Below are 40422 nucleotides of genomic sequence, written 5' to 3' on the forward strand. Positions count from 1 at the left end.
TAGTGTTGCATTTAATAATTTAGCGTCAAAAAAAGGAAAAGAAGCGTGGTTCGAGAAAGTAAATAACACATGGGCTTTAAGTGAAGCGCCAACAAGCACTTTCGAAAAAAATCCTAACCGTTACGGTAATTTTAAAGAGGCTTTTAAAAACAATATGCTTTTTGTGTATGGAACCAAAGGTAATGACGCTGAAAATAATTGGGCATTTAACAAAGCACGTTTTGATGCGGAAACGTTTTATTATCGCGGTAACGGATCTATCGATATCATTTCTGATAAAGAATTTTCTCTTAAAAAATATCAAGATCGTTCGGTTATTCTTTACGGTAACGCATCTACAAACAGTGCTTGGAAATTGTTGTTAAAACAAAGTCCTGTTCAAGTAAAACGCAACGAAATAAAAGTTGGCACTAAAACATTTAAAGGCGACCATTATGGTGCCTACTTAACTTACCCAAGAATGGATAGTAACACGGCATCGGTTTCCGTAATTACAGGAACCGGATTAAATGGTTTTAAAGCTACATTACCAAACAAATATTTTGGGTCGGGAACAGATACACCTGATGTTATGATTTTTTCATCTCATGTATTTTCTAATGGTATTGATGGAATTGAAGGTGTTGGCTATTTAGGAAATGATTGGAGCCTAGAAAATGGAGACATTGAATGGAAAAAATAAATACTGGTTTTTTAAAAAAATGCATCATTAAAAGTGTATTACTTGTAACTTTAGTTTTCGCGTTGTTTTCTTGTAAAGAAAAAGCAAAGAAATTAAATGAAATTGCTAAAGCAGAAGTACTAGAAAAGCAACCAAACTTTATTTTTATTATGGTTGACGATTTAGGTAAAGAATGGTTTCCTAGCTATGGCGCGACAGAAATTATCACTCCAAAAATTGATGCACTAGTAAATACCAGTATTAAATTTAACAATGTGTACTCCATGCCACAATGTACACCAAGTCGTGTGGCATTAATAACAGGTCAATACCCTTACAGCAATGGTTGGGTAAACCATTACGATGTGCCACGTTGGGGACATGGTGCAAATTTTGATGCGGATAAAAATCCAAGTTTTGCAAAAGCTTTGCAAAATGCAGGTTACAAAACGTGTATAGCAGGGAAATGGCAAATAAACGATTTTCGTATAGAGCCAAACGCTATGCAAAAAGCAGGTTTTGATGCGTTTTGTATGTGGACAGGTTATGAATCTGGAAATGCACCTAGCGATAACCGATATTGGGATCCGTACATTATTACAAAAGAGGGTCGTAAAACTTATGAAGGTGAATTTGGTCCAGATATATTTTCAGATTTTGTAATCGATTTTATGAATCAGAATAACGAAAATCCGTTCTGCATTTATTATCCAATGGTGTTAACGCATTCACCTTTTGTACACACGCCAAATGAGCCCGAAGCAAAACCAAAGTACGAAAAGCACTTAGCAATGGTGCGTTATACCGATTTTATAATCGGAAAAATTCTTGATAATTTAGAACAAACAGGATTAGATGATAATACGTATTTGGTTTTTACGACAGACAATGGAACTTCGCCATCAATTATAGGAAAAAGAAACGGGAAGTATATTAGAGGAGGAAAAGCTTATTTAACCGAAAACGGTATTAACTCGCCATTTATAGTTAAAACACCAGATAACAAACATTTTACAACAAATGCATTAGTCGATTTTACGGATGTTTTACCAACACTGTTAGATTTGGCAGGTGTAGAACAACAACCAGAATATAAAATTGATGGGCATTCGTTTGCAAATGTATTAACTGATAAAGCAACCAAAAGCGAGCGCGATTATATGCTTTCTATGGGTGGGTTACCAGCACATATTAATAAGGAAGGATGGTTAGAAAACGCCATGCAATTTAGAGATCGTGTACTACGAAATGAAAAGTATAAAGTTTATGTTGATACCTTACAGAACATTCACCGTTTGTACAACTTAGAAAATGATCCGTATGAAACCGAAAACTTAATAGGTGATGCAGAAATGAAACCTGTTTTAAGTGAATTTAAAACACAAGTAGATGCGTTTCCAAAGTTAGATAACAATCCAACATATACTAACTTACCAGGATTGCCAACAGATGTAAAAACCGAATTTTTAGATAAAGCAGTAAACCGTTTAAAACATCGTAAAACTAATATGATGGGATTAGCGACAGAAGAGCAGTTTTTAAAGTTGTCTCAACATGCTGTTGAAACCAAAAAATAAGAAATAACGTGAATGTATTTAAAACCATATCCTGTTTATTATTGCTATGTTGTTTAAGTGTTAATGCACAACAGAAAATATACATTTCAACAACAGGTGATGATGCAAATAGAGGAACAGAAACCGAACCATTAGCCACATTAATAGGCGCAAGAAATGCGATAAGGCAAATCAAGAAAAACCCATCGTTTATAGCACAAAGCTTTCAAGTGGTTATAAAGGATGGTGTTTATTTCATGAAAGCACCTCTAGTTTTATTACCTGAAGATAGCGGGACAGCAGAATATCCAATAATTTATAAAGCCGAAGAAGGAGCGCATCCTGTTTTTAGTGGAGGTAAAATAATAACAGGTTTTACTAAAAATGAAGACGGATTATGGCAAACTACAATACCCGAAACGGCATATTATAAATGGAAATTCGATCAGCTTTATGTTAATAATAAACGTGCAACTTTAGCAAGAACGCCTAATACGGGTTTTATCAAAATAGATACGGTAATTCAACAAATTTGGAAACAAGGGGCTTCAAAAGTAGCGCAAAGAGCGGAACAAAACGTTTTTTTAAACCAAGAAGATTTTAATCTGCTATCTAAAACAAAAGAGGAGGAGCTTGAAAACCTACGTTTTAAGGCCTTTCATAAATGGGATTATACATTAAGACACATAGATGCTTTAAATTTTGATAGTCTTAGTATAGTAACTTCCGGAAAAGGTATGAAACCTTGGAATCCTTTAAAAAAAGGAACTCGTTTAGTTCTTGAAAATTACAAGGCCGCTCTTGATACGGTTGGGGAATGGTTTTTAAATAATAAAGGCACATTATTTTATAAACCTCAAATTGGCGAAACGCTAGAAAACACGGAGATAATTGCACCTGTTCTCGAGAATTTAGTAACGATTTCTGGTAATACCAATACAAATCAATGGGTTAAGCATGTTTATTTTCAAGGGTTAAGTTTTAAACATTGTCATTATAAAATTCCGCCAACAGGATCGGAACCAAATCAAGCAGCAGCAAAATTAAATGCAGCTATTCTACTTGAAGGGGCCCAAAATATAAGCATTACAAACTGCGAAGTTTCAAATGTTGGTCAGCATGCCATTTGGATTGGTAAAGGTTGTAGTTATTCATCTTTAGAAGAAACGTATATTCACAATATTGGCGGAGGAGGCGTTTATTTAGGCGATTTTAAACCTTTAGAAAATAATTTGCACACGCACCATATAACCGTAAATAATAATATTATAAAATCTGGAGGACAAGAATTTCCTGCGGCCGTTGCAGTTTGGGTTGGTCATAGTTCGGATAATAAAATTACACATAACGATATTGCTAACTTTTATTACACCGGAATATCGGTTGGATGGGTTTGGGGTTACAAGCCAAGTTTAGCTAAACGTAATATCATTTCATACAATCATATCCACCATATTGGTTGGGATTTACTGAGCGATATGGCCGGAATTTATACTTTGGGAGCTTCAGAAGGTACCGTGGTCGAAAATAATTTGATTCATCATATACATTCGTATTCTTACGGTGGCTGGGGCATGTATGCCGATGAAGGTTCCTCTGGAATTGTGTTTAGAAATAATTTAGTTTATAACACAAAAACAGGTGGATTTCAGCAGAATTACGGCAAAGGAAATATCGTAAAAAACAACATATTGGCTTACGCTAAAAAGTATCAATTACAATGTACAATAGCGGAAGATCATAAATCGTTTTCATTTACAAATAATATTATTTTGTTTAATGAAGGTATGGTTGCTAAAGGGGCTTGGGACGATGTAGTGGCAGATATCGATAACAATATATATTGGAATGAAAATGGAAATAAATACGATTTCAATAAGCACAGTTTTAAAGATTGGCAGAAAAAAGGTTTTGATGAACATAGCTTTTTAGTAAACCCAAGGTTTAAAAACCCGTTGCAATCCGATTTTAGGTTTCAGAATAAAAGAAGTTATAAAAAAATAGATTTTAAACCTTTTAATTATTCCGAAGCTGGTGTTTTAAGCGATAAGGCTTGGAAGGAAAAAGCAAAATTATCCAATGCAATAAAGGAGAGTTTTGATTTGACAGTTCAGAAAAACATGAAATTAAACCCAAGTAGAGGATAAAATTAATAACCTGATTTTATCTTCAGCTTTAAAAGAAATTAAAAAACTAACAGAAATATAATTCAAGAACGTATGAAAAAATATGTAGTGTTAATGGTGTTAACCATTGTTTTTGCATCATGTACGCAAAAACCAAACCCATCTTTTACACAAGAGCAGGTTTCTATTATTCCTAAACCATCAAGCTTGAATTTAAATAAAGGGTCTTTTAAAATTGAACCTAATACGGAACTTATTACTAATAATGAAAGTCAGCAAAAGGCAGCTAATTATTTAACAGGTTTATTCAGGAAAGCGGCTGGTTTTAATTTAAAATTGCAAAATTCTATTGCCGATGGCGCTATTCTTTTCGAAACTGTTGAGGGTTTAAAAGAAGGAGCTTATAAGTTAGTTGTAACGCCAACGTCAATCAATATAAAAGCAACCGATGAAAGTGGTTTTTTTAATGGAGTACAAACTATTCGTCAATTACTTCCTGTAGAAATAGAAAGTAAAGAAACGGTAGCGGTAGATTGGTTTGTACCAAGCGTTACTATTGAAGATGAACCTCGTTTTAAATGGCGTGGTATGCATAACGATTTAAGTCGTCATTTTATTGATGTAAACGAAGTAAAAGAATTTCTTGATTATTTGGCACTGTATAAAATGAATACGTACCATATGCACTTAACCGATGATCAAGGTTGGAGAATTGAAATAAAAAAATATCCTTTATTAACAGAGAAAGGCGCTTGGAGAACTCCAAACAATCAAGACACCATATGTATAGAACGTGCTCAAGAAAATAAGCTTTACACTATTGATGAAGCTAAGTTTAAAACCATTGATGGCGAACGTAAATATGGCGGTTTTTTTACCCAAGAGCAAATTAAAGACATTGTTGCTTATGCCGATGATAGATGTATTACTGTAGTTCCAGAAATTGATATGCCTGGGCATTTTAAAGCAGCTATAGATAACTACCCATTTTTATCATGTACAGGTCAGTCGGGTTGGGATACCGTTTTTACACATCCAGCATGTTTGGGTAAAGACAGTACTTACGAATTCATGAAAAATATTTTAGATGAAGTTGTTGGTTTATTCCCTTACGAATATATTCATATTGGTGGCGATGAGGTTAATATAGCCTCGTGGAAAGAATGTCCGCATTGTCAAAAAGTAATAAAAGAAAACAACTTAAAAGACGAGCATGAGTTGCAGTCTTTCTTCAACAGAGATATTGAGCAGTTTTTACATTCAAAAGGAAAAAAACTTATGGGATGGGATGAAATTGTTGAAGGTGGTTTAACAAAAGATGCAGCCGTAATGTGGTGGAGAGGTTGGAGACCAGAAGCCCCTAAAAAAGCGGCCGAAAACGGAAACGAATTAGTTATTACACCAACCGATGCCTATTATTTCGATTATTTGAATGAAGGAAATACCTTAGAGAAAATATACAATTACGAGCCCGTTCCTGAGAGTTTTACGGTAGAAGAAGAGGCAAACGTTTTAGGAATTCAGGCTAATTTATGGTCTGAGTGGATTCCAAGTTTTAAACGTTTACAATACCAAGCATTTCCAAGAATGCTAGCTGTTGCAGAAAATGCTTGGGCATCAAAAGAAAATAAAGATTTTGAAGCTTTTAATTCTAGAGTGGAGGCGCAATACCCTCGATTTGATGAATTAGGTGTTTACTATTACATACCTATTGTAAAAGGTTTAGATAAAACTTTAGCAATGGTTGAAAGTACCGAAGTAAAATTAGAATTGGCTTATCCGTTAGATGGTGTTGATATTTATTATACAACCGATGGTTCTATACCAACAAAAGAAACAAATAAATACACAAAACCATTTGTGGTAAACGATACAGTAGAAATTAAAGCTAGAGCGTATAAAGGGGATATTTTTAATGATATTAAGAAAACCAAAGTTGAGAAGAAGCAATTTATACCGGCAGTAAGTGTAGAACCAAAAACAAAAGGTTTAAAACGTTTTTTAATTACAGGAAAGCGTAAAAAAGTAAACGAGGTTTCAATTAATACATCAAAATTTGAAGCTGTAGATAGCGTTGATATTGCTGATTTTAAAGGAAAAAAGCCTGTTAATATGGTTTTTACAGGATATTTTAAAGCCGAAAAAGATGGGATTTACCAATTTGAAACACGTTCTGACGGCGGTGATTACTTATACATAGGCGATACGTTAGTAGTAGATAATAGCGGTTGGCACGGACCTAGAAAACGTTACGGTAACGTGGCTTTAAAGGCAGGATGGCATCCGATTAAAATAACGTATAGACCAAGTGATAACCCAAGAGTTATAAGTGCTTGGTATGGTTTACAAGGTGAAGATAAAACTGCAATTAATAGTTTGGTAACAGGGTTTTAGTTAAAAATAAAAAGATTAAAAAATATGAAGGCATTAAATTTAAGTAAACATATCATTTTAACATGTGTAGTATGTATAAGTATTTTTAGTGTTAATGTTGGAGCACAAAATAACAAAGCCAATCCCTTAATTTTAGATATGGTTCATCATAATCCTGGTGAAACACCATACGTTTCTAAATATAATGATCCTGCGGTTGTGAAAGAAATGGGGTATAATGGTAAAGTGTATTTTCTGTTTGAATCTCCTGCTTTAGCTATTAATTGGGAATCTGTAGATAAGGATATTTTACCAAAAGGTTCAGAAGACCGTAAATGGGTTGATGAAAAAGCAGCACAAATAAAGAAAATGCATGCGGCTTGCAAAGCTGAAGATATGGCAATTTATGCTATGTCGGATTTGGTATTGTTTCCTAAGCGATTAATTGCAAAATATGGTATTGAAAAAACCTTCGGAAACCCTAACGATCCTTTAACTGAAAAATTAATCCGTGCTCAAATTAATGAAATGTTTGATCAGTTTCCAGATCTTGATGGTTTAGTTGTTCGAATAGGAGAAACATACTTACATGATGCGCCATACCATTTAGGGGCTATAGAAGATAAAAAAAATCCTGAAAAAACAATTTCACCTTTAATCAATATATTAAGAGAAGAAATTTGTGTAAAAAGAAACAAACAGTTAATTTTTAGAACTTGGGGCGCTTTTGATACCAAGTTAGATGATTATATGGAAGTGAGTCATGCTGTAGAACCTCATGAAAATTTAATTATAAGTATAAAACATTGTGAAGGTGATTTTCATAGATCAAATGCTTTTAGTAAAGTTATAGGTCAAGGGCGTCATCGTCAAATTATTGAGGTGCAGTCTGCTCGAGAGTACGAAGGAAAAGGAGCGTACCCAAATTACATTGCTAATGGTGTAATTAATGGTTTTGAAGAGCATGCTAGAATGCCAGAAGAACGTATAAATAGTATTCAAGAGTTTGTAGATACTAAACCCGAATTATATGCAGGTGTTTGGACGTGGTCTCGTGGAGGCGGATGGGATGGTCCTTATATTAAAGATGAAATGTGGTGTGATTTAAACTCATGGGTTATGGCTCAATGGGGACAGAATACGGATAGGAGTGAAGAATTTATTTTTAATCGATATGCATCAGAACGTTTGCAGTTAGAAGGTGATGATGTTGCTAAATTTAGAAAGTTATGTTTACTATCTGCTGAAGCTGTTGTTAGAGGTAGAAATAGTACGTATAGAGATATGAATCCGTGGTGGACAAGAGATCAAGGTATTGCATGGCCAATGGTGGTAAAAGGTGAAACAGAGCAGAAGAGAAATTTAGCTCAAAAAGATGAGTCTATTGCTAAATGGAAACAAATCGTGAAATTAGCAAAATCTATTGATTGGCAAAATGATGAAACTACAAATCATGCTATTGGTTCTGCAGAGTACGGTTTTAAATTATACAAAATATACAGAACTTTAGTATATATGAAATATGCCCATGATAACGGAAATACTAAAGCTGTTAAAAAGTGGATTAATGCTTATGATAAAGCTTGGGCAGATTATAATAAATTAGCCGAAGAATACAGTACAATTGCAACATTGTACACCGAGGATTATAAAAGACATATTGCCAATAATGCAGGTGTCAAAGTCAATAAATTGAGAAAATAAATGAAATATTATAGCTTTTTATTACTCGTATTATGTTTTGGAATAACATCCTGTAAGGAAGATAATAAACAGGAAGAAAGTAAGGCTTCTAAAAAAAAACTCACCAGTTACGTTAATACTTTTACAGGTACGGATGGGCCAGGAAATACTTATCCAGGTGCGGTTGTGCCGTTTGGTATGGTACAATTAAGTCCAGATAACGGTTTGCCAGGGTGGGATAGAATTGCGGGTTATTTTTACCCAGATTCTACAATAGCAGGATTTAGCCATACCCATCTGTCTGGTACTGGAGCTGGCGATATGTACGATTTATTGGTCATGCCTTTAAATAGTAAATTTACAGAGAGTTTAACGCCTGAAGGTGCCTACAGACCCTATTCAAAATTTTCTCATGATAAAGAAGAAGCAAGTCCGGGCTATTATTCAGTTGATTTATTAAGCTCAGGAATAAAGGCTGAATTAACAACAACTAAACGGGTAGGTTTTCATCAATATACATTTCCAAAGGACGATAAAAGTCAGATTATTTTAGACTTAGGATATAGTTTAAATTGGGACAAGCCCATGGAAACAAAAATTACTATTGAAGATAATCAAACTATTGTTGGTTACAGAAAATCTAAAGGATGGGCAGCAGACCAACGTGTGTATTTTGTTATGCAATTTTCAAAGCCTTTTGATACGGCACAATTGTTTAATAATACTGAAGAAATTCAAGAGAAAACAGTTCAAGGTCAGTTTACGAAAATAATAGCGCATTATAAAACTTCAGACCATGAAAAAATAAAGGTTAAAGTGGCTCTTTCTTCAGCAAGTATTGACGGTGCAAGAAACAATTTAGCAGCCGAATTACCGCATTGGGATTTTGAAAAAATAGTTAATGAAGCCGATTCGGTTTGGGAAAAATATCTTTCTAAAATTGATGTTCAAGGCACCGATGCTCAAAAAGAATTATTCTATACCAATTTGTATCATGTGTTTTTAACACCTTCGTTACATAGTGATATAGATGGTGCTTATAAGGGAGCCGATGGTAAAAACCACATAGCGAAAGGGTACAACAAGTACGATACGTTTTCTTTGTGGGATACCTTTAGAGCAACACACCCGTTATACACTATTATTGCGCCTAAGGAAACAGAAGATATGATAAAATCATTTTTATCGCACTACGACGAAACAGGTTTATTACCCGTTTGGTCTTTAGCAGGAAACGAAACTAATATGATGATTGGTTACCACGCTGTTCCCGTAATTGTAGATGCTTATTTTAAAGGTATACCTATGAATGCAGAAAAAGCGTTAGAGGCTTGTGTGGCGTCAGCAAATGAAAATGGTAGACAAATTGATGTTTACAAAACATTAGGCTATGTGCCAACGGGAGAGCATCATGAAAATTGGTCTGTTTCAAAAACACTGGAATATGCGTATAACGATTGGTGCATTGCTGAATTTGCTAAAGCACTAGGAGCAGAAGCTATTGCAAAAACGTTCACTAAACGAGCTAATAACTGGAAAAATTTATACGATACTAAATCTACATTTTTTCGTCCAAAAGATGAAGAAGGTCAGTTTGTAAGCCCTTTTTCAGCTAAAGCTTATACCAAAGAGTTTTGTGAAAGTAACGGTTGGCAGTATTTCTGGTTTGTACCGCATGATATTGACGGGTTAGAGGAAGCTGTTGGAAAAGAACAATTTGCCGTTAAATTAGATTCTATGTTTACATATTATCCAGAAGCAAATGATAAATTACCAATTTTTAGTACCGGAATGATTGGCCAATACGCCCACGGAAATGAGCCTAGTCATCATGTAGCATACTTATATAACAATATTGGCGAACCCTCAAAAACCCAAAGTATGGTTCGTAAAATTATTGAAACACAGTACAGCACTAAACCAGATGGTTACTGTGGTAATGAAGATTGCGGACAAATGTCTGCATGGTTAGTTTTCTCTTCAATAGGTATGTATCCTATAAATCCAGCCGATGCGGTGTATAGTTTAACATCACCATACGTTGAAAACGCTTTAATTAACTTGGAAAACGGAAAGCAATTTGAAATAAGTACAGAAAATCAATCTAAAGAAAACAAATATATTCAAGCGATTACTTTAAATGGAAAGCCTTATCCTCAATTAACCATTACGCATAAACAAATATTACAAGGCGGTAAGCTTCATTTTGTATTAGGAAATACGCCCAATAATCAAATAGTAAAAAAATAAATAAGACAACCGATATAGAAGTGTCTAAGCAACCAAATATCACCCTTATCATGGCAGATGATTTGGGGTATGGCGAATTATCTTGTTTCGGAAGTACAAAAGTGAGCACACCAAATTTAGATTAATTAGCTAAAGAAGGTGTTAGATTTACGGATTTTCGTGCAAACGGACCTGTTTGTAGCCAACAAGAGCCGCATTAATGACAGGAAGGTATCAGCAACAATAAGATGTTGAGGGCGTTATTATAGCCAAAAATCATGGGGAGGTTGGTTTAAGTTTAGATGAACTTACTATGGCTGAGGTTTTAAAAAACGAAGGATATTCTTGTGGTATGTTTGGTAAATGACATTTAGGATACGGAGAAGCCTTTAATCCAATTCATCAAGGGTTTATACATTTATTGGGTTTGTAAGCGGAAACATAGATTATAATAGCCATGTAGACCAAGAAGGTCATCTAGATTGGTAGAAAGAGAATAAAATAGATAATGAAGAAGTCTATACGACCGATTTAACTTCAAACTATGTTATAGAATTTATTAAAAACTATATCTAAATAAAACAGGTAAACTTTTCTTTTTATACTTATCTAAAGAAGCGCCTCATTCTCCAATTCAAGGTAGAGGTGATGCCCCAGTAAGAAATGTGGGGAGTAGCAAAACGGTAAAAAAGGTTCCTCAGGATAGTGTTCAGGTTATTTATAAAGAAATGATCGAAATTATGGACCAATGTGTAGGTAAGGTTATGCAAACTATTAAAAGTGAAGGGCTATATGAAAACACTATTATTGTTTTTTGTTCAGATAATGGAGCAGCAGGAAGTAGAGGAGATATTGGCGGTTTATGAAGGCGGACATCGGGTTCCAGGAATAATTAGTTATCCGGGAAAAATTAAGGGAGCTATTACAAATAATACACCTGTTGTAACAATGGATTTATTACCAACTTTTGTCGATTTAGCCGATGGCAACTTAAAAAATAGGGCGTTGATGATGTTAATTTAAAGAATATGCTTTTGTATAACAAAGCATAACCAAACAGAGATTTGTATTGGAGTTATACTAACAGAAGAGCTGTTAGAAGCGGAAACTGGAAATTAGTATCTCATAAAAAGAAAAATGGTAAGATAAACTAACTTTATAAATTAGAAAGTGATCTTTCTGAAAAGGAAGATTTATCAAAAGATTACCTTGAATTAGTGCAAAAAAATGATGGAAAAACTTCAAAATAGGGAAATGGATGTTAGTCCTGGGGTAACTTCAGTTTCAGAATAAACAGTAAGTAAAACGTTTACTCAAAGCTTAAATACTTTTTAATTAAAAAAAATAGTATACTAAAACAAAAAAGCCTGAAACTTTAGTTTCAGGCTTTTTTTGTGACCGGGCTGGGGCTCGAACCCAGGACCCTCTCCTTAAAAGGGAGATGCTCTACCAACTGAGCTACCAGGTCATTATTTCATAACTAACATGACATGTGTTTTTGTTAGCGGGTGCAAATATAGTACCTATTTTTAATTATACAAGGATTTTTTACTTCAATATTTGGAAAAGGGTGTTAGGTCAATGAAAATTTTTGGTTTCAGAATAAATATTAAGAAAAAGTTGTCAAAAACAAATCTCATAAACCAGAATTCGATAGAATTTAAAAAAAAAAGCGTACTAAAATAAAAAAGCCCGAAACTAAAGTTTCAGGCTTTTCATTGTGACCGGGCTGGGGCTCGAACCCAGGACCCTCTCCTTAAAAGGGAGATGCTCTACCAACTGAGCTACCAGGTCATTGTTCCAAACTAACATAACATGTGTTCCTGTTAGCGGGTGCAAATATAGTATCTATTTTTAATTATACAAGGGTTTTTTTAAATAAATTTTTGTTTTTTTGCACTCGGAATACGTATGTTTTTAATAATCAATTTATAACGCAAAAATGATAATTATATTAATAGGGTATATGGCATCTGGAAAGACGTCAATTGGAAAGAAAATTGCAAAAAAAATGAATTATAGTTTTCTGGATTTAGATGATTTTATTGAAGAAAAGGAAAATATGTCGGTTAGTGAGATATTTAAAACCAAAGGTGAAATCTATTTTAGAAAACAGGAAGCACATTATTTAAAAGCATTATTACAATCTGAAAACAATACTATTTTATCTGTTGGAGGAGGAACCCCTTGTTATAGCGGAAATATGGATGTTATTTTAGCAGCTGAAAATGCTAAGTGCATCTATTTAAAAGCTGCCTTACCAACCTTGGCTAATAAACTGTTGCTTAAAAAGGCTAAACGTCCTTTAATTGCCCATATAGAAACTATAGAAGAGATGACCGAGTTTATAGGTAAACATTTGTTTGAGCGCGCTCAATATTATAATCAAGCTGAAATTAAAGTTGCAATTGATAATAAAACTAAAGATGAGGTTGTCGAAGATATTATTCTAGAACTATTCTAAAACCGCACTAAATACTTTACCTTCTAAAACCACGTCTATATGTTCATGTAGCGAGGTTGATAATGAAATACCCTTAAAATCAGCTTTTACAGGGTATTTTTTATGGTTTCTATTTACCAAAACAGCTGTTTTAAATTGTTTTAAAGGCACATTTAAAAAATGTTTTACGCCGTAAATTAAAGTTGTGCCAGAATTTAAAACATCGTCTACCAATACAATAGATTTGTTTTTGTAATCGTCTTCTTTTATAGATGTTTTTACCTCTTGCCAAGGATGTTTTTTATCAATACTAACTTTACAAAGTATAGGGTTAATGTCAGATATTTTTTGAAGTACAGTTTTTAATTTTTTAGCAAATACATAACCATTCTTGTCAATTCCAGCAAGAATAACCTCTTTTTCATTAACATTGCTTTCGTAAATCTGAAAAGCAATACGTCTTATTTTATGGTTAATTTCGTTATGATTAAGTATAACATTAGTCTTAACTGTCATAATTAGGTTTATATTAATTAAAGGATAAAATTACTCATTTTTATTTGTTTTTATATTTTATATAGTGGTCAAATTTAACATCTATATAAAATTATCATAAATGATTAAATATCAGTTAAGGATGTTTCATCCGTATAATCATCAATATCGCGCCTATCTTTTTTAGTAGGTCTGCCAGTTCCTTTTTTTCTATAATAGTCTTTAGAGTATTTTAAAAGTTCCTTCGCTTCAAATTGTTCTTTTGATGTAATATCTGTTCGGTAAATGTCTACCAGTTTTGCACCAACTCTGCTTTCTGGAATATCGTTAACCTTTATCTTATAATTTATTTGGTCTTTCCTCAATTGAATAATATCTAAAGGATAAACCTCACGGCTTGGTTTTACAACATCGTCATTAACCCTAACCTGTCCTTTTTTGCAGGCAGTAGTTGCAATTGTTCTTGTTTTATAATATCTAATACACCATAAATATTTATCTACACGCATATAATTAATGTGTTAAAGGGCGTTAATAATGTTGTGCAAGAATATATTAAAATTGTATCTTGCAGCCTCAAAAATACGGAATAATGAGTTTAAGAAAAATAGGTTTTTTTATATTAAGTTTTGTTTTAATATTTTCTTCTTGTAAGAAGGACGACGACAACGATACAGTTGTAACTATTGAAATTAATGATAGAACAGAACAACAAATTGTAGACGATTCTTTGTTAGTTGATTATTTAGGAAGACATTACTATAACTCTAGTGCGTTTGGAGACTCTAATACAAACCCAAGTATTGCAGATTTAAATATAACAGAACTTCTAGATGGAGAGTCGGTTCCAGACGGAAATACATTGTTAGGTAGTTTGTTAGATGTTCCAGAATCAGCATTAATAACAAAAACAATTAATTACTTAGAAACTGAATACAAAATTTATATTTTAAAATTAAATCAAGGTGGAGGAGACGATTCTCCAAACTTTTCTGATACCGTTCGTGTTAGTTATGAAGGATTTACTTTAGATGGCAATGTGTTTGACAGTGCAACTACGCCTGTAGATTTTGATTTAACGTCATTAATTCCAGCTTGGAGCAAGGTTATTGTAGATTTTAATGTGGCAGAAGGTTTTACAGATGGTGATGATGGTGTTGTTAATTTCTCAAATCGTGGAGTGGGTGTTATGTTTTTGCCTTCTGGATTAGGCTATTTTTCTGGTGCAACAACGGATATTTCATCATATTCCCCTTTAGTTTTTAAGTTTGATTTGTTACAATCTTTTGAAAACGATCATGATTTTGATGGTATCCCTTCTTACCTTGAAGATTTATTTAAAGAAGATGGCACAGCAGGAAGCGATGGAGAATACACTGTAAATTATGATGATTTAACAGATGAAACTGATGATGATACTGACGGTGATGGTTTTCCAAATTATAGCGATTCCGATGATGATGGCGATGGGGTATTAACAAGAGATGAGTTACAATCTAATACTTATGTAGTAGATACTAATAATGGTGGTGTAGAGCCTACTTTAGATAGTACATTAGAGTTTGAAGTAAGCAGAGCAGAAGTCGATGGAGTAATTACCATTAAAACTTTAAAAATTGTAGATTATAATGGTGATAGTATTGGAGATTATTTAGATGCAGATATTATAGAAGTAAATAATACAGACGATTACTAAAAAAAACAATAACACTTTATAAAATAAAAAAACCTCGCTTTAGCGAGGTTTTTTTATTTTATATTAGAATACCAATTTTTATAGTAATAGCGATAAACTTAATATTAATTGATCTGGTCTGGTATCTAAACGATCTACGTTAGCACCATTATTTCCTAAAAATGTGGCTTCGTTTTCGCTAAAACCACGCTCATATCTTAAATCGATGCCTAGTTTTTTAAAGTTTAGTCCTATACCAAAGTTTAAACCAACCGAAAAATCTTCTTCTACATTATCAATAGCAATACCATCAAATTCTGTATCCAAAATGTATTGTAATGATGGGCCACCAAATACACTAAGTGGACCTAAAACTTTTACACCAACCATAAGTGGAGCGTCTAGTTTTTGCATTTCAAAACTATCATCATCATAATCACTTTTGGTACTTGTAAAAACTACTTCTGGTCTAAAATAAATATCATCTCCAATTTTACCAAATAAGCCAATGTGATAACCTACGTTTCTATCAGGGTTGCGATAATTATCATTAATAGATTCAAAATAATCACCATTGGCATTGTAATTTAATCCACCTTTTATGCCAACTCCTTGTTGTGTTTGGGCCATTGATGTCATTGGTATTGCAAAGGCAATAATTAATAGTAAAAATAAATTTGTACTCACGCCACCATAACTTTTAAAGTGTTTGTGAAAATTTTGTAAACTTTTCATAATGTTCATTTTTTTAGATTTCATTAACAATAACAAAAACGTTGCCAAAAGTAATTTATTTTCTTTTCATGTCATCATTTTGGGTTTTTTAGTAATTTATATTCATGTTTTTATTAGCGGATAAAATATTATTAATACATGTCATTAAATAAAAACAAATTATTAGACTTATTTTATTTGGTAAAGGGTATTCTATATCTTTGCCGCCTTATACTGTTGAAATAATGAAATTTGAATTAATAGCAAAAGACGCTCAAAGTAAAGCTAGGGCAGGAAAATTAACTACAGATCATGGTGTTATTGAAACACCTATTTTTATGCCTGTAGGTACTGTAGCAACAGTAAAAGGGGTACATCAACGGGAGTTGAAGGAAGAAATTAATCCGGATATTATTTTAGGAAATACCTATCATTTGTATTTGCGACCTCAAACTCATATTATTGAAAAAGCCGGAGGGCTTCATAAATTTATGAATTGGGATAGAAATATTTTAACCGATTCTGGAGGCTACCAAGTCTATTCTTTATCAGCTAATAGAAAAATAAAGGAAGAAGGTGTTAAGTTTAAATCACATATAGATGGGAGCTACCATACCTTTACCCCAGAAAATGTTATGGAAATTCAACGGTCTATTGGAGCAGATATAATTATGGCATTTGATGAGTGTACGCCATATCCTTGCGATTATAACTATGCAAAGCGCTCCATGCACATGACGCATCGTTGGTTAGATAGATGTATTAATCATTTAGAAAAGACACCTTTAAAATACGATTATAATCAAGCTTTTTTTCCTATTGTTCAGGGAAGTACGTATACAGATTTACGAAAACAATCTGCAGAATACATTGCCAATTCGGGCGCTGTAGGTAATGCCATTGGAGGACTTTCAGTAGGCGAGCCAGCAGAAGAAATGTATGCCATGACCGATGTGGTGTGTTCTATTTTACCAGAAGAAAAACCAAGATATTTAATGGGCGTAGGAACACCAATCAATATTTTAGAAAATATTGCGTTAGGTGTAGATATGTTTGATTGTGTTATGCCAACACGTAATGCTAGAAACGGTATGCTGTTTACGGCACATGGAAGCATAAATATTAAAAATTTAAAATGGGCAGACGATTTTTCTCCTATTGATGAAATGGGAATTACATTTGTGGATACCGAATATAGTAAAGCCTATTTAAGACATTTGTTTACTGTAAACGAGTTGTTAGGTAAGCAAATAGCAACAATTCATAATCTAGGATTTTATTTATGGTTGGTTCGCGAAGCTAGAAAACATATATTAGCTGGAGATTTTAGAACCTGGAAAGATAAAATGGTTAAACAAATGGATAACCGTTTGTAAAACATAAACAGATATTAATTTTTTGAACGGTATTAATAACCTTTATTTTTGAAGGAAAGCGAAAAATGAAAATACTAGATTGGTACATATTAAAACGGTATTTGTTTACTTTTACCATGTTATTATTATTGTTTATACCTATAATGATAACGGTTCACCTTGCCGAAAAAATTGGTAAAATTCTTGAAAACGAAGTGCCTTTTGGCGAGGTAATGGCATATCTATTGGACTTTACTATTTACTTTAGTTATTTACTTTTCCCCCTTTTTCTATTTATTTCGGTAATTTGGTTTACATCAAAACTAGCTAATAATACCGAAGTTATTGCTTTTTTAAGTTCTGGTGTATCCTTTTCACGGTTTTTAAGACCGTATTTAATTGGTGCTGCTATAGTTGCCATTTTTTCAATAATTTTAGGCCTGTTTTTAGCTCCGAAAGCTAGTGAAGGGTTTAATGATTTTAGTTATAAATACTTCAAAAAAGGAAGGAGTGCTGTTGAAAACACCAATGTATTTAGACAAATTAATGACAACGAAATTATTTATGTTAGTAATTTTAATGTTAAAAATAAAGTAGGTAATAACTTTAGTTTAGAACATTTTAAAGACAATAAATTAAAATCTAAAATTACAGCTAGTAATATTAGATATATTCCTAAGGATACTATTTATAGATTAACAAATTATGTGAAAAGAGATATTGGTGAGCATGAAGATGAAATTGAAATATTAAGAAGAAAAGATACGCTATTCGCTTTTGATGTTGATGAGTTAATCCCAGAAATTTATGCTGCCGAAACTAAAATGTATGGCGAACTCAAAGAGTTTATTGATAAAGAGGAAGCAAGAGGGTCGTCAAACGTAGGGCGTTTTAAGTTGGTTTTATATAGAAAATGGAGTTTGCCAGTTTCTGTTTTCATTTTAACTATTATCGCTTTGGCGGTTTCTTCAAAAAAGCGACGAGGCGGAATGGGTGTTAATTTAGCCATAGGTATTTGTATAGCCATGGTTTTTGTTTTTTTCGATAAAATATTTGGTGTTATGGCAGAGCAGTCCGACTTCAATCCCATCATTGCGGTATGGTTTCCTAACATCTTATTTGGTATTTTAGCAGCATATATGTTGTATAATGCTAAGCGATAAATTAAAAAACTTCCTGCATCTTCACCTTCTAGTTTTTATAGCAGGTTTTACTGCTATTTTAGGTGAAATAATTACCATTACAGCTATCCCGTTGGTATGGTTTAGAATGGTAATGGCTACTGTTTTAATTTTTCTTTATGTTTTAATAGTTAAGGTTAAATTGATTATTACTTTAAAATCTATTTTAAAACTATCTATAGCTGGAGTTATTATTGCACTACATTGGATTACTTTTTTTGGAGCCATCGATGAGTCCAATATATCTATAACTTTAGCCATGTTTTCTACGGGGGCTTTTTTTGCATCACTTATTGAACCTATAATTTACAAGCGTTCCATTATTTGGTATGAAATTCTGTTTGGGATAATTGTTATTTTAGGCGTATTTATTATTACCCAAAGTGAAATAAAATATCTTACAGGAATTATCTTAGGCATATTATCGGCCTTTTTATCTTCATTATTTGCCGTTCTTAATGGTCATTTTTTAAAAAGACATTCAGCTACGGTTATTTCGTTTTACGAGTTTATTAGTGGGGTAGCATTTATTAGTATTTATATCTTGTTATTTGGTGGTGGCTTTTCTAAGGATTTCTTTAATTTAAGTGAATCGGATTTTTGGAGTTTATTTATATTAGCTTCCATATGTACGGCTTATGCCTTTATTGCTTCTGTGTATATTATGAAAAGCATAAGTCCTTATACAGTGGTGTTAACGTATAATTTAGAGCCTGTTTATGGTATAGCAATGGCCTTTATTTTATTTCCAGAAAAGGAAAAAATGAGTGCATCGTTTTACTATGGTGCGTTTGTAATTCTAAGTGTTGTGCTTTTAAATGGGATACTTAAAAACAGTAAAAAGTTAAAAAGAAAGACGTCTTAGCCCTTAAACAAAATTAAAGTTTTTATATTTGCCTCCTAACTAATGCTAATAGCCAAAAAAGAAATTCTTATGGAATATTTAGAATTTGAATTGCCAATTAAAGAACTAGAGGACCAGTTACAAAAGTGTAAGGTCATTGGAGATGAAAGTGAAGTTGATGTTACAGAAACTTGTAAACAGATAGAAAAGAAGTTAGCAGCTACTCAAAAAGAAATTTATAAAAACATAACACCTTGGCAACGTGTACAATTGTCCCGCCATCCAGAACGCCCATATACTTTAGATCATATTAAAGCCATTTGTGGAAGTTCTTTTTTAGAATTACACGGAGACCGAAGCTTTAAAGACGATAAAGCTATGATTGGTGGTTTAGGTAAAATTGGAGACCAAAGTTTTATGTTTATTGGTCAGCAAAAAGGGTTTAATACTAAAACCAGACAATATAGAAATTTTGGGATGGCAAATCCTGAAGGCTATAGAAAAGCACTACGCTTAATGAAGTCTGCCGAAAAATTTGGTATTCCTGTTGTTACGCTTTTAGATACTCCCGGTGCATATCCTGGTTTAGAAGCTGAAGAGCGCGGACAGGGAGAAGCCATTGCTAGAAATATTTTAGAAATGACACGCCTTAAGGTTCCTGTAATAACTATTGTTATAGGAGAAGGAGCATCAGGAGGTGCTTTAGGTATAGGTGTTGGAGATAGAGTTTTAATGTTGGAAAACACGTGGTACTCTGTAATTTCTCCTGAATCCTGTTCTTCTATTTTATGGAGAAGTTGGGAATATAAGGAACAAGCAGCTGAAGCCTTAAAATTAACTGCTACAGATATGAAAAGACTTAAGTTAGTTGATGGCATTATTAAAGAACCATTAGGAGGTGCCCATAGAGACAGAGCTAAAACATTTAAATCTGTTAGCGACGCCATTGTAAAAAATTATAATGAGCTAAAAGAGTTATCACCAGAAGATTTAGTTGCACAACGTATGGATAAATATGCTCAAATGGGAGTATATAAAGACTAATAATTTTAATTCAAAACTTTTAGAAAAAAACTGAGGTGCCTAACTTCAGTTTTTTTATGCTTATTCACAATATTTATTACTTATTAACAGTTCAATTGTTAACGAGTGGTGAACATTGAAATACGAATATTTACCAAAACCATTTTCTTTTTAACTACTTTCGCTGTTATGAAACAACCTAATAATATACAAGGCTATAAAGTTGATAAAAGTACCATTATCAACCTCGAAAAGGGTAAAATACCACCTCAAGCACTTGATTTAGAGGAGGTTGTGTTAGGTGCGATGATGATTGATAAAAAAGGTGTTGATGAAGTAATCGATATTTTAAGTGCAGAGGCATTTTATAAAGAAGCTCACCAGCATATTTTTGAAGCTATTTTTCAGTTATTCGAAAATAGCGAACCGGTCGACTTATTAACCGTTTCAACCCAGTTAAAGAAAAACGCAAAACTAGAATTGTCGGGTGGCGATTTTTATCTAATTTCTTTAACTCAAAAGGTCTCATCTTCTGCGCATATCGAGTTTCATGCACGTATTATTTTACAGAAGTATATTCAACGTAGTTTAATAAAAATTTCTAGTGAAATTATTGAAGAGGCTTACGATGAAACAAAGGATGTCTTCGATTTATTAGATCAGGCGGAGTCTAAGTTATATGAAGTTACACAAGGTAATATTAAAAAGTCTAGTGAAACTGCCCAAGATTTAGTAATTCAGGCTAAAAAGAAAATTGAAGAAATTTCAAATAAAGAAGGATTAAGTGGTATACCAACAGGGTTTAATAAATTAGATAAATTAACCTCTGGTTGGCAACCTTCAGATTTAATTATTATTGCTGCGCGTCCTGGTATGGGTAAAACAGCATTAACCTTATCTATGGCCAGAAATATTGCTGTAGATCAAAATATGCCAGTAGCTTTTTTCTCGTTAGAGATGGCTTCTGTACAGTTAATTACTCGTTTAATTTCAAGTGAAACAGGTCTCTCTTCCGAAAAATTAAGAACAGGTAAACTTGAAAAACACGAATGGGAACAACTTAACGTAAAGGTTAAGGGCTTGGAAAAAGCACCATTGTTTATTGATGATACACCATCACTTTCTATTTTCGATTTAAGAGCAAAAGCACGCCGATTATCCTCGCAACATGGTATTAAATTAATCATGATTGATTATTTGCAGTTAATGACTGGTGGTAGTAACCATGGAGGTAACCGTGAGCAAGAAATATCCATGATTTCTCGAAACCTTAAAGCCTTAGCTAAAGAACTTATGGTTCCAGTTATTGCGCTATCGCAGTTATCGCGTGCTGTTGAAACTCGTGGAGGAAGTAAACGCCCGTTACTTTCAGATTTACGTGAATCTGGGGCAATCGAGCAAGATGCCGATATTGTTAGTTTTATATTTAGACCGGAATATTATAAAATTGATGAATGGGATGATGAAGAGCGTTCGCCAACCGAGGGTCAAGCAGAATTTATTGTTGCTAAACACCGTAATGGTGGATTAGAAAATATTCGTTTAAAGTTTATTGGTCACTTAGGTAAATTTGATAATCTTGAAGATTTTGATTCGCCTTTTGAGTTTCATTCTAAAATGAATGCTGCTGCCAACGATGATACTTTTAAAACCGATAATTTTACGGCTAGTCCAGATCAAGCTTTTGGAAGCTCGTTTAATGATGACGATGATAATGAAGTGCCTTTTTAATTATCAATGACCTTAAATTGAAAATAAATTAAAATGCCTGCCCTTTTTTTATAAGGAGAACTTGTGTTCATTCTATAAACCTATGCTAATGGCCATAAGGGTGTTTTTTAATATCTAATATTTTTATAAAATTTTTAATCAGGCATATTTTTTGAGTATCTTTCAACCTATGAAGAAAGCCCTATTCATATTAATATTATTCTGTTCTACGCAAATGTTTGCGTCTTACATCCTTATTCCTATGGATGTAGAAAGTCAAAAAAATCACCTGAAAGCATACGGAATAACGTATTGGACACTCAATAAACAGCTAAAGGTAAAATGGCTACTTAACTTTAAAGGCGGTTCTTTTTTGTTACCAGATACTGAAGCTATTCAACGCGAATGTCAAATTAGAGGCGTGTCTTTCGAGGTGCTATCTAATGCAAAAGCAGAACAAATTTTAGAAGAAATAGCTAGTCCTAGTCAAAACATGGAAGCGGTGGTTTTAGAAAAAGCTCCAAAAATTGCTGTATACACACCAAATGGTAAGCAACCTTGGGATGATGCCGTAACCATGGTTTTAAAATATGCGGAAATTCCTTATGAAACGGTTTATGATGAAGAAGTTTTAAACGATGGTTTATTACTTTTCGATTGGTTGCACCTTCACCATGAAGATTTTACAGGGCAATACGGTAAATTCTATGCGCAATATAGAGCTTCTTCATGGTACATTGAAGAGAAGAAAGCTGCTGAAGCTTTGGCTGAAAAATTAGGATATAGTAAAGTTTCGGATGAAAAGTTAGCCGTAGCATTAAAAATTAGAGATTATGTTGTGGGTGGCGGCTTTATGTTTGCCATGTGTAGTGCCACTGATAGTTTTGATATTGCTTTATCAGCCGAAGGCATTGATATCTGTGAACCTATGTTTGATGGGGATGGCAGTGATGCTGGCTATCAAAACAAAATTGATTTTGGTAAAACCTTTGCATTTACAAATTATATTTTAGAACGAAACCCTAAAGTTTATGAGTTTTCATCTATTGATATGACGAGGAAACGTAAGATTCCTAAAACAACCGATTACTTTTCTTTAATGGAATTTTCGGCCAAATGGGACCCAATACCAACCATGTTATGTCAAAACCATACGGCATTAGTAAAAGGTTTTATGGGACAAACCACATCTTTTACTAGAGAGGAAATAAAATCCAACGTACTTGTACTTGGTGAAACTAAAATAAATGGTGAAGCCAAATACATTCATGGTATAAAAGGAAAAGGATTTTTCACTTTTTATGGAGGTCATGATCCAGAAGATTACCAACATAGGGTAGGCGATGCTAAAACGGAATTAGATTTACATCCAACTTCACCTGGTTACAGGCTTATACTAAACAATGTTTTATTTCCTGCAGCCAAAAAGAAGAAGCAAAAAACTTAATTTTTTCAACAAACAACTAATTTACTATGGCATCTAAAAAAGCAATCATAAAAAAAATACAAATCGTTTTAACTAAGCATTTCGATTCTCCACAAGCTGCTTTTAACTTCTTTGATAAAAATGGAGATGGTAAATTATCTAAAAGTGAAATCGTAAAGCTTTTAAAGGAAGCAGAAATTAGTGGTTTCATTCGTGGTTTGGTTGGATCAACACTTATTAATGGTTATGATAAAGATGGAGATGGTGAGATAGATTGGAAAGAATTTAAAAAAGCACTAGCAGAAATGGCAAAAGATATTGATTAATTTTTTGTTGCGAATATGAATTGGTTCCAAAAGGAGTTAAAACTAAAACCGTTTAGTAGAGGGTTTCATTTAATTACAGATGAAATTTTAAATGCTATTCCCGAAATTAAGCAAATTAAAATAGGGCAAATGCAGGTGTTTATAAAGCATACATCGGCTAGTTTAACCATTAACGAAAATGCAGATTACACTGTAAGGTTAGATTTTGAAAGTCATTTTAATAAAATGGTTCCTGAAAATGCACCATATTACAAACACACTTATGAAGGTCCGGATGATATGCCTGCGCATATTAAAGCATCATTACTAAATACGTCGGTACAAATACCTATTACCAACGGAAAACCCAATTTAGGTATTTGGCAAGGTATTTATTTATGTGAACATCGTGATTATGGTGGATCAAGAAATTTGGTAATTACAGCGTACGGAACTTAAAGTTTAGCTTTTATAAGCTTATCTAAAATGTATTCTACACCAAAATCATCGTTACTTTTAGTCTTGTGATTGGCTATAGCTAACACATTATCATGAGCATTTTCCATGGCAAAACTATAAGTAGCTAGTTTTAGCATTTCAATATCATTATTATAATCGCCAAATATTAATGTTTCATCTTCCGTGATATTATAATTTTCCTGTAACATGTTTATGGCATGTCCTTTATTTGCCAATTCATCCGATATGTCAACCCAGTTTTTACCAGATACTTTTATTTTATACTGAGACTCAAAAGGTTTAAATAAGGGATATATATGTTTTTCAGAATCTTCAGAATGGTATAAGGCAATTTTTATGATGTCCTCTTTAATGTCTTTTATGTCTTCAATTATCGAATACTTAGGATAATACTCTTGTAAGGTATGTAGTAATCCATTCGATATAGATTTTTTACTAAAATAAGCTTTTGATGCTGTACAATAAACAGGATGAACGTGGTTGTTATCATCTATCAATTTTACTATATCCATTAAATTAGTAGTGTCTATTGGAGTAGATAGTAAAAGCTTGTCCTTACTAATAACCATACCGCCATTTTCGGCAACAATAATAATATCATCTTTTATAGTATGTAGCTTTTCTGTAATGCTGTAAGATGGTCTTCCACTTGCTGCTACAAACAAAATGTTATGTTGTTTTAAAGATTCAAATAATTCAAAAAATAAAGGGCTAACTTCATGGTTAGAGTTAAGTAAAGTGCCATCTAAATCGGTAACAACAAGTTTAATGTTCGATAAATCCATAGGGTATTTTATTAAAAATTAGGATATTTTTTTAGTTCGATTGATTTTTTTTAGAATAGAAATATGGAGAACTAATATAACAACAAAAAAATCCGATTCTTACGAATCGGATTTCTTATTAAGCGAATAATATGTTTTACAATAGGCTAAGCGCCTTATTTTACTTTATCAACTACGGCTTTAAAGGCCTCAGGGTTATTCATAGCTAAATCTGCTAAAACCTTACGGTTTAATTCAATTTCATTAGCTTTTAATTTCCCCATAAATTGAGAATAAGATAAACCATGTAATCTGGCTCCAGCGTTAATACGCGTAATCCATAATGCACGGAATGTTCTCTTTTTTGCTCTACGGTCTCTATACGAGTATTGCATCGCTTTGTCAACCGCATTTTTTGCTACTGTCCAAACGTTTTTACGTCTTCCAAAGTAACCTTTTGCTTGTTTAAGCACCTTTTTTCTTCTGGCTCTTTTGGCTACAGAATTTACTGATCTTGGCATAATTTAAATGTGTTTTGTAGTAGGCGGTCAAATAAATGACACTTTTAATTGAGCCTAACTCCAGGGTTTATTAATTGTTTTAACCGATTAAAACGAATGTTACTTTAAACGCATCATTGTTTTAATGTTATCCTCATCTGCTTTATGTACTAAACCATCATGAGTTAACTTAAGCTTACGCTTTTTAGACTTCTTTGTTAAGATGTGACTCTTAAAAGCGTGCTTTCTTTTAATCTTACCAGTACCTGTAAGCTTGAAACGCTTTTTGGCACTAGATTTTGTTTTCATTTTAGGCATTTTCTTTTCCTAGTTTTTAATTATTTCGCTTAATTATTTTAGTGCTGTTGGTGTTTCAGCATCTTATTTTTTATTCTAAAATACGATTTCAACCTTAGTCTAAATGGTATTCAGAATTAAATTTTATTACTTTCTTGGAGCAATAAACATGGTCATACGTTTACCTTCTAATCGAGGCATTTGTTCAACCTTGCCAAATTCCTCAAGATCTTGAGCTAATTTCAATAATAAAATTTGCCCTTTTTCTTTAAATATGATGGAACGTCCTTTAAAGAATACAAACGCTTTTAGCTTTGCACCTTCTTTTAAGAACTTTTCAGCATGTTTCTTTTTAAATTCGTAATCATGGTCATCTGTATTAGGACCAAAACGAATTTCTTTAATAATAACTTTAGTCGCCTTAGACTTTAAAGCTTTATCACGTTTCTTCTGTTCGTAAAGAAACTTTTTATAGTCCATAACTTTACAAACAGGTGGGTCAGCATTTGGAGAAATCTCCACTAAATCTAACTCTTGTGCATTGGCTACTCGCATAGCGTCTCCTTTGGTATAAATTCCAATTTCTACGTTGTCTCCAACTAGACGTACTTTTTGAGCAGTAATCTTCGAGTTGATTTTATGCTTATCTTCTTGCGAAACCCTTCTAGGTTGCTGTCTTCTTCTAATTGCTATGGCTTTAAGGTTTTAAATTAAACTTATTATTTTTTTTATGTATTAAAACGTTTTCAACGTTTTTTTAATATCTGCTTTTATTATTTCAGAGAAGGCTTCTACACTAATCATGCCTAAATCTTCTCCACCGTGCTGTCTTACAGTTATTTTGCCTTCTTGCTCTTCTTGTTCCCCAATGATAATCATATACGGGTGTTTTTGCATTTCGGCTTCTCTAATCTTCTTACCTATAGTCTCATTTCTATGATCTACAAGGGCGCGAATTTCGTCATTTTCTAGCAAATTTAAAACTTTTTCAGAGTATTTTTCATATTTCTCGCTAATTGATAATATTATTGCTTGATTTGGCATTAGCCAAAGCGGGAAATTACCGCCCGTATGTTCTAACAATAATGCAACAAAACGTTCCAAACTTCCAAATGGTGCACGGTGTATCATAATAGGTCTGTGCGACTCGTTATCACTACCTTTATAGCTTAAGTTAAAACGTTCAGGTAAGTTGTAATCTACTTGAATAGTACCAAGTTGCCAACGTCTGCCTAAAGCATCTTTAACCATAAAATCTAATTTCGGACCGTAAAAGGCAGCTTCGCCTTCTTCAATAACAAAATCTAAACCTTTATCTCTAGCGGCATTAATAATTCCCTGTTCAGCCTTTTCCCAATTTGCAACATCACCTATATATTTGTCAGGATTCTTAATATCCCTTACAGATACTTGCGCCGTAAAATTTTCAAATCCTAAAGATCCAAATACATAAAGTACTAAATCTATGACACTTTTAAACTCTTCATCTAATTGTTCTGGTGTACAAAAAATATGAGCATCATCTTGAGTAAACCCTCTAACACGTGTTAGACCATGAAGTTCGCCACTTTGCTCATATCTATAAACCGTTCCAAACTCAGCATAACGTACAGGTAAATCTTTATAACTCCACTGGAAATTATTGTAAACCTCACAATGGTGTGGGCAGTTCATAGGTTTTAATAGAAACTCCTCACCATCCTTAGGTGTTGTAATCGGTTGGAAACTATCCTCACCATATTTTGCATAGTGTCCAGAAGTTTCATAAAGTTCCTTTTGGCCAATATGTGGTGTAACCACCATTTCATATCCTGCTTTTTTCTGTGCAGCCTTCAAGAAATTCTCTAAGCGCTCACGTAAAGCGGCACCTTTAGGTAACCATAAAGGTAAACCTTGGCCTACTTTTTTCGAGAAGGTAAAAAGCTCCAATTCTTTACCTAGTTTTCTATGGTCGCGCTTTTTTGCCTCTTCTAACATGGCTAGATACTCAGTTAACTCCTTTTGTTTAGGAAAAGAAATTCCATAAACACGAGTTAATTGAGGTTTGTTCTCATCACCACGCCAATAGGCACCAGCAACACTTAATATCTTAACCGCTTTTATAATACCTGTATTAGGGATGTGGCCACCACGACATAAATCAGTAAATGTAGAGTGATCACAAAATGTAATCGTGCCATCCTCTAAATTCTCAATCAATTCAGTTTTAAAAGTATTGTCTTTATATAAAGATAAAGCATCAGCCTTAGAAACTGCTCTTAAACTAAAATCATGTTTCCCACGAGCAATCTCCAACATTTTAGTTTCAATAGCCTTAAAATCTTTTTCAGATACTGTGTGTTCTCCAAAATCTACATCATAATAAAATCCATTTTCAATAGCGGGGCCAATGGTTAGTTTAGCACCATCATACAATTCTTCAATAGCTTGAGCCAAAACATGGGCACTACTATGCCAAAAAGCAGTTTTTCCAGCATCATCTCTCCAGGTATATAAAACCAAAGATCCATCCGTTGTTAATGGCGTAACTGTTTCTACTGTTGTACCATTAAAACTTGCCGAAATTACATTTCTAGCAAATCCCTCACTAATGCTTTTTGCAACATCCATTGGTGTAACGCCCTCGTCAAACGTTTTCACACTACCATCAGGTAAAGTAATATGTATCATAAATTAAATTGAAATTCGGGTGCAAAGATAATGAGTTCAAAAGTATAAACAAACCAACACTATATATATATAGGTATAAATTTTTTTAGGGCGTTCCCCAAGGGGCGGGCTATCCATTTCAAGTCCTCGCACCTCCTAAGTCGGGCTGTGGGCTATCCATTACTATCCCTAACGCGGGTCTAACTGCCAAGGTTCGTGTTGGTATTTCAAATACTTCTTAATTATTTTGTGCCATACAATAACTTTTGTTACCCTGTTATTTATTGCCATATTCTAGTTTTAATATAGGTTGTTAACCGTATTGATGTTAAATACGTCCCAAACAATTTATATAATATGTTCTTTGGTTTTATGTAAAATCTATTATTTAAATGGTAGGGTTTAGTGATTGTAAATAGTAAGAAAAAATAATAAACTCTGTTAGAAAAACAATCTACTGAATCAAATTTAGCTATATTTGAAATGTGTAGTAAATTATTGTTTTGCTAGCTTTCTTAACTTTTAATTTTCTGCTTTATACATGGTCCTTATACTCTCAATAATCATGACTACAATTATAAAAAAAGATTTGATTTTTCTTCCTTTTGGGCTTATGTCTGAGTGTGTAACATATGAAAATTAATAGAGTTTAAGAAGGAGAAACGCTGTAGAAGGTTTGAAGAACAAGGAATTAAATAATAATTTATGGGAGGAGTTTGTTGCTGGAAAAGCCGAAGCTTTTCAACAATTTTATACGACCTATTTTGATGAGCTTTACAGTTATAGTTTTAAAATTTTTCCAAATCAAGATTTTGCAAAAGATTGTGTGCAAGATATGTTTGTAAGCTTATACGAGCGTAAAGCGTTTCTAACCAAACCAAATAATTTAAGAAACTATTTATATCAATCTGTTCGAAATGTGGCTTACAGAAAGTTAGAACGCGAAAATAAATATAAAGATTTAAAAATAGATAAATTTAAATATATCGTTGAAAACGAAACTTTCAATGAGGAATCTATAGATCGAAAAAAAGAAATACTATCTGTTTTAATCCGTAATTTATCAAAAAGGCAACAAGAAATACTGTTTTTAAGATTTGCACGCGGTTTTGATTACCAAGAAATAGGAGACTTGCTTGGGATAGATAAAAGTTCGGTAAGAAAACAAGTTTATAGAGCCATAAAAAAAATTCGAAATAGTAAAGATTTCTCAAAACCTATCGACGTTATGTTAATGTTAATTCCATCTTTTTTTGAAAAATAGTAGGCCTTCTAAATTGAAAAAGCGCAGTTTTATGTACTTCCTCATGCGTTATTAAACATTTAAATATTGTTGTTTTATACGCTTTCTTATGTAGTTTGGTATAATAATTTTATAAAAACAAGTTATTAGTAGGTCTGTTGTTTTTTAGGGGTTTAATTACTAACTGGTTAATTTTTTTTGCAATTTTTTATAGATTTATTAAAAATAGTCATAAAAAAATGTCCACATAAATACTTCTCGTGTATCTATAGATTAGTTAGTTCTATAGAAATGAAAAAATATTTAAATAATCCTGATTTTATTAATTGGGTATATCACCCAAACAAGGAAAATACCAAGAGTGTTGAAGATTTATTGTTAAAACATCCTGATGATAAATATATAATAGAAGATCTGAAAGCAATCTTGTTAGCCATAGCAGACGAAAACGAGATTTCGATTCCCGATGTTAAAGAGGAGGTTTTTGAAGCTATAAAACTTAAAATTAAGGAAAACGAAAAACAAAGGAATAAACAAGGTTTGTTTTCCCAATTTTACAAATACGCAGCCATTTTAGTGGTCGCATTTGGGGTAGCTAGCTTTTGGTTTTTTAGCACAAGACATCAGTTTTCAAATTTCGGAAATACAAAGATTGGAAATCTAGATTCCATTTGTAGTACTCAACTTATTTTAGGAAATAAAGACGCCTTACTTATAGATGTAGATGAAGCGTCTAAATCATCTCATGTGCAATATAAAAACGATGGTAATATTATTGTAAACAATAAAGAAACTGCTAAAACAGAAAATCCCAAAGAGGAATTTAATCAATTATTAGTGCCTTATGGAAAACGAAGTAAGGTGGTTTTAGAAGATAATACTATTGTGCACTTAAACGCTGGAAGTAAATTTGTTTTTCCATCTAGTTTTTCAGGAAAGGATAATAGAACCGTATTTTTAGAAGGGGAAGCTTATTTTGAAGTTGCCACTAATAAAGAACAGCCGTTTGTGGTAAAAACTATAAATGATGATTACCAAATAAATGTATTAGGAACCAAATTTAATGTTGCGGCCTATGCTTCAGAAAAATTTATTCAAACGGTTTTAAAAGAAGGTTCTGTAAAAATTTTAAAGAAGGAAAATGTATTTTATACATCTGAAACACTATTAGTCCCAGGACAATTAGCGCATTGGGATAAACAGCATAAAGAAATTCAACTTTATGATGTAGATCCAGATTTCTACACAGCATGGACACAGGGTTACCTTTCATTTAATAGAGATCCCTTAAAAAAGATAGTTCGCATTTTAAATAGGTACTATAACGTGTCTATTGTAATTGAAAATGACGCTTTTAAAGAAAATAAGGTAACGGGTAAATTAGACCTTAACGACGAACTAGAAACCACACTAAATAATCTAGTATTAGCTTCTAAATTAACAATTAAAAAACGTAATGATAATGAATACAGTATAGAGTAAAAACAACCAAACATGAGTATTACAAACTGCTCATCTTGTATTTGTTAATAGTTAGCAGATGCAAAAAATCAAACAACCTAAACCAACTAAACAAAAGAGATTTATGATGAAAAAAATATTGACGTCTAATTTTAAGCACAAAATTAGAGATAGTATAAAAAAATCAGTCAAGTGCTTGACTATTTTTCTCGTAATTAATATCTGTTATGCTTTTACAGATTCTTATTCACAGACTAAAACATTTAATATTCAATTTAAAGATGTTTCCTTAAAAAAAGTAATTTCAGAAATTGAAAACCAAAGCGAATTTGTTATTATTTATGATGATGAAGTTTGGGGGCTTTTAAATAAAAGAGTTCGGAATTTTGAGGTAAAAAATAAAAATATTGAAGAAGTACTTGATAAAATTTTAGATGTAAACCAGTTTAATTATTCTATTAACCATAGGCAAGTTGTAATTTATAAAAAAGATGCTGAAACAAAAATTACGCCTAATACTACAGTGGTGCAAACTAAAAAAATATCAGGAACCATTGTAGATGAAAGTGGCATGCCTGTACCTGGTGTAAATATTTTAGTGGTGGGCACAAAGCGAGGTACGCAATCCGATTTTGATGGACTTTACAGTATTAACGCTAATAAAGGTGAAGTCATCGAGTTTAGATATGTTGGTATGCAAACGCAACGTATTACGGTTGGGGATAGCGATACCATTAATTTAACATTAATAGAAGACGCGGCTGCTTTAGATGAAGTCGTTGTAGTTGCCTTTGGTGAACAAAAGAAAGAAAGCGTTGTAGCATCAATTACAACTGTAAAGCCTAGTGAGCTCAAAATACCTTCAAGTAATTTAACCACAGCTTTAGCAGGACGTGTTTCTGGTTTAATATCTTACCAACGAAGTGGAGAACCTGGAGCAGATAATGCACAGTTTTTTGTTCGTGGTATATCTACATTTGGATACGCTAGTAGTCCATTAATTCTTTTGGATGGGTTTGAAATTTCCGCCAACGAGCTTTCAAGAGTTCAACCAGATGATATTGCAAGTTTTTCCGTAATGAAAGATGCTACGGCAACATCACTTTACGGGGCAAGAGGTGCTAATGGCGTGATATTAATTACAACAAAAGAAGGTAAAGAAGGGAAAGCTAAGATTTCTTTTAGATATGAGTCCTCTTTCTCTCAACCAACCCAAATCCCTGAAGTTATTGGTGGTGTGGAGTATATGCAATTGTACAACCAAGCACAGTTTAACGATGACCCTTTATTACCTAAGTTTTATAGTGTTCAACGTATAGAAAATACAATAAACAAACTTAATCCATATGCGTATCCTGATGTAGATTGGTATGATGAGTTATTTAAATCTCAAGCACTAAATACAAGGTACAATCTAAATGTAACCGGTGGGGGTAAAGTGGCAACTTATTACTTAGCAGGGTCCTTTACTAAAGATAACGGGCTGTTAAAAGTTGATGAAAAGAATAATTTTAATTCTAATATTCAAATAAACAATTACAACCTGCGTTCAAATTTGAATATTAAGTTAAGTGAAAAAACTACGGTAGGGTTAAAAATTAGTTCGGATTTTAATAGATCTAATACACCAACCATTAGTGGAACAGCTGTTTTTAATAGTGTGATGGATATAAATCCGGTTGAGTTCCCAAAGTTTTATGCGCCAGATGATGCTAATGCATTTACAACCCATATTTTGTTTGGTAATTCAGGAAATCAAGATGATCTTTTTGTGAATCCTTACGCAGAAAGTGTAAAAGGGTTTAAAGATTATTTTTCAGCAACGGTATTGTCGCAAATAACATTAAAATCTGAAATAAATAAAAATTTAACCTTTTCGGCAAATGCTACAATCCAATCTTTTGGTGAGTTCTCATCTCAAAGATCGTATAGCCCTTTCTATTACAACTGGAAAGATTACGATCAAGTCTCAGATACGTATACCTTAGTTCAAATTAATGATAATGGTTCGGATGCCTTAGGTGACCCATCAACGTCACGTAATTCAAATTCACGTAATTATTTTGAGGCACGTTTATTATACAATAAAACCTTTAACGAAAAGCATGCTGTTAGTGGTTTACTTGTGGGACGTGCTGAAGAAAAAATGAATCAAGGTACAGGCTCTGGTATATATGCCACTTTACCATCTCGAAACAATGGTGTATCAGGTAGGCTTACCTATGGCTACGATTCTAGATATTTATTCGAAGCAAATTTTGGTTATAATGGATCCGAAAAATTTTCGGAAAAAGAACGCTACGGGTTTTTTCCAGCAATTGGATTCGGTTATGTAATGTCTAACGAAAAGTATTGGAAAGGTCTAGAGGATGTTATTAATACCATGAAGCTTAAATTCACTTATGGATTAGTTGGTAATGATGCTATTGCATCCGAGTCAGATCGTTTTTTCTTCCTATCTCAAATTAATAACAATGGAAATGGATATACTTGGGGAGGTAATTATCAAACAAGTTATAATGGGTATAATGTTGAGCGATATGCTAATAATTTAATAACCTGGGAGGTTGCAGAAAAAATTAATTTAGGATTTGAAATGAAAATAGCTAAGGCCATTAATTTTCAGGTAGATTTCTTTAAAGAAAATAGATCGGATATTTATTTGTCTCGAGATTTTATTCCTAATTCTGTTGGTTTGAGTGCTAATATTTATGGTAATATTGGAAAGGCAACATCAAAAGGTATTGATGGGTCATTAGATTTTAACCATTCTTTTTCTCCAGACTTTTGGATAAGCGGACGCTCTACCTTTACGTATGCAACTAGTGAAGTAGTTGAGGATGAAAAACAATTTATTTATGATTATCAGGATCGTAAAGGACAGTCGTTATCCCAAAGTTGGGGCTTAGTTGCGGAGCGTCTATTTGTAGATCAAGCAGAAATTGATAATTCTCCAAAACAGGAATTTGGGGTTTACCAGCCAGGAGATATTAAATATAAAGATATTAATGGAGATGGTCTGGTAAATGATAATGATCAAGTTGCTATTGGAGACCCAACAAGTCCAGAGTTAATTTATGGTTTTGGTATATCCACTGGGTTTAAACAAGTTGATTTTTCATTCTTCTTTCAAGGCTCTGCAATGTCATCTTTCTTCATTGATTCAGAAGCAGTGGCTCCATTTGTTAATAGACGTAATGCATTAGACATTGTGGCGAATGATTATTGGAGTTTAAATAATCCAAACCCAGAAGCTTTTTGGCCAAGACTATCTACAACTGTAGTCGATAATAATGCGCAACAATCTACTTGGTGGTTAAGAGATGGTGATTTTTTAAGACTTAAAAGTGTAGAGTTGGGGTATTCTTTACCTGACGACGTCTTAACTAAATTAAATTTAGAAAAGTTTAGATTTTATATAAATGCCTCTAATTTATTCACTATTACTGATTTTGATTTATGGGATATAGAAATGGGAGGTAATGGTTTAGGTTACCCAGTTCAACGTGTAATTAATTTGGGATTACAAGTTTCATTATAATGCAGCATGATATTAAATTAAGTAAAAAATAAGAATATGATAAAATTTATAAAATATATAAAGGTTTTAACAGTCCTTTTGTTATGTGGCTCTTGTTCAGATTATTTGGATGTAGTACCAGATAATACTGTAGAAGTAGAACATTTATTTGAAACTGAAATAAAAGCTTATAATGCGCTAGCAGCTTGTTATTCATTTATTCCTTATAATGACGATGTAAATAGTAATATGCTTTTGGCGGGAGATGAGTTTATTGGAAGGTTGGATGCAGATTATGCAGGTAATTCAGGTCGACTAAGAGGATCGAAAATAATGAGAGCTGGATGGCAAACCGCTAATGATCCACTAATGAATTATTGGAGTGGTCGTAATGGAGGAACAGGGCTTTATGATGGAATTCGTGTATGTAATACCTTTTTAGAAAATATTGGTAGCGTTCCGGACATGACTGATAATGATAAGGCAGATTGGGCTGCCCAAGTAAAATTTCTTAAGGCATATTATCATTTTTATTTATTAAATAAGTATGGGCCAATTATAATTGCTGACGAAAATATTCTTGCTTCAGATGGAATAGATGTAGTAAGACAGTATAGACAGTCTGTTGATGTATGTTTTGATTATATTATTAACCTTTTAGACGAAGCTATAGCTGATATTTCGGAGGTTAGATCTATTTCATTTCTTGGCCAAATAGACAAAACTATTGCTATGAGTGTTAAAGCTAAGGTACTCATGTATGCAGCTAGTCCATTATATAATGGGAATACAGAATTTTATGGGTCTTTTCTTGATGAAAATGGTAACCCGTATTTTAATTTAGAAGCTGATCCTGAAAAATGGAAACTTGCGTTAGATGCAACAGAAGAGGCTATTGCGCAAGCATTATCTCAAGGTAAAAAATTGTATATCTTCGAGGACCAAGTTAAAGATTTTGATGTGGCCGATTGGGACGAATCTGGAATCATCAAACCTGTGTATAATAATAAATTCTCTATCGTAGAAGAGTGGAATAGTGAGTTAATTTGGGGGCTTTCAAATATAAACGACAGGTCGGGTAGTGGTTTTCAAGTTGCTACAAATATGCGTAGTCCATTAGACCCTGCAAACACTAGAAATGCATGGCAATGGTTGGGTGCAAGTTACCGCATGACAGAAATGTTCTATACTAAAAATGGTGTTCCTTTAGAAGAAGATTTAACATTTGATTACGACAATAGATTAGCAATTACGGTAATTCCAGAAGAAGAAGATTATTATAAAGGGTTTTTACAACCTCTAGAGCGAACCGTTAGTTTACATTTAGATAGAGAACCTCGTTTTTATGCATGGTTAGCTACAGATAGAGGGGTGTGGAGAGCTCAAGATGAACGTAATAATTTGAAAATGCGAAATGCAGAATTTCCTGGAGGAAGAGCTCATGCAACAGATTTTTATTGGTCTGGTGTTGGTGTTAAAAAGTTTGTTCATCCGGAAACAACATCCGATAGTTGGACAACAGTAATACACTACGCTAAACCTATTATGAGAATGGCAGAACTTTATCTAATGCGTGCAGAGGCGCGTAACGAATATAGCGGGCCGTCTCAACAAGTATACAGTGATTTAAATGTAATTAGAAGACGCGCGGGACTACCAGATGTGGAGGTGGTTTATAGTAATGCCGAAATTGTAAGTACAGTAGGAAAGCACCTAGATAAATCAGGATTGAGGGATATTATTCAACAAGAAAGACTTATTGAACTAAGTTTTGAAGGGCATCGTTATGATGATATACGACGTTGGAAAAGAGCTTCTGAGTTTTTTACACTTCCAATTCTTGGTTGGGATGTATTTAAAAGTTTAACAACAGAATTTTATACGTTGCAAACTAAGCAAACACGCCAATGGATAACACCTCGAGATTATTTCTTTCCATTGGAATTAAATGAATTGAGATTAAACCCTAAGTTAATCCAAAATCCAGGTTGGGATAGATAAATTAGTTAACTAATAAAATATAAAGATGAAAAAAAACATATTAAATTATAAATTAAATACGATTCGTTTTTTTACACTCGTTTGTGTAAGTCTAGTACTTATGTTTACTGCATGTAATAGTGATAGTGCAGGTAATGGAGATGTTACGCCCCCTGTACAAGTAGAAAATGTAACCTTTAAACCTGATAATGGTGGAGGAACATTTTTTTATAAAGTTCCTGAAGATGAGGATATATTGTTCGTTAAAGCTATTTACACCCTAGATAGTGAAAAAACAATCTATAAAGCATCAAGTTTTTATGCAGATTCATTGAGTATAGACGGTTTAGGATCTGTAAAACCATACAATGTTAAATTGGTTTCTGTAGATAGAACAGGTAATGAGTCGGCACCAGTAATTCAAGAAATAACACCTCTAGAACCAACTACAGATATTGTTTTGGATGGTTTACAAGTTATACCTTCGTTTTCAAGTGTTTTTGTATCATGGGAGAATCCTCAAAGAAAAAATATAGTTATTGGAATTACTTATCAAGTAGATGGGCATTCAATAGTTACTAAGTATGCAAGTAATGATTTGAACGATAATATATTAATTGATGATTTGGATATTAAATCGTATGATTTTACGGTTGATATTGTGGACGATTTTGAAAATGTAACGGCTCCAAAAGAATATAATGACATTACACCATTTAGTGATGTGTTATTAGATAAGTCAAAATTCACTTTTTTAAAAGATGAACTTCTGCCCGATTCAATGACTGAAACATGGATAGATCTTGATGAAACAGGTCAAGAAGTAACCATGACTAGAACCCTTTCTCGTGCAGAAAAAGAAGGAGGTTATAAGGGAATAGATGGTACCGAAGCAAATTGGAACGCAGAAGAACGTAGTTTAGATGGTTTTATTCAGCTTTTTTGGGATGGTATTATAGACGATGGTGTTTTAAGGAATAAAAACTTCTTTAGTACTGGATCGAAAGGCACAATTCCGTTTTCATATTATATAGATTTAGGTCAAGAAGTGCAGATGAGTCGATTTAGAGTGTGGCAACGTGATTGGGATTTTGCTAAAACAGGTAGCGACCAATCCGGATATGCTTATACATCCGAAAATGTTGAGATTTTTGAATTGTGGATTAGTAATGATAAAGAGAATTGGGAACGTGTACGTAGAGCAAATATAGTGAAACCATTTGATGAAGTTGAAGCTAAACAAGAAGCTATCGATGGGCATCATTTTATTGCATACCCCGAAGCACCAAAATTCACAAAAACATTTAGATACTTAGAGTATAGAGGTCTTAAGCGTTTTGATGGCGGTACAAGTGTTTGTAATGCATCCGAGATTTCTATTTATGGAAATCCTAATTAGAAACTTGGGCTTAAAACAAAATATGATGTTATACATAACAAAATTAAAAATACAAGATTATGAAAATTAATAATTTATTTATAATAGTAATGCTCTTGGTGCTTTGCTTCTCTTGCGAAGAGCAAGATGAAAACTATAAACAATACCTCACTGAAACAGTGTATCCAGGGAAAGCAGATAGCTTACGAACATATATAGGTGTCGAAAAAGTGTATTTGGCGTGGGATGCGCCTACCGATGCTAAAGCCGAAAGAATGGTTATTAAATTTGGTGAAACAGATAGTATAATTTCAGAAACTATAATTGATACAATAGTGGTGTCCGGACTTAATTCTGGAGACACCTATAACTTTCAAATCTTTAGTGTGGATAAGGATGATAATCAGTCTATAAAATTATATGCCGATTTGTATCCCGTTTCAAAAGATTGGATAAGTAAAAATATGTTTATTTCTAATCCACAGATATTACCTTCAGACGGTGTTAATGTAAATAGTTTAACGTTTAGTTGGACGGCCTTAGATAACGATGTTATGAAATACAAGGATGGACTTGAGTTTACATTAATCGATAGTGATGGAAACTCCGTTTTTATAGATCCGGCTAATATCAGTAACGACGTTGCAGGAGGTAAGTTAGTTATTGAAGTTCCTAACTTAGATATCGATAAAACCTATACAGTAGCCTATAAAATGCTTTTTAGTCCTAGGGTAGACAATAAAATTATTTTAGATACAACACCGTTATCCGGAGAAATTACATTTGTACCAACCGATTATTCGTTAGATCCTATATTTTTATTAGCGGAATCTATTGGGTGGGATAATTCATCTTTTATAACACTTTCTGCTCTAGAGCCTGGAAGTTATCTAGGGGAGAACATTACACTAAAAGCTAATGATGTTATTAGAGCTTTTCAAGATCCAGATTTAAGTTCAGAAAAACAATATGGTTTTTCTTATTTTGCAACGGTACCGGAATTTATGAGTGTCACTGATGATGGAAATGATAATATCAAATTGGATATAAATGATGGGCTTTACGATGTTATAGTAGAAAGTACAAGTAAAATAGTAAACATTACAGGGACCTACGATGGTCTAATAGAAATACCAGGAACTGTTGAGGCTGAATTTTTTAATATTGGCGGTCAAGGTTATGCTTATAACGATACTTCTGCAGGTAATAGTGGAAGAGGCTGGAGAGACGAAAATGTGGATATTGAAGGTAGTTTAACGGGTAGAAGTAATGTGTCTCATACAGCTGATGGAGAATGGTTAGTTTACACGGTAAATGTTCTTGAAACAGGTACCTATAGCTTGGAAGGCTTTTTTAGCTCAAGTAAAGGTTCAGGCACTTCCGTTGGACAATTGGCTGTATTTATAGATGACTTAGAATTAACACTAATTGAGGTAGATGGTACAGGCAACTGGGGGACTTATAAAGGAAATCCAGCAAGCTCAAACATTCAATTGGAAGCGGGAATTCATAAATTAAAATTGTTATTAAGAAGTCCAAGCTATAATTTTGATTACATAGTTTTTAATAAATTATATTAATTACAATTCAATAGTAGATTTATGTTAGGGCCTAGTAAATTAACTTACCAGGCCTTAATTATTTAGGAGCAAATCTAAAGTATAAGTTGGTCTTGAATAAATAAGGATATTTGTATTATGGCGTTCCCCTGCGGGTCTGGCTATCCGTTCCAAGTCCTCGCACCTCCTGCGTCGGGCTGTGGGCTATCCACTACTATCCCTAACGCGGGTCAATACGTATTCATAAGGTTAAACTAATTCCAATAAAGGGGATCTGTATTTACATCAAGTAATATAAGAGTTAATTTTAGTCTATATATAAGGAGTAAGTTTATACATTATGTATAAGTAGTGTAGGAGAAATACACGCTTTTACTTTAAACGGGTGTTTTTTTATCTTAAGCTATAATTAAAGGCGGTTAGTCTTATATATAATAAGGTAGTATATTTAATAATTGGTAAGTGCTTGTTATTGGGGTGTTGGAAGTGGTGGTTTATTTATAAAGGGGTGTCCTATTATGGTTTAGTATTTTTTGCCAGACTATGTTTGTCTTAAGGACTGTTAAGGGGTTAAATAGCTTCAAAAGGTATAAAACAGCTCTAAACAAGCTAAAAATGGATATAGATTTAAAATAAATCTAAAAATATTTGAATGTAAATAACAGGAACTAAGTTACTTAAAACTGTGTTTAAAAAAAAGCAAAAAAAACATTCAAAAAGTCATTGTCAACTTAAAAAAGGGTGGTAAGTTTGCACCCCGTTAAAAACGCAATTCGTTTTAAAAGGGACGTT

Annotated in this window: 31 protein-coding genes and 2 tRNA genes (1 of these 33 cut by a window edge); 23 read left to right on the forward strand and 10 right to left on the reverse strand. The window is 33.1% G+C overall.

Features of this window, described 5'->3' with window-relative positions:
• The 7 genes from ABJM36_RS01015 to ABJM36_RS01045 all read left to right on the forward strand — a co-directional run.
• On the forward strand, positions 1-682 hold the end of the coding sequence (locus ABJM36_RS01015; protein ID WP_348448261.1) for a prolyl oligopeptidase family serine peptidase. 1784 nt of this gene lie to the left of the window's left edge; 682 of the gene's 2466 nt are visible here — the last part of the coding sequence; the start codon falls outside the window, past its left edge; its stop codon occupies positions 680-682.
• Positions 670-2238, forward strand: coding sequence for a sulfatase-like hydrolase/transferase (locus tag ABJM36_RS01020; protein WP_348448263.1), 1569 nt, complete (start codon positions 670-672; stop codon positions 2236-2238). The genes ABJM36_RS01015 and ABJM36_RS01020 overlap by 13 nt, the downstream gene beginning before the upstream one ends.
• Before the next feature lie 8 nt (positions 2239-2246).
• Entirely contained in the window at positions 2247-4364 is a 2118-nt protein-coding gene (locus ABJM36_RS01025) for a right-handed parallel beta-helix repeat-containing protein (protein ID WP_348448264.1), read from the forward strand.
• Positions 4365-4436: 72 nt separating this feature from the next.
• Positions 4437-6737, forward strand: a complete 2301-nt coding sequence (locus ABJM36_RS01030; RefSeq protein WP_348448266.1) for a family 20 glycosylhydrolase — start codon at positions 4437-4439, stop codon at positions 6735-6737.
• A gap of 24 nt (positions 6738-6761) precedes the next feature.
• Positions 6762-8420, forward strand: coding sequence for a hypothetical protein (locus ABJM36_RS01035; RefSeq protein ID WP_348448268.1), 1659 nt, complete (start codon positions 6762-6764; stop codon positions 8418-8420).
• Positions 8421-10649: a GH92 family glycosyl hydrolase gene (locus tag ABJM36_RS01040; protein ID WP_348448270.1), complete on the forward strand. Its 2229-nt coding sequence runs from the start codon at positions 8421-8423 to the stop codon at positions 10647-10649.
• Positions 10650-11420: 771 nt separating this feature from the next.
• On the forward strand, positions 11421-11651 hold the full coding sequence (locus ABJM36_RS01045) for a hypothetical protein (protein ID WP_348448272.1): 231 nt from the start codon (positions 11421-11423) through the stop codon (positions 11649-11651).
• A 372-nt stretch (positions 11652-12023) separates the two neighbouring features.
• Here the strand turns inward: ABJM36_RS01045 and ABJM36_RS01050 are convergent.
• Together ABJM36_RS01050 and ABJM36_RS01055 are read right to left on the reverse strand one after the other, a co-directional pair.
• A tRNA-Lys gene (locus tag ABJM36_RS01050) sits at positions 12024-12096 on the reverse strand.
• Positions 12097-12349: 253 nt separating this feature from the next.
• Positions 12350-12422, reverse strand: a tRNA-Lys gene (locus ABJM36_RS01055).
• A gap of 148 nt (positions 12423-12570) precedes the next feature.
• Between ABJM36_RS01055 and ABJM36_RS01060 the strand changes: the two genes are divergently transcribed.
• Positions 12571-13092, forward strand: coding sequence for a shikimate kinase (locus ABJM36_RS01060; protein ID WP_348448274.1), 522 nt, complete (start codon positions 12571-12573; stop codon positions 13090-13092).
• Here ABJM36_RS01060 and ABJM36_RS01065 read toward each other — a convergent pair.
• Together ABJM36_RS01065 and ABJM36_RS01070 are read right to left on the reverse strand one after the other, a co-directional pair.
• The gene (locus tag ABJM36_RS01065) at positions 13084-13587 is read right to left on the reverse strand and encodes a phosphoribosyltransferase domain-containing protein (RefSeq protein WP_348448276.1); all 504 of its coding nucleotides are present in this window, start codon (positions 13585-13587) and stop codon (positions 13084-13086) included. The two genes, ABJM36_RS01060 and ABJM36_RS01065, sit on opposite strands and share 9 nt — an antisense overlap.
• A gap of 104 nt (positions 13588-13691) precedes the next feature.
• Entirely contained in the window at positions 13692-14075 is a 384-nt protein-coding gene (locus ABJM36_RS01070) for a S4 domain-containing protein (RefSeq protein ID WP_348448278.1), read from the reverse strand.
• 83 nt (positions 14076-14158) lie between these two features.
• Between ABJM36_RS01070 and ABJM36_RS01075 the strand changes: the two genes are divergently transcribed.
• Entirely contained in the window at positions 14159-15262 is a 1104-nt protein-coding gene (locus ABJM36_RS01075; RefSeq protein ID WP_348448280.1) for an FKBP-type peptidyl-prolyl cis-trans isomerase, read from the forward strand.
• A gap of 78 nt (positions 15263-15340) precedes the next feature.
• Here ABJM36_RS01075 and ABJM36_RS01080 read toward each other — a convergent pair whose 3' ends face one another.
• Positions 15341-15976: an outer membrane beta-barrel protein gene (locus ABJM36_RS01080; protein WP_348448282.1), complete on the reverse strand. Its 636-nt coding sequence runs from the start codon at positions 15974-15976 to the stop codon at positions 15341-15343.
• Positions 15977-16200: 224 nt separating this feature from the next.
• On the opposite strand from ABJM36_RS01080, the gene tgt reads away from it, so the two are divergent.
• The 8 genes from tgt (at position 16201) to ABJM36_RS01120 (ending at position 24258) form a co-directional block, all read left to right on the forward strand.
• Complete coding sequence (tgt, locus tag ABJM36_RS01085; RefSeq protein ID WP_348448284.1) at positions 16201-17331, forward strand: tRNA guanosine(34) transglycosylase Tgt; 1131 nt, start codon at positions 16201-16203, stop codon at positions 17329-17331.
• Between the two features lie 65 nt (positions 17332-17396).
• Entirely contained in the window at positions 17397-18473 is a 1077-nt protein-coding gene (locus ABJM36_RS01090) for an LptF/LptG family permease (RefSeq protein ID WP_348448286.1), read from the forward strand.
• On the forward strand, positions 18460-19356 hold the full coding sequence (locus ABJM36_RS01095; RefSeq protein WP_348448288.1) for a DMT family transporter: 897 nt from the start codon (positions 18460-18462) through the stop codon (positions 19354-19356). The genes ABJM36_RS01090 and ABJM36_RS01095 overlap by 14 nt, the downstream gene beginning before the upstream one ends.
• A gap of 69 nt (positions 19357-19425) precedes the next feature.
• Entirely contained in the window at positions 19426-20379 is a 954-nt protein-coding gene (locus ABJM36_RS01100) for an acetyl-CoA carboxylase carboxyltransferase subunit alpha (protein WP_348448290.1), read from the forward strand.
• Between the two features lie 168 nt (positions 20380-20547).
• The gene (dnaB, locus tag ABJM36_RS01105; RefSeq protein WP_348448292.1) at positions 20548-22089 is read left to right on the forward strand and encodes a replicative DNA helicase; all 1542 of its coding nucleotides are present in this window, start codon (positions 20548-20550) and stop codon (positions 22087-22089) included.
• Between the two features lie 169 nt (positions 22090-22258).
• Positions 22259-23515: an asparagine synthetase B gene (locus tag ABJM36_RS01110; RefSeq protein WP_348448294.1), complete on the forward strand. Its 1257-nt coding sequence runs from the start codon at positions 22259-22261 to the stop codon at positions 23513-23515.
• 26 nt (positions 23516-23541) lie between these two features.
• Entirely contained in the window at positions 23542-23820 is a 279-nt protein-coding gene (locus tag ABJM36_RS01115; RefSeq protein WP_348448296.1) for an EF-hand domain-containing protein, read from the forward strand.
• A gap of 15 nt (positions 23821-23835) precedes the next feature.
• Entirely contained in the window at positions 23836-24258 is a 423-nt protein-coding gene (locus tag ABJM36_RS01120; protein WP_348448298.1) for a secondary thiamine-phosphate synthase enzyme YjbQ, read from the forward strand.
• Here the strand turns inward: ABJM36_RS01120 and ABJM36_RS01125 are convergent.
• The 5 genes from ABJM36_RS01125 to thrS all read right to left on the reverse strand — a co-directional run bounded on the left by ABJM36_RS01125 (position 24255) and on the right by thrS (position 28510).
• Entirely contained in the window at positions 24255-25064 is an 810-nt protein-coding gene (locus ABJM36_RS01125) for an HAD family hydrolase (RefSeq protein ID WP_348448300.1), read from the reverse strand. The genes ABJM36_RS01120 and ABJM36_RS01125 overlap by 4 nt on opposite strands.
• A 155-nt stretch (positions 25065-25219) precedes the next feature.
• The gene (gene rplT / locus ABJM36_RS01130) at positions 25220-25564 is read right to left on the reverse strand and encodes a 50S ribosomal protein L20 (protein ID WP_092853079.1); all 345 of its coding nucleotides are present in this window, start codon (positions 25562-25564) and stop codon (positions 25220-25222) included.
• 99 nt (positions 25565-25663) lie between these two features.
• Positions 25664-25861 (reverse strand): 50S ribosomal protein L35, encoded by a 198-nt coding sequence (gene rpmI, locus ABJM36_RS01135; protein WP_067150881.1) that lies wholly within the window; start codon positions 25859-25861, stop codon positions 25664-25666.
• A gap of 126 nt (positions 25862-25987) precedes the next feature.
• Entirely contained in the window at positions 25988-26533 is a 546-nt protein-coding gene (infC, locus tag ABJM36_RS01140) for a translation initiation factor IF-3 (RefSeq protein ID WP_348448318.1), read from the reverse strand.
• Positions 26534-26575: 42 nt separating this feature from the next.
• Positions 26576-28510, reverse strand: coding sequence for a threonine--tRNA ligase (thrS, locus tag ABJM36_RS01145; RefSeq protein WP_348448303.1), 1935 nt, complete (start codon positions 28508-28510; stop codon positions 26576-26578).
• Between the two features lie 655 nt (positions 28511-29165).
• Here thrS and ABJM36_RS01150 point away from each other — a divergent pair.
• The 6 genes from ABJM36_RS01150 to ABJM36_RS01175 all read left to right on the forward strand — a co-directional run bounded on the left by ABJM36_RS01150 (position 29166) and on the right by ABJM36_RS01175 (position 39651).
• On the forward strand, positions 29166-29753 hold the full coding sequence (locus ABJM36_RS01150) for a sigma-70 family RNA polymerase sigma factor (protein ID WP_348448305.1): 588 nt from the start codon (positions 29166-29168) through the stop codon (positions 29751-29753).
• A gap of 270 nt (positions 29754-30023) precedes the next feature.
• A complete protein-coding gene (locus tag ABJM36_RS01155; protein WP_348448307.1) occupies positions 30024-31214 on the forward strand; it encodes a FecR domain-containing protein in 1191 nt (396 codons plus the stop codon).
• A 175-nt stretch (positions 31215-31389) separates the two neighbouring features.
• Entirely contained in the window at positions 31390-34734 is a 3345-nt protein-coding gene (locus ABJM36_RS01160; RefSeq protein WP_348448309.1) for a SusC/RagA family TonB-linked outer membrane protein, read from the forward strand.
• Between the two features lie 36 nt (positions 34735-34770).
• Entirely contained in the window at positions 34771-36714 is a 1944-nt protein-coding gene (locus ABJM36_RS01165) for a RagB/SusD family nutrient uptake outer membrane protein (RefSeq protein ID WP_348448311.1), read from the forward strand.
• Between the two features lie 25 nt (positions 36715-36739).
• Positions 36740-38092: a DUF4959 domain-containing protein gene (locus tag ABJM36_RS01170; RefSeq protein ID WP_348448313.1), complete on the forward strand. Its 1353-nt coding sequence runs from the start codon at positions 36740-36742 to the stop codon at positions 38090-38092.
• Positions 38093-38151: 59 nt separating this feature from the next.
• Positions 38152-39651, forward strand: coding sequence for a DUF4998 domain-containing protein (locus tag ABJM36_RS01175; protein WP_348448315.1), 1500 nt, complete (start codon positions 38152-38154; stop codon positions 39649-39651).
• Positions 39652-40422 lie beyond the last annotated feature (771 nt).

It is taken from the genome of Algibacter sp. (assembly GCF_039977455.1).
Lineage (GTDB): Bacteria > Bacteroidota > Bacteroidia > Flavobacteriales > Flavobacteriaceae > Algibacter_B.

What these genes read in the sequence shown, in the direction of transcription:
- ABJM36_RS01045 (WP_348448272.1), top strand. Translation starts at nt 11,421, where the DNA reads ATGAAAACACTATTATTGTTTTTTGTTCAGATAATGGAGCAGCAGGAA.
- ABJM36_RS01020 (WP_348448263.1), top strand. Translation starts at nt 670, where the DNA reads ATGGAAAAAATAAATACTGGTTTTTTAAAAAAATGCATCATTAAAAGT.
- thrS (WP_348448303.1), bottom strand. Translation starts at nt 28,510, where the DNA reads ATGATACATATTACTTTACCTGATGGTAGTGTGAAAACGTTTGACGAG.
- ABJM36_RS01065 (WP_348448276.1), bottom strand. Translation starts at nt 13,587, where the DNA reads ATGACAGTTAAGACTAATGTTATACTTAATCATAACGAAATTAACCAT.
- rpmI (WP_067150881.1), bottom strand. Translation starts at nt 25,861, where the DNA reads ATGCCTAAAATGAAAACAAAATCTAGTGCCAAAAAGCGTTTCAAGCTT.
- dnaB (WP_348448292.1), top strand. Translation starts at nt 20,548, where the DNA reads ATGAAACAACCTAATAATATACAAGGCTATAAAGTTGATAAAAGTACC.
- ABJM36_RS01120 (WP_348448298.1), top strand. Translation starts at nt 23,836, where the DNA reads ATGAATTGGTTCCAAAAGGAGTTAAAACTAAAACCGTTTAGTAGAGGG.
- ABJM36_RS01155 (WP_348448307.1), top strand. Translation starts at nt 30,024, where the DNA reads ATGAAAAAATATTTAAATAATCCTGATTTTATTAATTGGGTATATCAC.
- ABJM36_RS01075 (WP_348448280.1), top strand. Translation starts at nt 14,159, where the DNA reads ATGAGTTTAAGAAAAATAGGTTTTTTTATATTAAGTTTTGTTTTAATA.
- ABJM36_RS01125 (WP_348448300.1), bottom strand. Translation starts at nt 25,064, where the DNA reads ATGGATTTATCGAACATTAAACTTGTTGTTACCGATTTAGATGGCACT.
- ABJM36_RS01165 (WP_348448311.1), top strand. Translation starts at nt 34,771, where the DNA reads ATGATAAAATTTATAAAATATATAAAGGTTTTAACAGTCCTTTTGTTA.
- ABJM36_RS01080 (WP_348448282.1), bottom strand. Translation starts at nt 15,976, where the DNA reads ATGAAAAGTTTACAAAATTTTCACAAACACTTTAAAAGTTATGGTGGC.
- ABJM36_RS01060 (WP_348448274.1), top strand. Translation starts at nt 12,571, where the DNA reads ATGATAATTATATTAATAGGGTATATGGCATCTGGAAAGACGTCAATT.
- ABJM36_RS01110 (WP_348448294.1), top strand. Translation starts at nt 22,259, where the DNA reads ATGAAGAAAGCCCTATTCATATTAATATTATTCTGTTCTACGCAAATG.
- ABJM36_RS01175 (WP_348448315.1), top strand. Translation starts at nt 38,152, where the DNA reads ATGAAAATTAATAATTTATTTATAATAGTAATGCTCTTGGTGCTTTGC.
- ABJM36_RS01030 (WP_348448266.1), top strand. Translation starts at nt 4,437, where the DNA reads ATGAAAAAATATGTAGTGTTAATGGTGTTAACCATTGTTTTTGCATCA.
- rplT (WP_092853079.1), bottom strand. Translation starts at nt 25,564, where the DNA reads ATGCCAAGATCAGTAAATTCTGTAGCCAAAAGAGCCAGAAGAAAAAAG.
- ABJM36_RS01170 (WP_348448313.1), top strand. Translation starts at nt 36,740, where the DNA reads ATGAAAAAAAACATATTAAATTATAAATTAAATACGATTCGTTTTTTT.
- ABJM36_RS01035 (WP_348448268.1), top strand. Translation starts at nt 6,762, where the DNA reads ATGAAGGCATTAAATTTAAGTAAACATATCATTTTAACATGTGTAGTA.
- ABJM36_RS01090 (WP_348448286.1), top strand. Translation starts at nt 17,397, where the DNA reads ATGAAAATACTAGATTGGTACATATTAAAACGGTATTTGTTTACTTTT.
- ABJM36_RS01070 (WP_348448278.1), bottom strand. Translation starts at nt 14,075, where the DNA reads ATGCGTGTAGATAAATATTTATGGTGTATTAGATATTATAAAACAAGA.
- ABJM36_RS01100 (WP_348448290.1), top strand. Translation starts at nt 19,426, where the DNA reads ATGGAATATTTAGAATTTGAATTGCCAATTAAAGAACTAGAGGACCAG.
- ABJM36_RS01040 (WP_348448270.1), top strand. Translation starts at nt 8,421, where the DNA reads ATGAAATATTATAGCTTTTTATTACTCGTATTATGTTTTGGAATAACA.
- ABJM36_RS01115 (WP_348448296.1), top strand. Translation starts at nt 23,542, where the DNA reads ATGGCATCTAAAAAAGCAATCATAAAAAAAATACAAATCGTTTTAACT.
- tgt (WP_348448284.1), top strand. Translation starts at nt 16,201, where the DNA reads ATGAAATTTGAATTAATAGCAAAAGACGCTCAAAGTAAAGCTAGGGCA.
- ABJM36_RS01095 (WP_348448288.1), top strand. Translation starts at nt 18,460, where the DNA reads ATGCTAAGCGATAAATTAAAAAACTTCCTGCATCTTCACCTTCTAGTT.